Raw genomic sequence first — 56351 nt, forward strand, 5'->3', positions numbered from 1 at the left:
TCGGACCGCAGTCCGTTACAGTTCTCGTAGGGCCCACCAGGGGCCCGATCGGGAAGGAACGACATGCAGTTCGGCGTCTTCACGGTCGGCGATGTGACCACCGACCCCACCACCGGCACCACGATCAGCGAGCACGACCGGATCAAGGCCATGACCGCCATCGCGCTCAAGGCCGAGGAAGTGGGCCTCGACGTCTTCGCGACCGGCGAGCACCACAATCCGCCCTTCGTCCCGTCGTCGCCCACCACGCTGCTCGGCTGGATCGCCGCCCGCACCGAGTCGCTCCTGCTGAGCACCGCGACCACGTTGATCACCACCAATGATCCGGTGAAGATCGCCGAGGACTACGCGATGCTGCAGCACCTCGCGGACGGGCGCGTCGACCTCACGCTGGGCCGCGGCAACACCGGTCCCGTGTACCCGTGGTTCGGCAAGGACATCCGCCAGGGCATCCCGCTGGCGATCGAGAACTACCACCTGCTGCGCAAGCTCTGGCGCGAGCCCGTCGTCGACTGGGAGGGCCAGTTCCGCACTCCGCTGCAGGGGTACACGTCCACCCCGGCGCCCCTGGACGGCACCCCGCCCTTCGTGTGGCACGGCTCGATCCGCTCTCCGGAGATCGCCGAACAGGCCGCGTTCTACGGCGACGGCTTCTTCCACAACAACATCTTCTGGAACAAGGAACACACCGAGCAGATGGTGGGCCTGTACCGGCAGCGGTACGAGCACTACGGCCACGGTTCCGCCGATCAGGCGATCGTGGGCCTCGGCGGGCAGGTCTTCATGGCCGAGACCGAGGCGGAGGCCAAGCGACGGTTCCGGCCGTACTTCGACAACGCTCCCGTCTACGGGCACGGGCCGTCGTTGGAGGATTTCGAGCAGATGACGCCGCTCACCGTCGGTACGCCCGAGCAGGTGATCGAGAAGACCCTCGGTTTCGCCGACTACGCGGGTGACTACCAGCGCCAGCTGTTCCTGGTCGACCACGCGGGGCTGCCGCTGGAGCAGGTCCTCGAGCAGGTCGAGATCCTGGGCACCCAGGTGGTTCCCGTGCTGCGCAAGGAGTTCGAGCTGCGTCGCCCGGCACACGTCCCGTCGGACCCGCCGACGCACGCCTCGCTCGTGGCCGCGGGCGCCGACGCCCCGCATCGCCTGGTTCTCCCGGCGCAGGGCCTCGTGACCGCGAAGGAGGCCTGACGATGGCCCGCAACCTGCTGGTGATCGCCGCGGGCGTCTCCGAGCCCTCGTCGACCCGTCTGCTGGCCGATCAGCTGGCCGACGCCACCCGGGCCGCGGTGTCGGCGCGGGGCGAGGCGCTGGAGGTCACCGTGATCGAGGTGCGCGAGCTCGCACGCGATCTGGCGACCGTGATGACGACGGGCGTCCCCACGCCCGCGCTCACCGCGGCCAAGGACGCGGTGGCCGCCGCCGACGGCGTGATCGCCGTATCGCCGGTGTTCACCGCCTCCTACAGCGGCCTGTTCAAGATGTTCTTCGACGCCCTCGACCCCGACGCGCTCAGTGACGTCCCCGTGATGGTGGCGGCCACGGCCGGCACGCCGCGACACTCCCTGGTGCTCGATCACGCGCTCCGTCCGCTGTTCGCGTACCTGCGGGCCCGGGTCCTCCCGACCGGAGTGTTCGCGGCCACCGAGGACTTCGGATCGGCGGAACTGGCCGCGCGGATCTCGCGGGCCGGTGCCGAGCTGGCCGGGGCACTCGTCGAATCCGACGGTGCCGTGGCGGGATTCGGCGGACCGTCGGATCTGGGCCGGCCGCGCCGATCCGGCGGGGCCAACGATCTCGGCCCGGTGACCGACTTCGCGGACCTGCTGCGCGGCCACACCGGCGACTAGTCGCCCGGCGTCAGGGAAGGCGGCGAGCGAAGGCCGCGGCCAGACCGCACCACAACGCGGTGATCGCCGGCCAGACCAGCACCACCACCCAGGAGGCGAGCACGCCCACGAGGCCGCCCGGATGATTGGCCACCTCGAAGAAGTTGGCCCCGTCGAGGCGGATCGTCGGGGCGGAGGTGTAATCGAGGCCGGCACCGCCCGGCCCGGCGAAGCGGGCGTCCGCCACGGCCTGGCCGAGGACCGTCGCGATGGCCACCGAGAAGGCGGCCGCGGCCAGTGTGACCGCGACCCACTCGGGCGTGCGCCGCGGGCTGCGGAACAGGGCCGCCGCCGTCAGCAGACCGCCGACCACGGAGATCCCGACGAACGCGGCCGTCCCGATGAAGAAGTTGTCCAGCTGCCCCTGCCGCACCAGGACATCGCCCGAGTTCGTGACGACCCCGCGGATCCCGGGCACCGTCAGGCCCCAGATCAGGCCCGCGGCCGAGCCGAGGACGGCCGATACGACCGCCGGGACCACGTACGAGGGGCGCGCGGGCGCCGAGGCAAGGGGAATCATCGGCGCCAGCCTAGCGAGTGCGCACCGAACCGGCGTTCAGCGCTCGCGGCTCTTCGAGTCGATCTCGCCGTGCCGGGAGCATCGGGCCACCCAGCCGTCGGGAACGATCTGCACGATCATCCGGCGGGCGCAGTGCCCGCAGAAGCGCGGCGGCTCCAACCCCAGGCGGGCCGCCTCGAAGACCGGGCCGCCCTCGGCCAGCGGCTTGCCGGTGTATTCGTTGTACACCGGATCCTGATCGGTCATCAGAGTCACAGGGACTCGTTCAGGGCCTTGATCGGCATCTTGAGCTCGTTGAGCAGATCGAGGTCGGTCTCGGCGGGCCGGCCCAGGGTGGTCAGGTAGTTGCCCACGATGACGGCGTTGATGCCGCCGAGTATGCCCTTCTCCGCGCCGAGATCGCCGAGGGTGATCTCGCGGCCGCCGGCGAACCGGAGGATGGTGCGCGGCAGGGCCAGCCGGAAGGCGGCCACGGACTTGAGCGCCTCGGCGGCGGGCAGCACGTCGAGATCGCCGAAGGGGGTGCCCGGGCGCGGGTTGAGGAAGTTGAGCGGCACCTCGTCGGGCTCGAGTTCGGCCAGGTTGGCGGCGAACTCGGCGCGCTGCTCCAGCGTCTCCCCCATACCGAGGATGCCGCCGCAGCACACCTCCATCCCGGCCTCGCGGACCATGCGCAGGGTGTCCCAGCGCTCCTCCCAGGTGTGCGTGGTGACCACGTTGGGGAAGTGCGACTTCGAGGTCTCCAGGTTGTGGTTGTACCGGTGCACGCCCATGCCCTTGAGCTGATCGACCTGCTCCTGGGTGAGCATGCCGAGGCTGCAAGCGATCTGGATGTCGACCTCGTTGCGGATGGCCTCGATGCCGGCGGCCACCTGGCTCAACAGGCGGGCGTCCGGGCCGCGGACGGCGGCGACGATGCAGAACTCGGTGGCACCGGTCTTCGCGGTCTGCTTGGCGGCCTCGACGAGGGACGGAATATCGATCCACGCCGAGCGGACCGGGGACTGGAACAGACCGGACTGGCTGCAGAAGTGGCAGTCCTCGGGACAACCGCCGGTCTTGAGGCTGATGATGCCCTCGACCTCGACCTCGGGGCCGCACCACTTCATGCGCACCTCGTGGGCCAGCTGGAGCACCTCGTCGAGCCGGTCGTCGGGCAGCTGAAGCACGGCGAGGACCTGCTCCTGATTCAAGCCTTCGCCGCGATCGAGCACCTGCTCGCGCGCGACGTCGATGATGTCGGCAAGGACCCCGGTCATGCGTTCTCCCTCGTCAGCTGAGTATTCGCGGCGGGCTACGCCGCGCTCCTACGAGCACTGTACAGCGTTCAATTCATGAACACTGTTCAGGTAGCCCACCGGCGCGGCAAACGTTCATCGGATCGACCGGAACCGTTTCCTTCCCTTTTCTAGGCATTCGCGTGAGGGTTTCCGTCATGAATCTGCGCACGAAGAAGCTGTTCGCCGCGGGCGTGGTGGCCACCGCCGCCTTCACCGCTCCGCTCTCCTGGTCGATCGCCGCACCGGCCCTCGCCGCGCCGCCCTCCACCTGCAGCTTCGCGCCGCAGACCGTGCCGCAGACCGCCCCGTTCTCCGCCGCGCAGCTGGCCTCGAAGGGCACCGCCAAGACCTACATCGGCGAGCTGTCCGCGTTCTCCGCATTGCCCGCATCGGTGAAGAAGGCGAACCTCGACACCGCCGTGGCGGTGAACAACGCCGCCTCGCCCGCCGAGCAGCAGTACGCCGTCAACGACAACTACGGCCTCTCCGACGACTCGGTGTTCAACGCGCTGGGTGACACCCTGTTCCCGGCCTTCCGCGCCGCGGAGAAGGCGGGCCAGCTCCCGAAGACCACGGCATTGCTGGTGGGGAAGAAGGCCGTCCTGAGCTCGTACGTGGACACCTCCGCCGCGAAGAAGCACTTCCAGTACACCCGCCCGTTCGAGGTGGCCCCCGCGTCGATCAAGCGGTACGGCGACAGCCGGCCGGACCTCTACGAGAGCGTGCGCGGATCGGGTTCCTACCCCTCGGGCCACACGGCCTGGGGCTACTCCGAGGCTCTGGTCCTCGCCACACTGGTGCCCGAGCTCGGGCCCCAGATCCTCGCGCGCGGAGCCGATTACGGTCGCCACCGCGTGGTGCTCGGCGTGCATTACCCGCTGGACGTGATCGGCGGACGGATCCTGGCGCAGGCGGCCGTCGCGGACGCCCTGTCGAACCCGCGCTTCGCCCAGCTGGTCGCGGAGGCCCGGACCGAGCTGCGGACGGTGCTGACGGCCCGGACCGGCGGCTCGATCGCCGCCGTGGTGGCCTGCCAGAAGAACTACATCGCTACCGATGCCGCCGCGGCCGCGTACCGCCGCGATCTCACCTGGGGCCTGCCCCGGATCGGCGGCGACGCACCGGCCCAGGTGCCGGCGGGTGCCGTCGAACTCCTGCGCGCGGCGCACCCCGGCAGCAGCGACGCCCAGCTCCGAGACCTGCTGGCGCGCACCGCCGGCCCCGCCGGCTACCCGCTCGACGTGAACGGCGGCTGGCAGCGGATCGACCTGCTCAGCGCCTGGCTGGCGAAGTAAACCAGGAGGCGTCGAACCACGCGGGCGCCGCGGCACCGAACCGCTCCGGCGGGAGGGCCGTGGCGCCCTCCGGTATCCGGCCGACGATCGGCACTCCGGTCAGTGCCGGCAGATCGTCGAGGTTGCAGCGTTCGGCCAGTCCCGGTGCCTCGGGCCAGCGGGAGAGCACGATTCCGGCGCAGTGCACTCCCCCGGACTGCAGGGCGCGCACCGTGAGCTCGGTGTGGTTGAGCGTGCCGAGGGCCGGGTCCGCCACCACCACGACCGGCGCGTCGAGCATGGCGGCCAGATCGATGAGGGTGAACGGCGTTCCAGCACCGTCGATGCCCAGCCGCACCAGCACGCCGCCCGCGCCCTCCACCAGCACGGCCCCCTCGCGTCCGCGTGCGAGCCCGGCGGCCTCGTCGAGCGTCAGCGGCGGTAGCCCCGCACGTCGCGCGGCAGTCAGAGGGGCGAGTGGATCGGGGTACCGCCGGTGTTCGACGGTGACCGCTCCCGGCACCAGGCGCGCCACCTCGGCCGCATCACTGAGTTGACCGTCGGCGTCACGCTCGGCGCCGTCGGCGAATCCGGTCTGGGCGGGTTTGATCACCGTGACCGGTCCGGCCGGGAGCAGAGCCGCGGCGAGCGCCGCGCTGGCCACGGTCTTCCCTACGCCGGTGCCCGTGCCGGTGACGCCGAGGATCACCGGACCGCCCGCCGGATCACACCGATCGCGTGCTCGACCTCGGCGTCGGAGAGATCGGCGCGCACCGTGATCCGCAGGCGGGAGGTGCCTTCGGGCACCGACGGCGGGCGGAAGCAGCCGACCCGGACGCCGTCGGCCGCGCAGGCGTCGCGGGCGGCCACAGCGCGGTCGGGTTCGCCCAGTACCAGCGAGACCACGGCCGATGCGGGCGCCTCGGCGCCGACGCCGTGGGCGATCGTTCGGGCGCGGTCGAGGACACGGGCCGCGAGACCGGGGTCGTCTTGCAGTTCCGTGAGGGCCGCGTCCGCGGCGGCCACCGCGGCGGGCGCGAGAGCGGTGTCGAAGATGAACGAGCGGGCGGAATCGATGAGGTGCGCGCGGACCCGCTCGTCGCCGAGCACCACCCCGCCCTGGGAGCCGAGCGCCTTGGACAACGTCGCGGTGACCACGAGGTCGGGGGCACCGGCGAGGCCGAGTTCGTGCACCAGGCCCCGCCCACCGTCGCCGCGCACGCCGAGGCCGTGCGCCTCGTCGACGAGGAGCGCCGCGCGGTGTTCGCGGGCGGCGGCGTAGAGGTCGGCGACCGGCGCGAGCGCGCCGTCGGCGCTGTACACGGAGTCGGTCACGACGAGCGCGCGTTCCTCGGTGCGATCGGCCAGGGCACGTCGCGCGGCGGCCACGTCGCCCCGGGGGATCACCACGATCCGCGACCGGGACAGTCGACAGGCGTCCACGAGCGAGGCGTGCGAGCCGCCGTCGGAGACGATCAGTGCGCCGCGGCCCGCCAGCGCGGTCACCGCGCCGAGGTTGGCGAGGTAGCCGGAGGAGAAGCAGAGGGCGGCATCGGCGCCCAGGAACGCGGCAAGGCGCCGCTCGAAGCCCTCGTGGACGGTGGTGGTCCCGGTGACCAGCCGGGAGCCGGTGGAACCGGCGCCCCAGGTGCGCACCGCGTCGGCGGCGGCGTCCAGCACGCGCGGGTGCCGGCTCAGGCCCAGGTAGTCGTTTGAGGCGAGGTCGATCCCCGGTTCGTGGGACCGCCGCGGAGTGAGGGTGCGGCGCAGCCCCGCCGCGGTGCGGTCCCGGGCGTAGCCGTCGAGCCAGTCGAGGGCGTGTACCACGGGGACTTGAACACCGTTCATGGGTTCACTGTAACGCCGCGTGCACTGCGGCGGAGACACCCCCGGCGATCGCCGCCACCTCGTCGGGCGTGCTGATGAACGGCGGCATCGTGTAGACGAGGTCTCGGAAGGGCCGCAGCCATACCCCCGCTCCGACGCACGCATCGGTGGCCCGCGCGACGTCGACCTGCCGATCGAGCTGGACCACGCCGATCGCGCCGAGGACGCGCACGTCCATCACGCCCGGGAGCTCGCGCAGCGGCTCCACGCCCGCACGCAGGCCCGATTCGATGCCCGCGACCTCCGCCCGCCAGTCGCGCGAGAGCAACAGTTCGGTGCTGGCGACGGCGATGGCGCAGGCCAGCGGGTTGCCCATGAAGGTGGGGCCGTGCATGAGGGCGCCCTGATCCGACTCGGAGATGGTCCGGGCCACCTCGTCGGTGCACAGCATCGCGGCCAGGGTCACGTAGCCACCGGTGAGCGCCTTGCCGACGCAGAGGAGATCCGGGGTGATCCCGGCGGCATCGGACGCGAACAATGTTCCGGTGCGGCCGAATCCGGTGGCGATCTCGTCGAGGATCAGCAAGACGTCGTGGCGGCGGGTGATCTCACGCAGCGCGGCCACGTAGGCGGGCGGGTGGAATCGCATGCCGCCGGCGCCCTGGACCACGGGTTCCACGATCACGGCGGCCAGTTCGTGGGCGTGCTCGGCCACCAGGCGATCGAGTTCGGCGACGTAGGCCTCGTCGAATTCCGCGGGCGGCGCGGGCGCGAAGACCTGCGAGGCCAGGACGTCGGTCCACAGCGCGTGCATTCCGCCCTCGGGATCACACACGCTCATCGGCGTGAAGGTGTCACCGTGGTAGCCGCCGCGCCAGGTCAGCAGGCGGTTGCGCCCCTCGACGCCCTTCGCACGCCAGTACTGCAGCGCGGTCTTCACCGCCACCTCGATCGACACCGAGCCGCTGTCGGCGAGGAAGACCGTGTCCAGGCCCGCGGGCGTGATCTCGACGAGGAGCTCGCCCAGCCGCGCGGCACTCGCATGGGTGAGGCCGCCGAACATCACGTGGGCCATGCTGTCGATCTGGGACTTCGCCGCGGCGTCGAGCACGGGGTGCCGGTAGCCGTGGATCGCGGCCCACCAGGAGCTCATCCCGTCGATCACCTCGGTGCCGTCGCCGAGGGTCAGGCGCACGCCCCGCGCCGAGGACACCACCCGCACCCCCGAACCGCCCACCGGGCTGTACGGATGCCAGAGGGTCTGCGCGTCGAGGGCGAGGATCTCTTCGGGCGTCATGGTCGGCCACAGTAGCGGGGCTAGGCTGACGGGGTGCGCGCCCCGACCGGTCTCGGCCCCGCCGGGCGACCGGTCGGCGCGACCTACCGGCTCCAGCTCGGACCGGGCTTCACCTTCGCCGATGCGGCCGCCCGGGTCCCCTATCTCGCGGACCTCGGGGTCACCCACCTCTACCTGTCCCCCGTGCTCGAGGCCGTCGCCGGATCGACCCACGGCTACGACGTCACCGACCCCACCCGAGTCCGCGCGGAGCTCGGCGGCCGCGCCGGTCTCGACGCGCTCGCGGACACGGCGCACCGGGCGGGGCTGGGGCTGGTGATCGACATCGTGCCCAACCACGTGGGGGTCGGCCGCCCCGAGCAGAACCCGTGGTGGTGGGACGTCCTGCGGTACGGCCCGCAGTCCCGGTTCGCCGACGTCTTCGACATCGACTGGTCGGCGGACAACGGCGCCGGCGGGCGGCTCGCGCTGCCCGTCCTGGCCCGCGACGATGAGGCACCCGCGGTCACCGTCGACCGTACGGGCCCGCACCCGGTGCTCCGCTACCACGACAGGATCTTTCCGGTGGGTCCGGACCCCGGCGGCTCCGGCGCGGAAATCGCGGCCGCGCAGCACTATCGGCTCATCCCGTGGAATCACGCGACGCGCACGTACCGCCGGTTCCTGGCCATCGACGAGCTGGCGGCGCTGCGGGTGGAGGACCACGAGGTGTTCGCGGCCACGCACCGCGAGATCGGGTCCTGGTTCGCCGACGGTATCGCGGACGGTGTGCGGGTGGACCACCCGGACGGCCTGACCGATCCGGCCGGGTACCTCCGACGGCTACGCGCGCTCACCGGCCCCGATGCATGGATCGTGATCGAGAAGGTGCTGCCGCCCGGCCAGTCGCTGGACCGCGCGCTCCCGGTGGCGGGGACCACCGGGTACGAGGCCCTCCGCGAGCTCGCACACGCCCTGGTCGACCCCGCGGGCGAGGGGCCCCTGAGCCGGCTGCACGAACGGCACACCGGGAACGACGGCGCGGCCCGCACGGATTCGCCGGAGCACCGGGCGATCCGCGCGGATCTCGCCGCGCACGAATTCCGGCCCGATGTCGAGCGCCTGGCCCGGACGGTGCGGCGCGAGACCGGTGCGACGCTCCCCCGCCACGCGCTGGACGAGGCCGTTCTCGCCGTCCTCAACGACTCCCCCGCCGACGATGCCGCGATCCGGACCGTCCGGCGGGCGGCGAGCCTCGGCGGTGAGACGGCCGCCGGCCTCACCCGGCTCGCGGACGCGCTCACGGCCAAGGCGGTCGAGGACACGCTCTACTACCGTGCGGCGCGCCTGATCGCGCTCCAGGAGGTGGGCGGCGCTCCGTGGGAGTTCGGGCCGGACGATCCGCATCCCGCCCTCGCCCACCGCGCCGCGCACTGGCCCGCCGCCATGACCACGCTGTCGACCCACGACACCAAACGCGGTGAGGATGTGCGCGCCCGGATCGGTGTGCTGAGCCAGTGTCCGGCGTTGTGGGCGGATCGCCTGGAACGCTGGTCGGCGATGGTCCCCGTTCCGCCGGAGCCGGCGCTCGGGCTGCTGCTGTGGCAAACGCTGTTCGGGGTGTGGCCCGCGGACGGCGCGGTGACCGGTTCCCTGCGTTCCCGGCTGCACGGCTACACGGAGAAGGCGATGCGTGAGGCGCGCTCGGGCACCTCGTGGACCGCGCCCGACGAGGCCTTCGAATCGGCCGCGCACACCTTCCTCGAGGCGGTGCTCGACGGTCCGGTCGCGGCGGAGCTGACCGGCCTGGTGCACGAGATCGGGCGGCACGGTCGAGCCGATGCGCTCGCGCAGAAGGCGATCCAACTCCTCGGGCCCGGGGTGCCCGATGTGTACCAGGGCACCGAGCGCTGGGACGACTCGCTCGTCGATCCCGATAATCGGCGCCCGGTGGACTGGGAGGCGCTGCGGACCGGCGAGCATCAAAAACAGCACCTCGTGCGCACCGCCCTGCGACTGCGCCGGGAGCGGCCCCGGTCCTTCGTCGGCGGGAGCTACGCGCCGCTGCGCGGCACGGGTCCGGGCGCGGACCATCTGCTCGGCTTCGGCCGCGGCCCGCGCGAGGGCGACCTCGACGTGCTGGTGCTCGCCTCCCGCCGAACACTGGTCCTCGCACGGTCCGGCGGCTGGCGCGAGACGCGGGTCGCGCTGCCACCCGGCCGCTGGACCAACCGCCTCACCGGCGCCGTTCATGCAGGTCGAATGGATCTCCACGTTCTCGACATCGAACACCCGGTCGCTCTGTTGGTGCGCGACTAGAAAACTTGTCAGTGGTGCTCCGCACACTGCTCTCATGAACAGCGACGCCTCGCGGCCCCTCCGGTCGGCCTTCACTCAGTCGCCCACCGCCCGCCTCGGGGTGAGCGGCGGTCGCATCCACGACTCCGCCCTCGCGCGGGTGGCGCAGGCACTGCACGAGCACGGCCTGCCCGCCACTCTGCGCCCCACGGGGAGCCTCCGGTTGGCCGTGGGCACCTCACGGTTCACGGCGCATTCCCTGCCCGGCGAGGGCACGGCCATCGAGGTCCGCGCCTTCCGCGAGGGGCGGCACTCCATCCTGGGCCTGGTCACCGACCCCGAGGAGGCCGCTCACCTGTTGATCCGCTGTGCGGGGATGGCGCAGGCCTGGCAGCTCACAGCGGAGATCCACGACCGCCTGGTGCTCGACGGCGATGCCACCGTGCTCGCCGAGGTCCCGATGGGCGACACCGTGTTCGTCCGGTTCGGTGCACGTACCTACGCGGAGGTACTCGCGCAGGATGCCGACGCCTGCCTCGGCCAGGCGGCCGGCGTCACGCTCACCACGCACATCGCACGCCGTCCGCTCGATGATGCGTGGCGGTTCGATGCGCTCGTCGAGCAGGATTTCGCCACGATGGGGCGGATCGCGGGCGGCAGCTTCACCTCCGCCGAATCCGCCTGCGCCGCGCTGGAGTTGCATCGTGCGCGCAGCGCGGAGTGGGAGGGCCTGCACTGATCAGTCCGCCGCCGCGGGGAGTGCTGTGCGGCAGCGGTCGCCGGCCCCACCCCGAATAGGGGTGTTCCTGCGCCGATGCGCGCATCCGTCGCGGTGTGCGGGCCGGGCTCCGGGCAGATCGAGTGAGTTATTGTTCACTGACGTCCACACAGAGCACGGAAGGCGACACCACATGCGCATCGGTCTCGGCATCAATTACGCAGGCGAGTTCAACGACGTCGCCGACGAGGTTCTCGACCTGGAGAAGGCCGGTCTGGACATCGTCTTCGTCCCCGAGGCCTACTCCTTCGACGCGGTGAGCGCACTCGGCTATCTCGCCGCCAAGACGGACAAGATCAAGCTCGCCTCCGGCATCCTGCAGATCTACACCCGCACGCCCACGCTCACCGCGATGACGGCCGCAGGCCTGGACAACGTCTCGAACGGACGGTTCATCCTGGGCCTCGGCGCCTCGGGCCCGCAGGTGATCGAGGGCTTCCACGGCGTGCCCTACGACGCTCCCATCGGCCGCACCCGCGAGATCATCGAGATCTGCCGCAAGGTGTGGCGCCGCGAGCGGCTCGAACATCGCGGCAAGTACTACCAGATGCCGCTCACCGCGGAGGACGGCGGCACGGGGCTCGGCAAGCCGCTCAAGCTGATCAATCACCCGGTGCGCGAGCGGATCCCGGTGCTGCTGGCGGCCCTCGGCCAGAAGAACGTGGCCCTGGCAGCCGAGGTCGCCGAGGGCTGGCAGCCGATCTTCTTCCTGCCCGAGAAGGCCAAGGACGTGTGGGGCGACGCCGTCGCCGCCGGCAAGGCCAAGCGTGATCCCGCGCTCGGCGAGCTCGACGTGTACGCCGGTCCCGCGCTGGCCATCGGCGACGATGTGGAGCATCTGCTGGGCTTCGTGAAGCCGCACCTGGCGCTGTACATCGGCGGCATGGGCGCCAAGGGCAAGAACTTCTATCACACGCTGGCCACCAATTACGGCTACGGCGCCGAGGCCGACCGCATCCAGGAGCTGTACCTGGCGGGCGACAAAGCGGCGGCCGCGCAGGCGGTGCCGGATGAGCTGGCGCGCAATGTCTCGCTGATCGGCCCCAAGGGCTTCGTCGCCGAGCGGGTGAAGGCCTTCGAGGAAGCCGGCGCCACGGTGCTCAACGTGACCCCGATCGCCGATTCGAAGGACGGCCGCATCAAACAGGTCGAGCTGCTGCGCGACCTGATCTGACCTGCCGGGATCGCCGGGCGGGAAGATTCGGCCGGGATGCCCGGTTGAACCTTGGGTGTCCGACGATTCCGTACTCCGCCCCCGCCTCTCCGTCCTCGAACTCGCGCCCGTCGTGGACGGTGCCTCCTTCGGCGACGCCCTGCGCGACACCATCGCGACCGCGCAGGAGGCCGAGCGGCTGGGCTATCACCGCGTGTGGGTGGCAGAACATCATTCGATGCCGGGGATCGCGAGTTCCGCGCCCGCGGTACTGATCGGGCAGATCGCCGCGGCCACCGAGTCGATCCGCGTGGGTTCCGGCGGTGTGATGCTGCCCAACCACCAGCCGCTCGTGGTGGCCGAGCAGTTCGGCACGCTCGACGCCCTCTTCCCGGATCGCATCGATCTGGGCATCGGTCGCGCACCGGGCACCGACCAGCTGACCGCGCATGCGTTGCGCGGCGGCAAGGTGAGCGAGTCGGTCGACGACTTCCCGCAGGCGCTCGCGCATCTGCGGGCCTTCCTGCGTGACGACTTCCCGATCGATCATCCCTACGCCGCGATCACGGCGACCCCGGGCGTCGGCGCGGATCCGCAAGTGTGGCTGCTGGGTTCGTCCACCTTCAGTGCGAAACTAGCTGGCCTGCTGGGCCTTCCGTTCGCCTTCGCCCGGCATTTCGCGCCGCAGGCGACGCTCCCCGCGCTCGCCGAGTACCGCGAGAACTTCCGGCCGGGCGACCTCGACTCCCCGAACGCGATGCTGACCGTGACCGTGATCGCCGCCGATACCGACGAGGAGGCCCAGCGCATCGCGGGGCCCGGCAAGGCCGCGATGTACCGCGTGCGCACCGGCAATCCCGGTCGCCTGCTCACCTACGAGCAGGCCGCCGCCGCTCCGCTCACCGCCGATCAGGAGGCGGCGATCGCACCGTCGACCTCGGCGTGGATCGTGGGCTCCCAGGAGACCGTCCGCCGCGAACTGACCGAGCTGCTCGAGCGCACCCGCCCGCAGGAACTGATGATCTCCGGGATGGTTCCCGGTCTCGACGAGCGCCGGCGCAGCCTGGAGATCATCGCCAAGGCGGTCGCCGAGATCGGCTGATCTCGGGCCGCGCAGCCGCCGGTCTACGCGGTCGCGTTGCCGCTGAACAGGACCCGGGTGGGCCGGATCTTGACGATCACCTCGCCCGGCACCGCGTTGCGGCGTCCGAATTCCTCAGCGCGGTCGGCGCCCATGTAGCGGCCGCCGCAGGCGGTGCAGATCTTCAGCAGGTAGTCGGGATCGTCGTCGATGATCTCGGCGATCCCCTGCACCTGCGCGAAGGCGTAGGGAGGTTCCGGTAGGTCGACGGAGACCGCGACCCGCGGATCCCGTGCGATCAGCTTGCCCTTGGAGGTATCCGCACCCGTGGCGAAGACGAGCGCACCGTCGTCCACCACGAACCAGACGGGCGTGCTGAGCGGCCTGCCGTCCTTCGCGAGGTAGGTCAGGTGCGCGGTGCGCGTGCCCTCGGACAGGAAGGCGATGACAGCGGGTTCGAGATGATCTGCAGCAGCCATGCTCGAAGACTACGTCTCCACCCGGATCTCCACCCGCGGGTCGATCCGCTCCGGCCGGGATCGCGGCAGAGTCTGCGGCATGAACACAGCGACCACCGCCCTCATCGTCGTCCTGGCCCTCGGCTGGATCCTCTACCGCCAGTTCCAGGCCCGCCCCATCAAGGACAGGACCGCTCGGATCGCCCTCGTGCTCGCCGCGGTCGGCCTGGTCCAGACCGTGCAGTACGTCTCCGAGGGAGGCGAGGTGGGCATCGGTCACGCCGTCGCCGCGCTGCTCGGGCTCGCACTCGCCGTGGGCCTGGCCTACCCGCGGGCGCTGACCACCAAGGTCTTCCCCGGCCCGGACGGCCGCTATCTGCGACAGGCCACGCTGCCCACACTCGGACTGTGGATCGTGGCCATCGGTGCCCACTTCGCGATCGACACGCTGGTTCCGGCCCTCTTCCACGACCACACCGGACGTGCCTTCGCCGGCGTCACCACCATGCTGTTCATCGGCGTCACCCTGTTCGCGCAGAACTGGTTCCTGCAGCGGCGGGTGGAGGCGCACCGCGGCGCACAGCGGCCACTGCAGGCCGTCTGATCAGGTCAGGTAGCGGTACGCCGGCGAGCCGGGCTCGAGGCGCTCACAGTGCAGACGAGACTGATCCATGCGCGCCAGCAGGGCGTCGAGATCTCCGGCGTGGCCGAGTTCGACGCCCACCAGCGCCTCGCCGGTATCGCGGTTGTTGCGCTTGACGTACTCGAACAGCGTCACGTCGTCGTCGGGGCCGAGCACCTCGTCGAGGAACCGGCGCAGGGCACCGGGCTCCTGCGGGAAGGCGACCAGGAAGTAGTGCTTGAGACCCTGATGCACCAGCGACCGTTCGATCACCTCGTTGTACCGCGAGACGTCGTTGTTCCCGCCGGACAGCAGGCACACCACCGTGGCGCCGGGCTCGATCCGCAGCTGCGCCAGCGCCGCCACGGAGAGAGCGCCCGCGGGCTCCGCGATCACGCCCTCGTTCTGGTACAGGTCGAGCATCGCGGTGCAGATGGCGCCCTCGTCGACCTCGATGATGGACACGCTGCCGGGGTTCACCTCCCGCACCTCGTGCCCCTCCCACACCTGCGCGTTCTGCTCGCGTGCCACGTCGAAGCCGATCCCGCCGATCCGACGGACGGCGGCACCGTCGACGAACGGGTCGATGGTGGCGAGCTCCACCACCTCGCCCGCGTCGAGCGAGCGGGCCAGCGAGGCGGCACCGGCCGGCTCGGCCCCGACGATCGCGACCCGGTCCGACTGCGACCGCAGGTACCGGGTGACCCCGGCGAAGCAACCCCCGCCGCCCACCGGGACCACGACCACATCGGGGACGCCGCCGAGTTGCTCGACCAACTCCACGCCGATGGTTCCCTGTCCCGCCGTGGTGCGGACGTCGTCGAAGGCGTGCACCCAGGTGGCCCCGGTCTCGGCGACATCGGCCTGCGCCGCGGCGGCGGCCGCGTCGTAGGTCTCGCCGACGGCGATCAACTCGACGAAGCGGCCGCCGTGGGCGCGGATCCGGTCGCGCTTCTGCTTGGGCGTGGTGGTGGGCACGTAGATCCGGCCGTGCACCTCCATCGCCCGGCAGGCGAAGGCGACGCCCTGGGCATGGTTCCCGGCGGACGCGGCCACCACACCGGCGGCCTTCTCGGCATCGCTGAGCTGGGCCATCAGGTTGTAGGCGCCGCGGATCTTGTAGGAGCGGACCACCTGCAGGTCCTCGCGCTTGAGATAGACCTTCGCGCCGGTCAGCGCGGACAGACGTTCCGCGGGCTGCAGCGGGCTCTCGGTGACCACCCCGGCCAGGCGCGCCCGCGCCTCGATGATCGTGCGCTCCGTCAGGTCGGCGGCGGCGCTGGACATCGATGAGGTAGACATGCCGATCAGTTTCCCACTCCTGCCCGTAGCGCGATCATCCCGGTCCACGGCCGAACCGGTGCACCCGTGCAACGATGAGCGGGTGCTCGACGGCGACCGTATGCGATTCGGCTTCCTGGTGTCGGTCGCCGGTCTCGTCGCGGCAATCCCGACCCTGCACTGGGATCGGTCCGCGCCGTGGCTCGCGATCCTGTTCGCCCTGACCTCCGTAGTGGTCGCGCTGCGCGCGGTGCGCTCCGATCGGGTGCCGCTGTCCGTGACCGTGGGTGTCGAGGCCGTCGGCGCAGTGGCGACCGGTGCCCTGTTCGCGCTGCAGCCCAATCCGGGGATCGGCCTCCTGGCGTACGTCTCGGCGGTCTACTTCGGCGCCCGCTTCCCACAGCGGATCGCGATCCCCCTCGCCGTCCTGCTCGGCGGCACCGTGGCCACCGGGCTGGCGATGCAGCACTCCTCGGACTTCTGGATCGGCCTCAGCATCACGGTCACCGTGTGGGCGGGGATCGTGCGGCGCACCCGCCGCGAGCGCACGCAGGCCCTGGAACAACTGGTGGAGCAGACCAGGCGCACCGCCGCGTCCGAGGCGCGGGGCAGCGCTCTCGCCGAACGAGCCCGGATCGCCCGCGACCTGCACGATGTGCTCGCCCACACCCTCTCCGGTGCCGGGATGCAGCTCGAGCTCGCGGACGCCCTGCTGGAGGCCGGTCGCCCCGACGATGCGCGTGCCGCGGTGCAGCGTGCCCGCGGCGCCATCGCCGGCGGCGTCACCGAGGCCCGCGACGCCGTGCACGCCCTGCGGGAGGACACCGTCGATCTGCCCGCAGCGCTCGCCGCGCTGGCGGAATCCGATGGAGAGTCGGTCACCTCCGACGCCGTCGACCTCGACGATGCCACCGCACGCGCGATCCTGCGGGTGGCCCAGGAGGCCTTCACCAACGCCCGGCGGCACGCTCCGGGCGCGTCGGTGACGGCCACCCTGGCCGCGGTGCCCGCCGGCGCGGTCCTGACGGTGACCAACGGTCCGGGACGCGCGACCGCGGCCGCGCACGGATCGGGAATGGGGCTGGTGGGGATGCGCGAACGCGCCGCCGAGGTGGGCGGAACCCTGCACGCCGGGCCGTCGCCCGACGGCGGGTGGACGGTGACCCTCGCGGTCCCGGGAAGGAGTGCCGGCCGGTGACGGATGTGACGGTGGTGGTGGCCGACGATCAAGCGGCGGTGCGCGATGCGCTCGCGGCCATGCTGGACCTCTCGCCGGGGATCGCGGTGGTGGGGACCGCGTCCGACGGTGCCGAGGCGGTGGAGGTGACGCTGCGGCTGCGGCCCGCGGTACTCCTCACGGACCTGCGGATGCCGCACCTGGATGGGGTCGACGCCACCGAACGGGTGCTGGCCGCGGCGCCCGATACGGCGGTGGTCCTGCTCACCACCTACGACGACGAGGAGTCGATCCTGCGCGGCCTGCAGGCGGGGGCACGCGGCTATCTCACCAAGAACGCCGGCCGCGCCGAGATCGCCGCGGCCATCGCCGCCGCCGCAGCGGGACAGTCGGTGCTCGACCCGGGGGTGCAGCGCCGCCTCCTGGCGTCGATCACGGCACCGGGGGCCACGCCGGCGGCGCGATCCGCGGGCGGCGCTCCCCCGATCGATCTGACTCCCCGCGAGACCGAGGTACTGCGGCTCATCGCCGACGGGCTCGCCAACCGCGACATCGCGACCCGGCTGTTCGTCAGCGAGTCGACGGTGAAGACCCACATCAACAACCTGTTCGCGAAGGCACACCTGCGGGACCGTGCACACGCCGTCCGATACGCCTACGAGACCGGTATCGCGGCATCCCGTCAGGGCGATTGAAAACCTTTCCCGCGCCGGAGGGCCCGCTTACCGTCGAGCATCATGGCCACAACGACCCTCCCCGCGCCGAGTCCAGCACTCGATGCGGCACCGTCCCAGGTCCGGCTCGTGGGGCGGCACCGCCCCGGGCGGTGGGTGGCCACCGCCGTCGTGGCGGTGCTCGGCGCGATGCTGGTACACACCCTGCTCACCAATGAGCGTTTCGAATGGCCTACGGTCGCGAGCTATTTCACGCAGGAATCGGTGCTCAAGGGCCTCGGTCTCACGCTGTGGCTCACGGCACTCACCTTCGCGGCGGGTTTCGTCCTGGGCATCGGGCTGGCCGCGATGCGACTGTGGGGAGGGCCGCTGCTGCAGGCCGTCTCGTTCGGCTTCGTCTGGATCGTCCGGTCGGTCCCGCCGCTGGTGCTCCTGCTCTTCTGGTTCCAGCTCGCCTCGTTGTATCCGCAACTGTCACTCGGTATTCCCTTCGGACCCGAGTTCGTCACGTTCAACACCACGCACCTGATCGCGCCGCTGGTGGCGGCGTTCATCGCGCTGACCCTCGACGTGGCCGCCTTCGCGGCGGAGATCGTGCGCGGCGGACTGGTGTCGGTGGACCCGGGACAGACCGAGGCGGCACGCTCGCTCGGCCTGAGCCCGCGACGCATCTTCCGCCGCATCGTGCTCCCCCAGGCGATGCCGGCGATCATCCCGTCGTCCGGCAACCTCCTGATCGGCCTGCTGAAATCGACCTCGCTGGTGAGCGTGATCGCGGTGACGGATCTGCTGTACTCGGTGCAGTTGATCTACAACCAGAACTTCAAGGTGATGCCGCTGCTCCTGGTTGCCACTATCTGGTACATCGTGATCACCTCGGTGCTCGCCGTGGGCCAGTACTTCGTGGAGCGCCGGTTCAACCGGGGGCGCCGTGACGCACGGCCCTTCCGGGAAATCCTCCGCGACGCCGCGCGCCTGCGACCGCAGCTCCCCGCCATCGGAGCGCATCGATGAGCGCCAGTCCTTCGGCGGACAGGAAGTCCTGCGCTCCATCGACCTCGACGTGGCGGCCGGAGAGGTGGCGATCGTCCTCGGCCCTTCGGGTTCGGGGAAGTCCACGCTGCTGCGCTGCATCAATCACCTGGAGCGCCCGGACTCCGGCTACGTCCGCGTGAACGGCGATCTCATCGGCTACCGGGAGGCCGGGCACCGCCGGGGATCGACGGTGCTGCGCGAGCTCGCGCCGCGCGCGATCGCCCGCCAGCGCAGCCGGATCGGCATGGTCTTCCAACAGTTCAACCTCTTTCCGCACCTCACGGTGCTGCAGAACCTCACCGAGGGGCAGATCGCCGCGGGCGTCCCCGCGGCGGAGGCCGCCGAACGGGGTCGCGAGCTGCTGGCCCGTGTCGGTCTGGCGGGGCGCGAGGCATCGTGGCCGTCCCAGCTGTCCGGCGGGCAGCAACAGCGCGTCGCGATCGCCCGCACCGTCGCGATGCGGCCCGATGTCGTGCTGTTCGACGAGCCCACGTCCGCACTCGATCCCGAGCTCGTGGGCGAGGTCCTCGCGGTGATCCGCGATCTCGCCGAGACCGGGATGACGATGGTCGTGGTGACCCACGAGATCGGCTTCGCCCGCGATGTGGCCGACACCGTGGTCTTCATGGACGACGGCCGCATCGTGGAATCCGGGACTCCCGACGAGATCTTCGCGCACGCCACCCACGACCGGACGCGCGATTTCCTCGCCGCCGTCCGCTGAACCTTTCTCCCACACAACACAACCCCATCCCCGCAAGGAGCACCGTCATGCGCAGCCGCGCCCGGTCCGCCCGTCCGTTCGCCCTTCTCGCCGCCACCGCCGCGGCCGCTGCGCTACTCAGCGCCTGCGGCGGCGGGTCGACCGACACCGCCGCGTCCAGTTCCGCCTACCCGGTGCCCACCGAGGACGTGGTCTCGTCGATCGCCGTCGACCCGGCGGCGAAGGCCCTCCTGCCGGCCGGGACCACGGAGGTGACACTCGGCCTGACCCGGCAGCCGGGGATCAACCAGCTGCCGCACGGCGGCGAGGTACCCGACGGCAACCCGGTGGGCCTCGACGTGGACCTGCGCAACGCGGTCGCGAAGGCGCTCGGCATCACCTGGAAACAGGACATCGGCACCTTCTCCACGATCATCCCGGGCGTGCAGAACGGTCGGTACCAGGTGGGGCAGGGCAACTTCGGCGTCACCAAACCGCGCCTGCAGGTGGTGGACTTCGCCACCTATCTCAACGACGGCCAGGCCTTCGTGGGCTCCGCGAACTCCGGTCTGACCGAGGTGAAGACGCTGGAGGACCTGTGCGGCAAGAAGATCGTGACCGGCTCGGGCACCACCTTCCAGCAGATCCTGGAGAAGGGGGTGGAGCAGTGCACCGCGAAGGGCAAGCCCGCCTACACGGTGCAGTACCTCGATGAACAGGGCGCGATCATCCTGAGCCTGCAGAACGGCCGGGTGGACGCCTACTTCGGTCCCACGCTGTCGCTGCGCTACCTCGTCGACAAGGTGCCCGGCACCACGTTCCTCGGCGAGTACTCCACCACCGTGGTCGGTTTCGTCTCCGCCAAGGGTTCGCCCTTCGCCCCGGCCATCGCGCAGGCGGTGAACACCCTGATCGCCCGCGGCGAGTACCAGCGGCTGTTCGACAAGTGGAAGGTGCCGGCGGCGGCGCTGCCGAAGTCCGAGATCAACCCCCAGGCCGGTTTCTGATGGGGCTCACGATCGAATCGCTCGCCTTCCTCACGCCGGGGAACTACCTCGATCACGATCCCGCCGCGGGACTCGAGGACACGCTGCGGCTCATCGAGTTCGGTGAGCGGCTGGGGTACCGCGGGGCGTGGGTGCGCCAACGCCACCTGGAACACGGGATCTCCTCGGCGGCGGTCTTCCTCGGCGCGGCATCGCAACGCACGTCGACCATCGAGCTGGGTACGGCCGTGATCCCCATCGGCTACGAGAACCCGTTCCGGCTCGCCGAGGATCTCTCGCTGGCCGATGCGCTGTCCGGGGGCCGCATCCAGGCCGGATTCTCGACCGGGATGCCGCACGCCGAGCTCCTGGCGGACGTGGTCTTCGACGGTGACTGGCGCACCTACGAACTCGGCCACGCGCGCGTGGCGCGCACCGTCGAGCACCTGCGCGGCGACTACCTCAGCGGCCCGGACACCACCATCGAATCGCCGGGGAACCGGCAACGCCCCCGGCTGCAGCCGCATACGCCCGGCCTCGTCGACCGGTCCTGGTACGGCGGCACCAGCCTGGGATCCGTGCGGTGGACCGGGGAGTCCGGATTGCACCTGCTGACCGGGAACATCGTTTCCGCGGCCGGGATCGACTCCGACGATTTCGGGACGGTGCAGCGCCGGCTCATCGACGAGTTCCATGCGGCGGGCGGCCGCGGCAAGCGGGTCGCGGTCGGCAGGGTGATCGTGCCCACCGACGGCGCCGACCGAGCGACGGCGCAGCGCTACCGTGATTACGCGCACTCGCGGTACGAGCGCACCCTGGGGGCGCACGGCGACCGCCGCACCCTGTTCGCCGCCGATCTGGTGGGGCCGGTCGCCGAGATCGCCGAGCGCCTCGCGGAGGACCCGTCGTTCGACGGTGTCACCGAACTGCGCCTGGAGCTGCCCTACGAATTCGACGTCCGCGACTACGAGCAGATCCTCACCGACGCGCTCGCGCTCGCGCCGCAGATCGCCCGCGTCGGCTAGGTGCGGATCTCGCGCAGCGTACGCACCAGGTGCTTCTGAATCTTGCCGGTGGCGGTCTTCGGGAGCTGATCGACGAAGACGATCTCCTTGGGCGCCTTGAACCCGGCGAGGTTCGCCCGCGCATAGTCGAGCAGCGCGGCGTCATCGCTGGCCGCGCCGGGTCCGGTGACCACGAAGGCGGTCACGGCCTCGCCCCAGTGTTCGTGCGGGGTCCCGACCACGGCCACCTCGGTGACATCGTCGTGCCCGAGCAGCACGCGCTCGACCTCGACGGACGAGACGTTCTCGCCGCCGGTCTTGATGATGTCCTTCGCGCGGTCGGTGAAGTAGACGACGCCGTCCTCGTCGAGGTAGCCGATATCGCCGCCGTGGAACCAGCCGTGGGCGAAGGCCTCGGTGTTCGCGGCCGGGTTGTTCCAGTATCCGGCCATGAGCTGCGGTGCACGGTAGACGATCTCACCGATCTTGCCGGGGCCGAGTAGGGCACCGTCGGGGCCCATGATCGCGATGCCGGTGGACACCGTGGCCGGGCCCCAGGAGTCGTCCTTGACGCCCTGGTGGCCGGCCCACTGCAGCTCCGAGGCGGGCGTGGTCTCGGTCTGGCCGGAGCCGAGGATCACCGCCGCCGCGGGGAACCGGGCGCGCACCCGGGCCAGCAGTTCGGGCGGCATCGGAGCCATCGCGTACAACCCGGTGAGCAGGTGGGCGGTGTTCTCGTCGGTGAGCTCGGGCTGGGCGAGCAGCGCCGCCCACATCATGGGCAGCAGCGTCAGGTGGGTGACGTGGTGGTCGACGAACGTGCGGGCCAGCGCCGCGGGGTCGAAGCCGCGCAGAAGCACGGCGGTGCCGCCGGTGATCAGCATCGGCATGAGGAGCGCGTCGAGGGCGGTCACGTGGAACAGCGGCAGCGCGATCGGCTGCACCGCCGGCACCACATCGGGCCGCACCCCGAGGCCGAGCGCCGAGGACAGGGCCGAGATGTGCACGGCCACATGGCTGGTGACCACACCCTTGGGCCGGGAGGTGGTGCCGGAGGTGTACAGGCAGTGCACGATGTCGCGGTCTTCGACCACCACCTCCACCGGCGAATCGTCCACGGAGGGCAGTTCGGCGAACGGCGCCGAGGGCGCGCCGCCCACCGATGTGGGGATCTCACCGGCCCCGTTGGAGACCACGTACACGGCGTCCACGGAGTTCGGGGTCGCGCCCAGCGCGGCGGTGAGCCCCGGCACGAAGACGTCCTCGGTGATCACGGCGCGCACCCCGCTGTCGCCGAGCTGGTACCCCACGTCGCCGGGGGCGAGCAGCAGGTTCTGCGGCATCGCGACCACACCCAGTTTGGCGCAGGCGAACAGGGAGACGACGAACTCCCAGCGGTTCTGCAGTTGCAGGGCGATGGCGTCGCCGCGCACATAGCCGCGATCGGCGAGTCCACGCGCCAGCGCGTTCGACCGCGCCTCGAGCTCGCGGTAGGTGACGGTCTGAGCACCGTCGACCAGGGCGACCCGGTCCCCGAAGGACCGGGCGGCACGCGTCGGCAGATCACCGATGCACACCCGCTGGGCGAGATTGACGACCAACGGGTCGACACCGGACAGATCGGGACGCATGCCTTGGGTCATGGCCGAACGGTAGTTCCTGCCGACCGGCGCCGTGTCCGATTCCGGTGAATATTCGCTAACCCACCTGCCGGGCGTCGCTGCGCTGCTGCGGAACCGGCAGGCCGAGGTGCTCCCGCAGGGTGGTCCCGGTGTACTCCGAGCGGAACGCGCCGCGCTCCTGCAACAACGGAACCACGCGGTCGGCGAACTCATCGAGCCCGGTGGGGGTCAGATGCGGTACCAGGATGAACCCGTCGGCGGCATCGGCCTGGATGTAGGTGTCGATCTCGTCGGCCACCTGCTGCGGGGTGCCCACGAACTGCGGGCGGGTGTTGAGCTCGATCACCAGCTCGCGGATCGACAGCCCGCCCGCCTCGGCCCGGGCCCGGTAGGTGGCCACGATTTCGCGCGGGTCGGCGTGCAACACCCGTCCCTTCACCGCCTGCGTGTCGAAGACCGGCTCGATATCGGGCAGCGGACCGTCGGGGTCGTAGGACTGCAGTTCGCGTCCCCACACCTGCTCCAGGAAGTTGAGTGCGGTCTGCGGGCTCACCTGACTGTGCCGGATCTCGCGGGCGTTCTCGGCCGCCTCCTCCGCGGTGTCGCCGAGCACCGCCGCGGCACCGGGGAAGACCTTCAGGTGATCGGGATCGCGCCCCCGGTCGGCGGCCCGGCGTTTGACGTCCGCGTAGAACGCCCGGCCCGACTCCAGGCTGCCGTGCCGGGTGAAGATCGCGTCCGCCTGGGCGGCGGCGAAGTCCCGGCCCTCCCCCGAATCACCCGCCTGCAGCAGCACGGGGTGCCCCTGCGGGCTGGGTGGCAGCGGCGCGGTGCCGCGCACCGAGAACTGCTCGCCGCGGTGTGCGACCTCATCGCCCCAGCCGTCCCAGAACTTCCGTGCCACGGTGACGAACTCATCCGCCCGGCGGTACCGGTCGGCGTGCGCGAGGTAGCCGCCGCGCCGGAAGTTCTCGCCGGTGAAGGCGTCGGAGCTGGTCACCATGTTCCAGGCCGCGCGACCGCCGCTGAGGTGATCGAGCGTGGCGAACTGGCGCGCCACCTCGAAGGGCTCGTTGAACGTGGTGTTGATGGTTCCGGCGAGGCCCAGACGGTCGGTCACGGCCGCGAGCCCGGCGAGCACGGTGAAGGTATCGGGACGCCCCACCACATCGAGATCGTGGATCCTGCCCAGATGTTCGCGCAGGCGCAGTCCCTCGGCGAGGAAGAAGAAGTCGAACTTGGCCCGCTCGGCCACCTGCGCCAGGTGCACGAAGGAATCGAACTTCACCTGGCTCCGCGCGGCCGGGTCCGACCACACGGTGTTGTGGTTCACGCCCGGGAAATGAGCGGCGAGGTGGATCTGCTTGCGGTGCGCGCCTTCCCGCACCGGTACTACTGTCACAACAGGCCCCATTCCTTGGCGAGGAGTTCGTGGCTGCGCAGCCGCGCATCGTGGTCGTGGGTCACGGAGGTGACCACCAGTTCGTCGGCCCCGGTCCGCTCGGCGAGGTCGTGCAGGCCCGCGGCGACCACACCCGGGTCGCCGACGAACTGGGTATCGGTGCGATCGGCGACGGCCGCCCGCTCCTCATCCGAGAGGTTCGCGCTGTCGCGCGGGTATTCGATCGCGCCCGCACCGAACCGGATGGAGTGCACCCACGCCGGGAAGCCCGCCGCGAGATCGTGTGCGGCCTGCGAGGTCTCGGCGACCACGACATCGGCGCTGACCACCAGATGCGGTGCAGCGAGGAACTCCGACGGCCGGAAGGCCGCCCGGTACGCATTCGCCGCCTCAACGGTGGTCGCGGGGCTCACATGGTAGTTGGCCACGAAGGGCAGGCCGCGCGCGCCGGCGAGCTGGGCGCTCTCCCCCGCACTGCTGCCGAACACCCAGACGGGGATGCCCTGGGCGGATTCGGCGACCGGCGAGCGCAGCGGCAGCCCGTCCGCGGTGTAGGTCCCGGCGATCAGCGCGAGCACGTCGTCGACCTGCTCGGTGTAGGCCGGAGGCTCGGCCTTCGGGTGGTAGAGCCGCTCGTACCCGGCCACGATCCTCGGGTTCGGTCCGGGGGCCCCGGGCGGGGCCGTGCGCAGGCGCTGCCCGGTGCGGCCCAGCCCGATGTCCACCCGGCCCGGGTGCAATGCGGCGAGCACGCCGAAGGCGTCGGCCACCGCGGGCGCGGTGGTGAAGCCGATCAACACGGCGGCGGAGCCGACCCGGATGCGACGGGTGGCGGCGAGGATCTCACCGATCAGCACCGCCGGGGCGGCGCTGGCGACGTTCGCGAAGTGATGCTCGGCGACCCAGTACCGCCGGTAGCCCCAGTCCTCGGCGCGGCGCGCCAGGTCGAGGGTGTTGCGCAGGGCATCGCCCGCGGTGGCCCCCGCCGGGATCGGTGCCAGATCGAGGACGTTGAGGGCGATCGGCGAGCTCACAGCGTGCCCCCGACCCGGGCGAAACGGGCGGCGGGGCGGGTGAGGCCGAGGATCTCCCGCAGCGACCCGGTGGCCGGGGCACCGCCGATCAGGGGCGCGAAGGAGTCGCGCAACCGCGGTAGGTCGACGGCGTTCACCCCGGGCCGGAGGCGGACACCGTCCACTCCGAGCGCGTGCCAGCGTTCGACGAGCAGCGCGAGGTCTTCACCGGTCCCGGCGTGGACCAGGGTGTCGTCGGCATGCTCCTCGCGGCGATCGAGCTTCTCGATCCGGCGCACGGCCGTGCGCGCGGAGTCCGCGAGGTAGACCGTGACATCGGCCAGGACCCGCGCCACGCCGGCGGCGTGCAGCCGCGCCGCGGTGCTCGCGAGATCCTCTTCGGACCGCGCGACCACGACTGCCACGTCCGCGGACGCGGCGACCGATTCCGAGGCGCCGTCACTCACGCGGACCACCACGACGGGCTGGCCCTGCGGCGGGCGCGGCGTGATCGACGGACCCTTCACGGAGAAGTTCTCGCCCTGGAAATCGATGTAGTGCAGGCGGTCCCGATCCACGTACCGGCCGGTGTCCACGTCCTTGATCACCGCATCGTCGTCCCAGCTGTCCCAGAGATCCCGGACCACCGTGATGTACTCGCTCGCCTCCACCGCCTGCGAGGCGGCGTCCTGCGCCTGTTTGCGGCCGAAAAGCGCGGCATCGGCATCGCGACCGGTGGTCGTGGGCAGGATCCCGGCACGGCCTCCGCTCACGTAGTCGAGGGTGGCGATCGCCTTGGAGGCGTGGAAGGGCTCGGTGTGGGTGGCGGTCACGGTGGGCACCAGGCCGATCCGGTCGGTGGCCGGTGCGACCCGCGCCGCGAGCAGGGTGGCGTCGAAGCGGCCGGTGAGCCGATCGCGCGCGGTGAGCGTGAACGAGTCCTCGAAGGTCACGAAGTCGGCGGCGGCCTCCTCCGCGGAGCGGGCCAGCCCAACCCAGTGCTCCGCGGAGGTGGCCTCCAGTGGATCCGCGCCCAGCTCGGCGAACGCTGCGGGATGCCACCCGAAGGGTTCCAGGGCGATCCCGATGACAGGGCGAGTTCTTGACGCGGTCACGGAATCGACGGTAGGCCTCGCCCTCCGCGTTGTGACCCCTTGCGCTCAGCGTGGATTCAACGGAATGCGAGGTAGGAGGCCAGCGCCGCGACACACATCGCGGGGCCGTGCGGCACCGTCCGGTCGCGGGTGGCCGCGGCCCACACCAGGGTGAGCACCTGGGCGCCGAGGAGGGCGACGATCACCGCGGGTACGCCCGCGACGCCCCCGAGGACTACGCCCAGGGTCGGTGCGAGCTTCACGTCACCCGCACCGACCCCGCGCCCGACGAAGGCTACGAGATAGATGCCGGTCCACAGCAGCGATCCGGTCAGGGCCGCGGTCGCGGTCGCGCCCCCGAGGGCGAGCACCAGCGCGACGGCGATCGCCGCGAGTGCCGCCGGAACCGTCAACGCGTTCGGCAGGCGACGCTCGCGCACATCGAACCAGCACAGTGCCGCGCACCACGCCACGAATCCCCCGAAGAGCCCCCACTCCACGCGGGGATTGTGTCAGGACTCGAGGGCCGCGCGCAGCCGGTCGGGAATCACGATGGCGCCGCCGGGGCCCGATCCGATCACGGCGTACACGAGCCGGCCGGATACCGCATCGATGGGCTGGGCGGCGTCGAGGTCGGTGCGGAAGAGGAACTCCAGGGTGAAGCTCTTGGTACCGATCCGGCCGACGGACAGGATCAGCTCGGATTCGGCGTCGTCGGTCAGGCCCGCGGCGTAATCCAGCTCGGCGTGCACCACCTGGGTGTCGAAACCGTGACCCGCCCAGTCCTGGAACCGCAGCCCCAGCTGCTCGAACAGGCCGCCGACGGCCGTGTCCACGTAGCCGAGGTACCACATGTTGAACATGACGCCCTGGCGGTCGATCTCGTAGTAGCGCGGCGTGAACCGGTGACGGTACTCGGCCATCATGCGCCCCGGTGCGTGGCGAGTGCGGCGGCCATGGCGTCCCGCGGGGCGGGCGACCCGGTGAAGAGTTCGGTCTGCCGGTAGGCCTGCGCCAGCAACATGGTGAGGCCGCCCGCCACGCGTGCGCCCTTCGACTCGGCGGCGGCCACCAGGAGCGTGGGCCACGGGTCGTAGGCGACATCGGCGACCGCGGGCGCGGCGGAACTCAGCGCGTCCATGAGCGGGAAGTCCTCGGGCTGCGCCGCGCCGGGCAGGGTCGAGACCACGACGTCGGCCGACGGGACCGCCTCCGCGCGCAGCGGCGACCACCGGGCGGTCAGTCCGAAGGATTCCGCGGCCGCCAGCGCATCGGCGGCGCGCTCCTCGGACCGCGAGAGCACCGTGACCGTCCCGAAACCCCGATCCGCGAGGGCGGCGAGGACGGGGCGCGCGGTGCCGCCGGCGCCCACCACTACGGCGCTCTCGCCGGTGGCCCCGCACTCGTCGAGGAGGCCGACGGCACCGTCGACATCGGTGCAGTCGGCGAGCCAGCCGTCACCGGACCGGACGAGCGTGTTGGCCGAGCCCACCCGGATCGCGTGCTCGGTGCGTTCGGTGGCGAGTTCGAGCGCCGCGAACTTGCCGGGCATGGTCACCGACAGGCCGACCCACTCCGGCCCGAGACCGGCGACCAGCGCGGGCAGGCCCGCGGCATCGCATTCGATACGGTCGTAGGTCCAGTCCAGGCCGAGCGCGGCGAAGGCCGCGCGATGCAGCACCGGGGACAGCGAGTGATCGATCGGCTTACCGACCACGGCGCACCGTCGGAGACCGACGGTCACTTCGCGCACCCGACGGTGAGGAACTTGTTGTCGCAGGCGGTCTGCCGGTTGCGTTCGTGCTGCGCGAAGTCGTCCGTGAACAGGGTGGTGCCCTTGCTGTCGACGGTCACGAAGTACAGCCACGGTCCGGGCGCGGGGTTCTCGGTGGCCACCAGGGCGGGAATGCCGACGGCGCCGATCGGCGTGGCGGGCAACCCGGTCTTGGAGTAGGTGTTCCACTCGGTCTTCCTCAGCAGCTGCTCGCCGCGCACGTCGATGCTGGTGACGGCCTCGGTGTAGTTGACCGTGGAGTCCATCTCCAGCTTCTGGTTCTTGGCCAGCCGGTTGAGGATGACGCGGGCCACCTTCGGGTAATCGTCCGCCTGGTTGACCTCGCGCTCGACGATCGACGACGACACCAGCACCTCGTACGGGTCCAGTTTCGCGGCCGACGTGCGGCTGGCGCTCAGCAGGCCCTGCGCCTCGTACTGCTTCGCGGACTGGCTGATCAGGCCCTTGAGGATCGAGACGGGCGAGCCGGACGGGTCGATCTCCTCCCACACGCCGGGCGCGATGAGCCCCTCGATGCGGCGGTGATCGCCCTTCATCCGGTTCACGGTGCCCAGCGCCCACTGCGGCACGCCCAGATCGGTGGGCGAGGCGGTGGCCGCGACCTTGACGAACTCCGCGGCGGGAATCTGCGTCTTCACGCCGTCGCTGGTGTGCGCGGTGGCCGCCGAGATCTGGCTGAGGATGCCGCGGGCCACCTTGTTGTCCTTGCCGCGCTTGTCGTCGAGCTGGGCGCCGGCGGGCACGTTCACCATGCCCACGCGGTGCGAGCGCGCCGGGTCGGTCATCATGTCCACGACCTCGGACGCCGGGAGGGTTTTGCGGAGCTCGTAGTAGCCGGCCGAGATCGGCTTGTTGCCGGCGGCCTGGTTGAACGCGGCCACCGATTTCACCACGCCCGCATCCACGAGGCTCTGCGCGAAGTCGGAGTTGTTGGTGCCGGTGATGTGCACGACCACCTGCGGTCCCGCGGTCCCGGACGCGTAGTCCTCAGGGCTGCCGCCGTTCCCGAGCAGGGAATGCCGCATGGTCCACAGCACCGTGCCCACCACCACCAGGAAGACCACCAGGATGGCGGTGAGCGCCACCCGGCGGCGGCGCTTGACCTGCGCCTGCCGCGCGGCGCGACGTCGCTCCGAGCGGGTGGGTCCACCGCCGACCGCGATCGGCTCGGCGCGGTCGGTGTTCCACCCGTCGTTCACTGGTCGTCCTCCTCGCGGTCGACCACGGGCCGCCGCTCATCGAGCCATCCCTGCAGGATGGCGACCGCGGCCGCCTGATCGATCACGGCTCGCTGCTCCTTCGCGCGCACTCCGTTGTCCCGAAGCGCGCGCTGCGCCGTCACCGTGGTGAAGCGCTCGTCTGAAAAACATACCCGGGGCGCCGGGTTTGCTGTGGCATCGAGAACCTTGGCGAGCCGCTCAGCGAACCGTTCGGCCATGTGCGCCGACGATCCCCGGTCGCCGCGCAGCGTGCGCGGCAGCCCGACGACGATCTCGATCGGTTCGTAGTCCTCCACGATGCGCGCGATGCGCCGCAGATCCGAACCGTCCTTGGCCGCCTTGACCGTCTCGACCGGGGTCGCGAGGATCCCGTCCGGATCGGACACGGCCACGCCGATGCGCGCCTTGCCCACGTCCAGGGCCAGGCGGCGGCCGCGCTCCCAGGCGGGAGCCGATCCGCTCACCGTCAGGCGCCCGCCACCCGCGCGACCTCGGCCCGGACGGCGGCGAGTGCGGCCTCCACGCCCGAGGCGTCGGAGCCGGCACCCTGCGCCATATCGGCCTTGCCGCCGCCGCGTCCGCCGACGGCCGGGGCCGCGGCCTTGACCACGTCGCCGGCCTTGACGCCGAGGTCCTGGGCGGCGTCGTTGGCGGCCACCACGAAGGGCACCTTCTCGCCGTCCACGGCGAACAGCGCGATCACCGCCGGCTCGGCACCGAGCCGGCCCTTGAGCTGCATCACCAGTCCGCGCAGCTCCCCCGCGGCCACACCGGCGGGCGCCTGCGCGGCGACCAGCCGGACGGCGCCGACCCGCTCGGGCGAGGAGGCAAGGTCCGACAGCGCGGACAGCGCCGCCTGGGCGCGCAGCTTCTCGAGCTCCTTCTCGGCGTCCTTGAGGCGCGTCACCAGCGATTCGACGCGGCCGGGCACCTCCTCGGCGGGCACCTTGAGCGACGACGACAGCGCCGACACCAGGGCCCGCTCCTTGGCCAGGTACTTCTGCGAATCCAGGCCCACGTAGGCCTCGACGCGGCGCACGCCCGATCCGACGGAGCTCTCACCGAGCAGAGTGACGGGACCCACCAGCCCAGAACTGGCGACGTGCGTGCCGCCGCACAGCTCCATCGAGAACGGTCCGCCGATCTCGACGACGCGCACCTGATCGCCGTAGTTCTCGCCGAACAGCGCCATGGCGCCCCGCTTCTTCGCGGTCTCCAAATCGGTGACCTCGGTGTTCACGCCGTAGTCGGCCTGCACCGCCTCGTTGGTGACCTGCTCGATGTCGGCGCGCTGCTGCTCGGTGAGGGCACCCGACCAGCGGAAGTCGAAACGCAGGTAGCCGGGGCGGTTGAGCGAGCCGGCCTGCACCGCGTTGGGGCCGAGCACCTGCCGCAGGGCGGCGTGCACGAGGTGCGTACCCGAGTGCCCCTGGGTGCTGCCGTGGCGGTGCGACGGGTCGACGGCGACGGTGACCCGATCGCCCTCGGAGACCTCACCCGCGGTCACGGTGCCCTGGTGGCGCCACACGGTCTTGGCCAGCCGCTGCACGTCGGTCACCAGGACCTGCGCCCCGGCCGCGGTGGTGATGGTGCCCACGTCGGCGAGCTGGCCGCCGGCCTCGGCGTACAGCGGGCTGCGATCGAGCACGATCTCGACGTCCTCGCCCTGGTTCGCGGTCGGCACCCGGGCGCCGTCGCGGACCAGGCCGAGGACCTGGGCGTCGGAGCTGAGCTCGTCGAAGCCGGTGAACTCGGTGGGGCCGCGGTCGATCAGCTCGCGGTAGGCGGACAGGTCGGTGAGCGCGGCCTTGCGGGAGTTGGCGTCGTCCTTGGCCCGCTGGCGCTGTTCGGCCATGAGCGCGCGGAAGCCGTCCTGGTCCACCTCGAGGCCGGCCTCGGAGGCCATCTCCAGCGTGAGGTCGATCGGGAAGCCGTAGGTGTCGTGCAGCGTGAAGGCGTCGTCGCCCGAGAGCACCGTGCGGCCGGAGGACTTGGTGGCGTCCACCGCGTTGCCGAACAGCGTGGTGCCCTGTTCCAGGGTCTTGAGGAAGGCCTGCTCCTCGCCGGTGGCCACGGTGCGGATGCGCTGCGCATCGTCGGCCAGCGACGGGTACGAGGGCGACATGGTGGCGATCACGGTGTCGATGAAGACGCCCATGGTCTCCCCGGTGGCGCCGAGCAGCCGGGCCGAGCGGACCACGCGGCGCAGCAGGCGGCGCAGCACGTAGCCGCGGCCGTCGTTGCCGGGGTTCACGCCGTCCTCGATGAGCATCACGGCGGTGCGGGTGTGGTCGGCGATCACGCGGAACAGCCGGTCGTGCTCGGGATCTCCGGCGTTGTAGCGCTGGCCGGTGAGCTCCTGCGCGCGGTCGATCACGGGGCGCAGCAGGTCGGTGTCGTAGACGTTGTCGACGCCCTGCAGCAGGAAGGCGACGCGCTCGATGCCCATGCCGGTGTCGATGTTCTTCTTCGGCAGCTCGCCGAGGATCTCGAAGTTCTCCTTGCCGCCGCCCTGGCCGCGCTCGTTCTGCATGAAAACGAGGTTCCAGATCTCGATGTAGCGGTCCTCGTCGGCCTCGGGGCCACCTTCGACGCCGTACTCCGGTCCGCGGTCGTAGAAGATCTCCGAGCACGGGCCGGCCGGTCCGGGGATGCCCATCGACCAGTAGTTGTCCTTCATGCCGCGGCGCTGGATGCGCTCGGGCACCTGGCCCACCTCGAGCCACAGGTCGCGGGCCTCGTCGTCGTCGAGGTACACCGTGGACCACAGGCGCTCGGGATCCATCCCGAAGCCGCCGTCCTCGACGGGGTTCGTCAGCAGGCTCCAGGCGAATTTGATGGCGTCGCGCTTGAAGTAGTCGCCGAAGCTGAAGTTGCCGGCCATCTGGAAGAAGGTGTTGTGGCGGGTGGTGATGCCCACCTCCTCGATGTCGAGGGTGCGCACGCACTTCTGGATCGACGTGGCGCGATCGTAGGGCGGGGTCTGCTGGCCCAGGAAGAAGGGCACGAAGGGCACCATGCCGGCGATCACGAACAGCTGATTCGGGTCGTTCAGCACCAGTGATGCACTGGGCACCTGGGTGTGTCCGGCCTTGACGAAGTGGTCCGTGAACCGCTTCCGAATCTCATGGGTCTGCACAGTGATCCTTCGCGTCTCTACTGAGGGTTTTCGATGGTTGCGACCCGTCAACCTTACCGGCGCCTGATGATGCCCCGCAGCCGCGTTACCCGTGGTCCGATCTCGCGCTCGAAGCCGTGGTCCGTGGGCTCGTAGTAGTCGACACCCACCAGCTCGTCCGGCGGGTACTGCTGCGGCGCCACTCCCCCCGTCACGTTGTGCGGGTACACGTAGCCCTGCGCGTTGCCCAGGGCCTCGGCGCCGGCGTAGTGACCGTCCCGCAGGTGCGGCGGCACCGCGCCGGCCTTCCCGGCGGAGATGTCGCCCATCGCGGCGCCGATCGCGGAGACGACGCCGTCGGACTTCGGCGCGGTGGCGAGGTGGATGGTGGCCTGCGCCAGGGCCAGTCGCGCCTCGGGCATGCCGATCAGTTGGACCGCCTGCGCCGCGGCGGTGGCCACGAGCAGCGCCTGCGGATCGGCCATGCCGATGTCCTCGGAGGCGTGCACCACGAGGCGACGGGCGATGAACCGCGGATCCTCACCGGCGGTGATCATCCGGGCCAGGTAGTGCAGCGCGGCGTCCACGTCCGAGCCGCGGATCGATTTGATGAAGGCGCTGATCACGTCGTAGTGCTGATCGCCGTCGCGGTCGTAGCGGACGGCGGCGGTGTCGATGCTGGACTCGACGATCTCCAGGCTGATCTCGGCGACCTGCTCCCCCAGCGCGACGTCGGCGGCCGCCTCGAGGGCGGTCAGGGAGCGGCGCGCGTCGCCGCCGGCGAGCCGGACGAGGTGGTCGCGGGCCTCGTCGGAGATGGTGAGCGCGCCGTCGTAGCCCCGCGGATCGGTGAGCGCCCGGTCGATGAGTTCGGTGATGTGCTCGGGCTCCAGCGGACGCAGCTGCAGGATCAGCGACCGGGACAGCAGTGGGGAGACCACGGAGAAGCTGGGGTTCTCGGTGGTGGCGGCCACCAGGAGCACCACGCGGTTCTCCACGGCCGCCAGCAGCGCGTCCTGCTGGGCCTTGGAGAACCGGTGCACCTCGTCGATGAACAGCACGGTCTGCTCGTCGACCAGGAGCCGGCGCCGGGCCAGCTCGATCACGGCGCGCACGTCCTTGACCCCGGCCGACAGGGCGGACAGGGCCTCGAACCGGCGGCCGGTGGCGCCCGAGATGAGGGAGGCGATGGTGGTCTTACCGGTGCCGGGCGGGCCGTACAGGATCACGCTGGCCGCGCCCGCGCCCTCGATGAGGCGCCGCAGCGGCGTTCCGGCGCCGAGCAGGTGTTCCTGGCCGAGGACCTCGTCGAGGCTGCGGGGCCGCATCCGCACCGCGAGGGGGGTTCCGGCGTGCGCGGGGACGAAATCGACCTCGCCTCCGCCGGACGGGGTCGCCGGGGGCGTGCCGAGGTCCCCGTCGTCGCCGAACAGGGATTCGGTCACTGGGCGCGGACCTCCGCGGCTGCGGCCTCGGCGAACCCCGCGATCCGCGGATCGGCGGCGGCCAGTCGGTCCCAGCGCGTCGCCAGATCCTCCGACGACCAGGCGGCGAGGCTGTCGAGGTGGCCCGCATCGATCCGGCTCGCGGAGTCGAGGCCCAGTGCCCAGTAGGTGGCCAGCACGAGCCACGCGAGTTTCGCAGTGGCCAGGTGCCGGTGCAGGGCGATGTCGTCCGCCAGGCGGGGCCACAGCCGAACGATCTCGGAGCGCCAGGCCTCGAGGATCGCGCTGTCGTGGTCGGTGGAGTGACCCTCGGGCGTGCAGTCCGGGTAGGTCAGCAGCGCGTAGGCGATGTCCAAGGCGCCGTCGCGGAAGCCGGCCCATTCGTAGTCGAGGAAGCGGACGGCGCCGCCGACCACGTGGGTGTTGTCGGGGCCGACATCGGACGGGCTGAAGGCGCGGAAGGGGCCGTCGGTGAACAGCGCGACCGCGGCGTCGAGCACCGCGCCGGTGGTCTCGCCGGCGCCGCCCACCGCCTGGGCGACCGCGGTGACGGCCTTCTCGGCCTCACGGGCGATGGGGTCGTTGCGGGAGTCGGTGTGTTCCAGCCGGGCCAGGGTGTGCAGGTCGATCTCGCGACCGTAGGTGCCCGCGTGCATCCGGCCGAGGGCCTGCGCCCACGCGGAGAGCACCATGGATGCGCCGACGACGGGCGTGCGCCCGAGGACATCGGTCATGGTCTCGCCCTCGCCGAGGTCCTGGAGCACCAGGATCTTGGCCTCGGGATCGGACGCGAGCAGTTGCGGGCCGGGCCGCGAGTCGACCGGCAGCGCGGTCGCGAACTTGTAGGCCGCGCTCTCGCGGGCGAAGGCCTCGGCGTGATCGCGGTCGGCGTGATCGACCAGCCGCAGCTGCTTGATCACCACGGACCGCGGGAGCAGCGGGTTGTTGTGCAGCACGCGCGCCCGCATCACGAGCGTGCGGCCGGAACCGCCCAGGTCTTCGGGGTCGCCCAGGTCCACCGGCGTCCCCACGCGGCGCCCGAGGAGCGTTTCCACCGCGGTGAGGGCGGCCTGCGTCGTCTCGAAACCCACCGCGGCAACCATCGATTCCAACCTACCCCAGCGGCCGTCGCGGGGCTTCCCGCCAGCCCCCGGCTCCCTGTGTGTTGCCTGGTCAGCGATGCTCGTGGGTCACGCCGAGGATGTCGTGCAGGATCCGGTGGACGATCACGTCCGACCGCAGGGTGTAGCGCACCGTCCGGCCGTCGCGGGTGGTGCGCACCCAGTCGGCCTCCCGGAGGATCCGCAGGGCCTGCGAGGCGGCGTTCTCCCCCACCTGCGCACGCTGGGCGAGTTCGCCGACGCCGAGGCCGGGATGATCGTGCATCGCGATGAGCAGGCGCAGCCGTGTCGGATCGCCGAGGAGCGCGAACCGCGCCGCCCAGGCCTCGGGTTCGCCGGGGTGATCGTCCGCCATCGTCGCCGCCCTCTCACATCACATCTGTCTCCCTGAACAGATAAGGTCCCCGCATGCGCACCGCCCGCCGCACCGTCGGCCTCATTACAGCAGTAGCACTGGCCGCGGGGGCCTGCTCGTCGGGCGGCGACACCGCGGACGACCGGCTGGTGCTCGCCGAGAGTCAACCGCTCAACTCCTTCAATCCCCTCACCGGCTACGGCGAACTGGGCGTCTCGCCGCTCTACGACGGGCTGTACCGGCCCGATGCCGGCACCGACGCGCAGGTCCCGAATCTGGTGCCCGCGCTGGCCGCGGCCGCGCCCGAGCGGATCGGGCCGCGCACCTGGCGGATCCGGCTGCGCTCCGGCGTCACCTTCTCCGACGGCAGCGCCTTCGACGCCGCCGACGTCGCGGCGACCTACCGCGCCGCCCGGGATCCGAAAGTGGCGGCCGACATCGCCACCCACGTCGCCCCGGTGGAGGACGTGACCGCCGAGGGCGACGGCGCCGTCACCGTCCGGCTGAGCACGGACGGCGATCCCACCCCCTACCTGTTGCTCGGCATCGTCCCGTCCGAGCGTGTGGAGGAACGCCCCGCCGCGGAGTGGAAACTCAACCGCGCGCCCGTGGGAACCGGCCCGTACCGGCTGGATTCGCTGGCCAACGATCAGGCCGTCCTCACCGCCCGGACGGACCGCGGTGAGCAACCCGCGGTGCGGCGCGTGGTGTACACACTGGTCCCGGACGACAATGCGCGGGCCCAGCGGGTCCGGGCCGGCGAGGTCGACGGTGCGCTCCTGCCGCCGAAACTCGCGGCATCACTGGGCGGCCGCGACGGTGTCCGCACCATGACGGTGAAATCGGCGGACTGGCGCGGGGTCTCGCTGCCGGCGGGCAACCCCTTCACCGCCGACCCCGCCGCGCGGCGGGCGATGAATCTCGGTGTGGACCGGGCCGCGATCGTCTCCGGCGTGCTCGCCGGTGCCGGTGAGCCGGCGAGCACGCCCTACTCCTCGGTGTACGGCGCCGCCTACGAGCCCGCGGCGCAGATCGCCGTCGACGCCGCCGGTGCCGCACGCGTGCTCGACGAGGCCGGATGGCGCGCCGGACCCGACGGTGTGCGCACCCGCGACGGCCGGACGGCGAGTTTCCCGCTGCTCTACAACGCGCAGGACACCGTCCGCCGCGACCTGGCGGTGGCCTTCGCGGCGGCGATGAAGCCGCTCGGCATCGCCGTCACCCCGCAGGGCAGCAGCTGGGACGACATCGAGAAGCGCACCGGCGACGCCGCGATCCTGTTGGGCGGCGGCGAGACGCCCTTCAGCATCGACGCGCAGGGTTACGACGCCCTGCACACGCGGGTCCCCAACTCGTCGCCGTACAGCAACCCGGGTGATTTCACCGCGCCCGGCCTGGACGTCCTGCTCGATCGCGCGCGCAATCTGGGGCCCGGGCCGGAGAAGGACGCCACCTACCGGGAGGTGCAGCGCACGTACGTCGCGCAGCCCTCGGCGGTGTACCTGGCGCATCTGCATCACGTGTACGCGGTGCGGTCCGCCGGGTGGTCCTTCGCGCCGCCGATCCTCGAACCGCACGCGCACGGTGTCACCTGGGGCCCGTGGTGGAACCTGCCCTCGTGGAAACGCTGAGGCCGCCGCGGCGGCGCGGCCGGGCGGTCGGGCGGCTGCTGCTGATCCGTGCGGCGATCGCGGTCCCCCTGCTCGCGGTGATCTCGGTGGCGTTGTTCGCGCTGGCCTCGCTGTCCCCGTTCGATCCGCTCGCCGGCTATCTGGGGGCGAACTACCAGTCGGCCTCGCAGGCGCAGCGCGAGGCGGCGCGCGCGGCCTACGGGGTCGACGCGAGCTGGTGGTCGGCCTGGTGGCACTGGATATCCGGGCTGGCGGCGGGCGATCTGGGCTTCTCTGCCACCCAGAGCCGGCCCACGAGCGAGGTGCTCGCGGAGGGCCTGCCGTTCACGGTCGGGCTATCGGCGGCGGCGCTGATCGCGGCCGCGGTGCTGGCGATCGCGCTCGGCGGGATCGCCGGGATGCGCACCGGCGGCGTGCTCGACCGGGTGGTCACGGGCGCCGCGACGGCGCTCGCGGCCACGCCGCCGTTCGTGGTCTCGCTGGTGTTGGTCGCGGTGTTCGCCGTGGGCCTGCGAGCGCTGCCCACCTCCGGGGCACGGGTGCCCGGAGAGCCGTACACCGCGGCGGGTCTCGCCTCCCACGCGGTGCTGCCGCTGGTCGCGCTGGCGCTCTCCCAGGTGCCCTGGCTGCTGCTGTCGATGCGGGCGGCCGTAGCGGATGCGGCCGGGTCCGATGCGGTGCGCGGGGCCCGCGCCCGGGGGGTGAGCGGCGTGCGGCTGCTGCGCGGGCACATCGGCCCGGTCTCGATCCTGCCCACACTGGCGCTGCTCGGGACCCGGCTGCCCGAGGTGATCGCGGGTGCCGCGGTGGTGGAAACGGTCTTCGGCTGGCCGGGCGTCGCTGCGGCGCTGGTGGATTCGGCGATCGCGCTGGACTTCCCGCTGTTCGCCGCACTGTCGGTGCTCGCCGCCGCTGCGGTGCTGGTGGGATCGGCGCTGTCCGATGCCGCGGCGCTGTGGCTCGATCCCCGGATCGAGCTCGCCGGATGAAGCGCTGGCCCTGGGTCGCGCTGACCGCGATCGTCGTCTTCGCGGTCGCGGTACCCGTGCTCGCCGGGCCGCAGGTCGCGGATTTCGCTGCGGCCCTGCGCCCGCCGGGGTCGGGTTCCGTGCTGGGCACCGACCATTCCGGGTACGACCTGGCGGTGCGCACGGCGTCGGCGCTGCGGATCTCCCTGCTGCTCGCGGCGATCTGCGCGGTGTTGTCCGCGGTGATAGGTCTCGCGGTGGGGCTGGCGGCCGCCACGCTGGGAGGCTGGTTCGATGCGGTGCTGATGCGCCTGGTGGACGGGGTGAACGCCCTCCCGCACCTGGTGGTGGGGGTGGTGATCGCGGCGCTGTGGCGCGGTGATCCGGTGGCGATCGTCGCCTCGATCGCGCTGACGCACTGGCCGTCGGTGGCCCGCGTGGTGCGGGCCGAACTGCTGGCGGCCACGACGTCCGGGTGGGTGGAGACCTCTCGCCTGGCGGGAGCGTCGCGCCTCTTCGTGGCGCGCCGGCACCTGCTGCCCGCCGTCTCCGGACAGGCGCTGGTGGCGGCGATCGTCATACTGCCGCACGCGGTCTGGCACGAGAGCACGCTGTCCTTCCTGGGCGTCGGCCTGTCCCCCGATCGCGCGAGCCTGGGGTCGCTGCTCGGCCAGGCCCGCGGCGATGTGCTGACGGGTGCCTGGTGGACGCTCGCGGTGCCGGGGCTCGCCCTGGTGGCCACGGCACTGGTGTGCGCGGCGTGCGGTGCGAGCATCCGCCGGGCCACCGCCGCACCGGCCCCGCAGGTGTGGCGATGACGGCGAGGCTGCGCGGGCTGACCGTGCGCGCCGGGGCGAACACGGTGCTGGATTCCGTCGACCTCACGGTGCCCAGCGGCGCGGTCACGGCCCTGGTCGGCGAATCCGGCTGCGGCAAGTCGATGGTCGCGTCGGCGCTCTGCGGTCTCCTGCCTCCCGGCGTCGACGTGTCGGGTGCTGTGACGGTGCACGGCCGGCGGCTCGGGCCCCGCGACGGCGCCTGGTCGGCCCTGCGGGGCCGCGCGGTGGGGACGGTTCCGCAGTCCGCGGCCACCTCCTTCACGCCGGTGCGCACGGTGCGCTCCCAGCTCGACGAGGTGATCCATGTCCTGGGCGCGGATCGGACCACCGAACAGCTCTGCGCCGCAGCGGGTCTGCCGGCGGCCGCGCTGGACTTGTATCCGCACGAGCTATCGGGCGGGATGGCGCAGCGGGCCGCGGTCGCCGCGGCGGTGGCGGGCGATCCGACCCTGCTGCTGGCGGACGAGCCGACCTCCGCACTGGACCCGGCGACCGCCGCAGGGGTCCTCGCGCTGCTGCGGGGGCACGCCGATGCGGGTGCGGCGGTCCTGGTGATCACGCACGACCTGCGCGCGGTCCTCGATGTCGGCTGCGATGCGCTCGCGGTGATGCGAAACGGCCGCATCCTCTACTCGGGCTCCCCCGACGGCGTGCCCGCCGACCATCCCGACGCCGAGTACATCGGCGCCTTCTTCGAGGAGATCGAATGACCGCGATCGTGGGATCGGGAATCGTGGTGCGTCGCGGCGGCCGCGCCGTGCTCGACGGTGTCGACGTCACCGTCACGCCGGGCGCCGTCACCGGCGTGCTCGGGCCGTCCGGCGCGGGAAAGACCACCCTGCTCCGGGTGCTGGCCGGGCTGGTGCCGGTGGACGGCGGCACCGTCGATCACGGCGGCGGAGCCGGGTACCCCGAGCCGGGCACGGTGGCCCTGCTCGCGCAGCATCCGCGCACGGTGTGCAATCCGCGGTGGTCGCTCGCGGACGTGATCGACGAGCCGCGGCGCATCGCGGGCACGCCGCGCGATGCAGGTCTGGTGCAGGAAGCGGCGAACCGGGCGGGGCTCGATCCGGTGCTACTGCAACGGTTCCCCTCCCAGGTGAGCGACGGTCAGCTGCAGCGCGCGTGCCTGGCCCGGATCCTGGTGCAACAGCCGCGGTTCGTGCTCGCCGACGAGCCCGTGGCGATGCTCGACCCGGTCACCGCGCGGGCGGTGCTGCGGGTGCTCGACGCGCTGACGGCGGCGGGGACCGGGCTCGCCCTGGTGAGCCATCACGAGAGGCTGGTGCGCAATCGCGCGTCGACGGTGGTGCGGCTTCAGTCGAGCGGCGCGACGTCGACCGAGACGTCGATCGACGACCCCCGCGAGTCGGTGTAGATCACGCCGCGCAGCGGAGGCACGTCCTCGTAGTCCCTGCCCCAGGCCACGGTCACGTGCCGCTCGTCGACGAACTTGTTGTTGGTGGGGTCGAAGGGCAGCCACACGTCGCCGGGCAACCACACTGCGGCCCAGGCGTGCGTGGCGCCGGCGCCGACCACCCGGTCCTGGCCGGGCGGCGGCTCGGTGGCGAGGTATCCCGAGACGTACCGCGCCGCAAGCCCCTTGGACCGTAGGCAGGCGATCGCCACGCGGGCGAAGTCCTGGCAGACGCCCTCGCGGCGTTCCATCACGGTGGCCACGCGGGTCGCGACGTTGGTGGCGCCGGACCGATAGGTGAAGTCGGTGTAGATCGCGGTGGTGAGTTCCTCGACGGCTTCGACGAGGGGTTTGCCGGGCGTGAAGATCGCATCGGCGAAGGCGCGGACATCGCCGTCGATCTCGGGCGGACGCTGGTCGAGCCGGTACTGCGCGGCGATCGCGCCGGCGTCGCCCACGGGCCGGGCCAGCTCCCACGGTGCCAGCGCGGGTCCCTCGTCGGTGATCGACTCGTGCAGCGGATCGACCTCGACGATCGATTCCCCGCGGACGCTGAGCTGCGTGTGGGGCGTGGTGACGTGGAAGTAGGTGTCGGTGTTGCCGTAGGCGTCGACGCCCTCGGATCGGTCGGTCGGCTCGGGACCGATCACGATGGCGTGCTCGTCGATCCGCTGATCGTCGAGCTCGCGCGGGGTGAGGTAGCAGCGTCCGAAGCTGGAGGTCACCTCGGCGTCGTAGCTGTAGGTGGTCTCGTGCACCACGCGGTACCGGCGGCTGCGCGACTGCGGAGTGCGGCGGGAGAAGCTCAGGCCCACGGCGCCACCCCCACCCCGATCGGCCGCGCCTCGGCCGGCAACGCGAAGCGGGTGCGTTCGAGCACGTCGGAGACCTCCCGCAGTCCGGTGGTGACGGCGTCGAGCAGACCGGCGATCTCGGTGCGGACACCGTCGGCGACCATATCGGCCTCCTCCGGATCGAAGCGCCGCAGCCGTCCGAGCAGCTCGGTGGCGGTGCGTTCGGCCGCCACGCTGCGCAGTTCGTCGGGCAAGGCCTGCAGATCGCGGGACAACGCGCCGAGCTGGAAGACGAGCGACCTCGGGTTGTCGGCGTCGAGGAACATCAGATCGGTGACCGCACCGACCCGCAACACCGAGCGGTGGCGCCGGCGGTACGTCACCGACGATTCACAAGCCACGAGGTAGGCGTCGAGGAGCCCCGCCTCAACCTCGGGTTCGCGGGCGGGGACGACCACGGAGGTGGTGAGGTCGGCGAGCTGCAGCGCGCGTTCGATCCGGCGGCCCGCGTCCATCATCAGCCAGCCCGGGTCCTGCACCAGGGATTCGCGGGCGAGGCCGGCGAAGGCGAGCAGGGACACCAGGACCTCGCCGAGAGTCTGGTCGAGCTGCTCGCCCGCGTCGTGGCGGTCGGCCGCGAGCCGTCCCAGCGAACGTTCCGCGCCGCTGAGCACGAGCCAGGTGTCGGTGGACATCTGGTCGCGCACGGCGCGCAGGCAGGCCCGCAGCCGCACCCCGGCGTAGGAGACGCTGCCCGGCAGTTCGGTGTCGAGGGTGAGCCGGCGCAGGCGGGCGAGCACATCGGACTGGTCGGCGCCCTCCGCCACGATCGGTCCGAGCTGAGCGGTATCGGACACGTCGACCACGGCGTCGAGGAGCGGCTGCAGCGAGGCGGCACCGGGCTGCCACGGCCGGTGCCGGTACTCCTGGTCCCGTTCCCGGGCCACGCTGAGCAGCCGGACCATCGCCTCGGCCCGGTCGGCGTAGCGGCCGATCCAGAACAGGTCGGACAGGACGCGGGGCGTGGCGACGGGGCCGCTGGCCGCGGTGCCATTCGCGCGTCCCGCGCGGGGCGAGGTGGCGATCCGCATCGAGGCCCGGGTGTCCTCCCCGGCGGGCACCCAGACATCGCGCGCGGCCGACGAGTTCAGCTGCGCGCCGGACGGTCCGTCCAGGAGGACCTGCCCGAGGCCGCCGCCGAGAACGGTGTACCCGGATTCCTGGCCGAGCGAGAAGACGCGCAGCGCGAAGCCGCGGTCGACCACGGCGCCGCCCTCGAGCGCCGGTTCGGTGTCGAAGGCCACGAGTTCCTTGGCGCACCACAGCGCGGGCTGTTCGGCGATGCGGGCACGGATCCCGTCGGCGGCCGCGGCGGTGAGGTCCACGCCCACCACTCGTTCGCCGGTCGAGAAGTTCAGCAGCAGTTGACCGTCCAGCGGACCGTCGAGCACCCCGCGGCCGGCGGGAGTACTGCAGTGCACGGTGGGCGTGGACGCCAGCAGCAGATCCTCGTCGAGCAGAGTGCGGCACAGTTGCGGCAGGTAGGCGTGCAGCGCCGGATTCTCCAGGACGCCGGAGCCGAGGGTGTTGACCACGGTCACGGCGCCGCGGGTCATCATCTCGACGAGGCCGACCACGCCCAGCCGGGAATCGGTGCGCAGGTCGAGCGGGTCGGAGAACTCGGAGTCGACGCGCCGCAGCACCACGTCGACCCGTTTCATCCGGCCGAGTGCGCGCATGAAGACGCCGCCGTCGCGGACGGTGAGATCGGCGGCCTCGACGAGGGGGAAGCCGAGGACGGAGGCGAGGTAGGCCTGGTCGAAGGCGGTCTCGGACAGCGACCCCGGGCTCAAGACCACCACGGTCGGGTCGGTGACGCCGGGGGGCGCGGATTCGAGCAGTTGCACCCGCAGCGCGGAGGCGAAGGAGGAGACCGGGCGGGGCGTCTCGGCGCGGAACTCGCGGGGCAGCGCGCGGGAGGTCACGCGCCGGTCGGCGAGCGCGTAGCCCACGCCCGACGGTGCCTGGGTGCGGTCCGCGACCACGGCGTAGGAGCCGTCCGCGACGGTCCGGCCGACGTCGGCGGCGTGCAGGAACAGTGCCTTGGGGCCGGGCGCGGGGACGCCGAAGGCGCGCCGGATGAAGCCGGGGTGCGCGAACAGCAACTCGGGTGGAATCAGCCCGTCACGGACGATCCGCTGCTCGCCGTAGAAGTCGCGGAGCACCGCGTCGAGCAGCGTCGACCGCTGGGCCGCGCCGCGGGCGAGACGATCCCATTCGTCGGCACCGAGCAGGACCGGAAGCGGGTCGAGCCGCCACCGTCCCGGGACGGCCGGGAATCCGGGGTCGGGCGGAAGCGCGTCGAAGGCGTTGTAGGTGATGCCCTCGTCGTCGACGAGTCCGCGGACCCGGCTCTGCAACCGGGTCAGGCCCTCGCCGTCGAGATCCTGCAGTCCATCGAGGGTCACAGGCCGACCACCTCGCGCAGGTCGCGCCAGGCCGCGGGGCGCAGCCACAGCACGAGCATCCCGGCGACGACGATGCCGAGCAGGTTGATGCCGAGCTGCCCCGCGGATTCGAGCGCCCGTTGCCACTCCCCGACCGTCGCCGCCACTACGGCGTACCCCGCCGCCGGCACGGTGGTCACCGAGATGAAGACACCCACCAGGGCCGCCGATTTCGCTGTGACCAACGAGATCATTCCCGCGGCACCGGCGAGCAGCGCCACGATCAGCGAGAACGGACCCACCTGGTAGATGAAGTCCACCTGGTCGGCGGCGGTGAGCACATCGCGGGAGTACAGATCGGCGGCGAGCAGTGCCTCGGCGACCACCCAGGCCAGCACCATCGCCACGGGGAAACCGATGCCGAGGGCGATCAGCGGGCGCCGCGCGAGGCGGAAGTGCCCGGTCGCGCCCGCCACCGCGATCGCGGCGAGAGGGCCGAACTCCGGCCCGACGACCATCGCCCCGACCACGGTGACCGGGGAGTTGGTGATCACGCCGACCATCGCGAGCAGAACCGCGAGCGCGAGGAAGGCGAGGAAGGTGGCGTTGAGCGTGGACTCCTCGCGGGTGCGCGCGGTGAGCTCCTCCCACACCACCGCGTCGGACGGGTCGCCGGGCACGGCCTCCTCGGCGGCGACCGCCGCATCGGAGAACGCGGTGTCGACGGTCGAGACGGTGATCGCCCCGCGCTCGGGCAGTTCGAGTTCCTGCAGCCCGCGCAGCACGCGGTGCGCCGCCTCCCGCGTGACATCGGCGCCCACGAGATCCCCGGCCGGTTCGATCGCACCGGCGCGCGCGAGGGTCACGTGGGTGACGCCCGGGCGGTCCCGGAGGAAGTCGATCACCGCATCGGTGCGGTCCGGCGGGCTGATCACCCGGATGTGGCGCACGGCGTGTCCAGGGTCGGCCTACTCGGTGGGGTCGGTGGTGGGGTTCTCGGCCTTCGGCTCCGCGGTCTTCGCCTCGGGGGCCTTGGGCTTGGCGTCCATGCCCGACTCGCGGCGCTGCTGCACGGTGATCGCCGCGGGTGCGTCGGTGAGCGGGTCGACGCCGCCGCCCGACTTCGGGAAGGCGATGACCTCGCGGATCGACGGTGCGCCGGCGAGTAGCGAGACCACGCGGTCCCAGCCGAAGGCGATGCCGCCGTGCGGCGGGGCGCCGTAGGAGAAGGCGTCGAGCAGGAAGCCGAACTTCTCGCGGGCCTGCTCCTCGTCGATGCCCATGATCGCGAAGACGCGTTCCTGGACGTCCTTGCGGTGGATACGGATCGAGCCGCCGCCGATCTCGTTGCCGTTGCAGACGATGTCGTAGGCGTAGGCCAGCGCGCTGCCCGGGTCGGTGTCGAAGGTGTCGATCGACTCCGGCTTGGGGCTGGTGAAGGCGTGGTGCACGGCGGTCCAGGCGCCGTCGCCCACGGCCACGTCGCCCGAGGCGGTCGCGTCGTCGGCGGGCTCGAACAGCGGGGCGTCGACGACCCAGGTGAAGGCCCAGTCGCCCTCCTTGATGAGGCCGAGCTTGTCGGCGATCTCGCCGCGGGCCGCGCCGAGCAGGGCGCGCATCGTCTTGGTGGGGCCGGCGGCGAAGAAGACGCAATCGCCCGGCTGGGCGTGCACGTGCGCGGCCAGGCCGGCGCGCTCGTCGTCGGACAGGTTCTTGGCGACGGGGCCGGTCAGCTCGCCGTCCTCACCGATCAGCACGTACGCGAGGCCGCGGGCCCCGCGCTGCTTGGCCCACTCCTGCCAGGCGTCGAGCTGGCGACGGGGCTGGCTCGCGCCGCCCGGCATGACGACGGCGCCGACGTACGGCGCCTGGAAGACGCGGAACGGCGTGTCCTTGAAGTATTCGGTGCACTCGACCAGTTCGAGGCCGAACCGCAGGTCTGGCTTGTCCGATCCGAAACGCCGCATGGCCTCGGCGTAGGTCAGGCGCGGGATCGGGGTGGGGATCTCGTGCCCGATCAGCGACCAGAGCGCCTTGACGATCTGCTCGCCGAGGGCGATCACGTCCTCCTGGTCCACGAAGCTCATCTCGATGTCGAGCTGAGTGAACTCGGGCTGGCGGTCGGCGCGGAAGTCCTCGTCGCGGTAGCAGCGGGCGATCTGGTAGTACCGCTCCATGCCGGCCACCATGAGCAGCTGCTTGAACAGCTGCGGGCTCTGCGGCAGCGCGTAGAAGGTGCCGGGGCGCAGGCGCGCGGGCACCAGGAAGTCGCGGGCGCCCTCCGGGGTGGAGCGGGTGAGCGTCGGCGTCTCGATCTCGGTGAAGTCGTTGAGCGCGAGGATGTTGCGCGCCACGGCGTTGGCCTGGCTGCGCAGCTTGATCGCGGCGGCGGGGCCCTCGCGCCGCAGGTCCAGGTAGCGGTACTTCAGGCGCGCCTCCTCGCCCGGCTCCTCGTCGAGCTGGAAGGGCAGCGGCGCCGACTCGTTGAGTACCACCAGGTCGGAGGCGTTCACCTCGATCGCGCCGGACGGCAGGTTCGGGTTCTCGCTGCCCTCGGGCCGCTTCTCGACGGTGCCGGTCACCAGCACGCAGTACTCGGAGCGCAGCCGGTGGGCGTGCTCGGCGACCGCGGACTCGCGGAAGACCACCTGCGCCACACCCGAGCTGTCGCGCAGGTCGATGAAGATGACACCGCCGTGATCGCGCCGGCGGGCGACCCAGCCGGTCAGGGTGACGACGGTGCCGGCATCCTCCGCTCGCAACGATCCAGCAAGGTGGGTGCGCAGCACGTTCGGGTGTCCTTTCGATGACGATTCGTAGAGCGCCTGCCATGCTACGGGGCGAAGCAGTTCACGATCGCACCCCACTCATGGAAAGCTGTGCGCATGACCTTTCGGGATAACGGACCTCTCGACACCAGTGCAGTCAGTGCTGGCGGCGGCGTCGGCCGCAGCGTGATGATCGGCGGCGGCAGTATCGGCACCGTCATCATCGGCCTGCTGATCTACTTCCTCACCGGCGGATCCGGCGGCGATCCGAACTCGGCGGCACCCGCCGGTCCGGGCGCCGGCGCGGGCGCGGGCCTGAGCCAGTCCGAGCAGGAGATGAACCAGCGCATCCAGGCGTGCACCGTGCAGCTGGCGAACACCGACACCACGTGCCGCATCGTCGCGACCACGAACTCGATCAACAAGGTGTGGCCGCAGTTGCTGCGCGGCTACCAGCCCCCCAAAGGCGGGACGAAGATCATGCCGGTGGGTGCGAACTCGATCAACACCGCGTGCGGTGTCGCGGGCGCCGATACCGGCCCGTTCTACTGCCCGGGCGATCAGGTGGCCGTCTTCCAGCTCGACTTCATGGACCGCGTGATCCAGAAGATGGGCGGCTCGAACGCCGCGTTCTCGCAGGAGTACATCGTGGCCCACGAGTTCGGCCACCACGTGCAGACGCTGCTGGGCGATATCAAGAACTCGCAGAAGGGCTCCGGCGCCGACGGCGGCTCGGTGCGCACCGAGCTGCAGGCCGATTGCTACGCCGGTGTGTGGGGCTCACGGGCCGATAAGGGCCCCGACGCCATGCTGGAGCCGCTCTCGCAGGAGGACATCTCCGGCGCCATCCAGACCGCGCAGGCCATCGGCGACGACACCATCCAGCGCAACGCGGGCCGCAACCCGAACCCGGAGTCCTTCTCGCACGGCACCTCGGCGCAGCGCGTGAAGTGGTTCAACATCGGCTACCGGTCGGGCGATTTCCGGCAGTGCGACACCTTCAGCGGCGCCATCTGATCACCTGACCGGCAGGGCGTCGCGGGCGCTCGTGCGGCCCGTGCGGCGGCCGTAGGATCGCAGTCATGACTTCGCCGATCGATGCCCTCGCCGACCGCCACGCACAGTCACTCGCCGCCGCGGACCCGGTGGAGGCCACCGCGGTCGGTGTCACGGACTTCGACGACCGGCTCACCGACTACTCCCCCGGCGGCGTGCAGGCCCGCATCGATCTGGCGCGCAACACACTCGCCGAGCTCGATGCCCTCCGGCCCGAGTCCGACGCCGACCGCGTGACCGCCGCGGCGCTGCGGGAGCGGCTCGGTGTGGAGATCGAGCTGGCCGACGCGGGCCGGATGGTGGGCGATCTCAACGTGATCGCCTCGCCGCTGCAGGCGATCCGCGACGTCTTCGATCTCATGGACGCCGGCACACCCGAGGCGGACGCGACCCTCGTCGCGCGTCTGTCCGCTGTACCGGCGGCGGTGGATTCGGCGATCTCCGGGCTCCGCGCGCGGCTCGCCGAGGGCTCCTGGCCGTTCGCCGAGTTGCAGGTGACGCAGTGCCTGGCGCAGGCCCGGGAGGCCGGCGACCAGGTGGCCGCCAATGCCGAGCGCCTCGCCGGCGCCGCACCGGAGGGCCTGACCGACGGGGTCCGCGCCGCGTTCGCTCGCTTCGCGACCGTGCTCGCCGACGAGATCGCCCCCACGTCGGTCCCCATCGACCGGCCGGGCGGTCTCGGCGTGGGCCGCGAGGTGTATCCGCTGTATTCGCGGGTCTTCCTCGGTGCCGCGGTGGACCTGGAGGAGACCTACGCCTGGGGTCGGGAACTGCTGGCCTCGATCGTGGCCGAGCAGGAGGCGGTGGCCGCCCGGCTGTATCCGGGCGCGACGGTGGCGCAGGCCCTCGCCCGCCTCGACGAGGAGCCCCGGTACGCGCTGCACGGCACCGAGGCGCTGCGTGAGTGGATGCAGCGCACCTCCGATCAGTCGGTCGCGGCCCTGGCGGGCACGCACTTCGACATCCCGGCCGAACTGCACCACCTGGACTGCCGGATCGCGCCGAGCACCAACGGCGGGATCTACTACACCGGCCCGTCCGCCGACCTGACCCGCCCGGGGGCGATGTGGTGGTCGGTTCCCAAGGGCGTCACCGAATTCCACACCTGGCAGGAGAAGACCACCGTCTACCACGAGGGCGTGCCGGGCCACCACCTGCAGATCGGCCAGGCGGTGATCGCACCCCTGAACACCTGGCGCAAGCTGTACTCGTTCACCTCCGGCCACGGCGAGGGCTGGGCGCTGTACGCGGAGCGGCTGATGCGCGATCTGGGCTTCCTGGACGACGACGGCGACCTCATGGGCATGCTCGATTCGCAGCGACTGCGCGCCGCCCGCGTGGTGCTCGACATCGGCGTGCACTGCGGTTTCGAGGCACCCGCCGAGGTGGGCGGCGGCGCGTGGACCTACGACAAGGGCTGGGCGTTCCTGCGCTCGCACGTCGCGATGGCCGACGAGCTGCTGCGGTTCGAGTACCACCGCTACCTGGGCTGGCCCGGCCAGGCACCGTCGTACTCGGTGGGCCAGCGGGTGTGGGAGCAGACCCGCGACGCCTACCTGGCCGCCCACCCCGGATCGTCGATCAAGGACTTCCACCGCGAGGCCCTGGCCCTCGGCGGCATGGGCCTGGACACCCTGCGCGCCGCGATCGTCTAGCCGTCAGCGCGGGACGAGCACCGGGAGCACGGCCGTGCGGATGCCGACGGTGACGGGCAGTTCCTGCAGATAGTCCCCGTCGGAGTGCACCGGGATCGGGCGATCGGCGGCCACGGTGATCTCCTGGCCGGTGAAGGTGACCACCTCGGGGCGGTGCACGTGGGTGCCCGTCTTCGCCTCTCCCATCGCGCCGATCAGCCGGACCACGGAGCCCTCGCCGCGCACGGCGAGCACGTCGATCCGGCCGTTGTCGGCGGAAGCGGCGGGCACCATGTTCAGGCCGCTGCCGTACCGCCCCGAGTTGGCGACCACCACCATGTGCGCGAGTAGGTCGTGGGTCACGCCGTCAACGGTCACGGTGAAGTTCGCGGGCTTCCAGCGCAGCGCGGCGAGCACGGGAGCCACGCGGTACGCGAGCGGGCCCATCCAGCGCACCCGGTTGATCATCTCCGTGGCCACGGAGTCGAGTCCGACGTAGACGTTGCCGACGGCGATGCGCTCCCCCACGGTGAGCACGTCGAGATCCCGGCGGCGGCCGTCGGCGAGGATCGCCGCGATGCCCGCCGGGTCGGTGGGAATGCCGAGGTGCCGGATGAAGTCGTTGCCGCGGCCGGCGGCGGCGATGCCGAGGGGCGCCCCGGGCACGCGGAGCACGCCGGAGGCCACATCACGGATCTGGCCGTCGCCGCCCACCGCCACGGTGAGGGCGCCGGTCGCCGCGGCCTCGGCGGCCAGCCGTGCCGCGTCGTCCCCGGAGGTGGATTCGACCGCGTCCACGTCCATGCCGAACCGGCGCAGTTCGGCGGTCACCGCCGTCCACTGCTCGCGGCCCGCTCCGCCGCCGGAGATGGGGTTGATGACGGCGACGACATCGGGACGGCCGCTCACGGGAGGAGCACTCCGGGGTTGAGCACGCCCTGGGGGTCGAGCGCCGCCTTCACGGCGCGCAGCGCGGCGAGCTGGACGTCGCCGATCTCGTCGAGGTAGGTCGCGCGGTGATCGACGCCGACGGCGTGGTGGTGGGTGATCGACGCGCCCGCACCGCGGATCGCCGCGTTCGCGGCCTTCTTCGCGATCATCCACTGGGCCAGCGGATCCGGGAGTGCCTTGGCGATCACCGTGAAGTACAGCGAAGCCCCGGTCGGGTAGACGTGGGAGATGTGGCACATGACCACGGCGGGGGTGCCCTGCTCGCCGAGTGCGCCGGTGAGCGCGGCGGTCACATCGGCCTTGAGCCGGTCGATGTTCGACCAGAAGGTCACGGTCTCGAGCGTCTCCACGAGTGCTCCCGCGTCCAGGAGCGGGTCCCGCAGATAAGGGCCGCGGAACCGGCCGACGCGCCAGGCCTCGCCGGGTTCCTCGCCGAGGAGGGTGCCGCCCAGTTCGGCCAGGCGTGCGGAGACGTAGCCGTCGCGGCAGTCGACGTCGGCCTCGTCGCCCTCGAAGCCGACCACCATGAGGCATCCGCCCACGGGGCCGGAGGCCTTGCCCGCCGAGCCGGGGTTGGCGAGGTTGAGGCCGGTCTCGGCCTCGTCGGACAGACGCAGGACGGTCGGCCGGACGGAACTTTGCGCGAGGTGGCGCATGGCCGCGGAGCCGGCGGCGAAATCGGCGAAGTGCCAGCCGTAGAACCGGCGGACGGCGGGCACCGGGTGCACCCGGACGCGGAGCGCGGTGACCACGCCGAAGGCACCCTCGGAGCCGAGGAACAGCTGCCGCAGATCGGGTCCGGCGGCGGACTTGGGGGCGGTGCCGATCTCGCTGCTGCCGATCGGGGTGGCCACGGTGAGGCCCACGACCATCTCGTCGAACCGGCCGTAGCCGATGGAGGACTGTCCGGCGGAGCGGGTCACCGCGCAGCCGCCGATGGTCGCTCCCTCGTAGGACTGCGGGAAGTGTCCGAGTTCGAAGCCCTTGGCGCGCAGCAGCTTCTCCGCCTCGGGCAGCCGTGTTCCGGCGGCCAGGGTGGCGATCTGCGAGACCGGGTCCAGATCGATCAGGCCGGTGATTCCGCGCAGGTCGAGCGCGACCACGGGGCGGTTCCGCTCCGGCGCCAGGCCACCGGTGACGGCGGTGCCACCGGCGAACGGGCTGAGCGTGAGCCCCTGCGCCGCACACGCTTGCAGGACCGGGGCCACCTGCTCGGCGGAGGACGGCGTCACCACGACGTCGGGGGCGTCGGAGGCGTCGCCCGCGCGGAACTTCAGCAGATCGGGGGTCGAGTAGCCGCGCAGGTGATGCAGGCGGGCGTCGTCCGCGGTGGATACGCCGGCACCGGTTGCCCGCAGCGCCACGAGCGCGGCATCGGTCGCCCGGCTCGGGGCCGGGGTGGGCGCGGTCTGTGCGGGAGCGGCACCGTCGATGCCCAGCATCGTGAGCGCCCCGAGCACCGAATCGGACAGGTGCATCGGGTTGCCGGGATCACCCCAGCGGCCGGGTTCGAATTCGACGACGGGAAGCTCCACCTCGGAGGAAGTCATGATACATTTGTACACATGATGTCGCAGGATCTCAACGAAGAGGTCGCGGCCCCGTCGCGGACTCCCGCGAACGCCATCGACGACCAGACCATTCTCGATGCCGCGCGCGATCTCATGGCCACGATCGGCATCCGGCGCACCACGATGGCCGATGTGGCGCGCGCCGCTCAAGTGTCGCGCGCCACACTGTATCGGCGCTACCCCAACGTTCAGGCTCTTGCCGCCACCGTCACCACCCGCGAGTTCTCGGCCGCCCTGGCCAGCCTCACCCCGGTCGCCGGGGACGACACCCGCGAGAGCCTCGCGCGCACCGTCGTCCACCTCACCTCCTCGGCGCGGTCGCACCCGCTGTTGCGCCGGATCATCGAACTCGATCCCGAGTTCCTGATCCCCTATCTGCTGCACCGGCAGGGCCGCACGTCCAGCACCCAGCTCGACACGCTGGAAGCCGCGATCCGGGCCGGCCAGGCGGACGGCAGCATCCGTACGGGCGATCCCCGCGAGCTCGCCTCCGTTGTCCTGCAGGCGGCCTGGTCGTCGGCACTGTCGGGTCCGGTCTTCGCCGGGGTCGACGGTGGCGATCTGCTCGATTCCCAGCTCTTCGATCTCGTCGAGAGGTACCTCCGCCCGTGACCGACCGTTTCGCCACCGCCCTGGACTCGATCGACCCGCGTTCACGACTCAGCGCCGAGCGGCGCAGCGCGGATCTCGCCGCCCTCGCCGAGGATCCCGCGGTCGATCTGCTCGTGATCGGTGGCGGCGTCACCGGAACGGGCGTGGCCCTCGACGCCGCGAGCCGCGGACTGTCGGTGGCGCTGGTCGAGAAGCACGACCTCGCCTTCGGCACCAGTCGCTGGTCCTCGAAGCTCGTGCACGGCGGGCTGCGCTACCTCGCATCCGGCGCGGTCGGCATCGCACACGAGAGCGCCGTCGAACGCGATGCGCTGATCCGGGTCATCGCCCCGCACCTCACCCGCCCTCTGGCCCAGGTGGTGCCCCTCCTGCGCGATGTCTCGGCGTTCGACGCGACGCTCACCCGGGTCGGCTTCCTCGCGGGAGATGCGCTTCGCCGCTTCGCCGGCACGCCGCCGTCCGAGCTCGCGCGTTCGAGGCGGATCAGCGCATCCGAGGTGATCCGGATGGCACCGACCGTCAAGCGCACGGGCCTGCGAGGCGGCCTCCTGAACTGGGACGGGCAGCTCACCGACGACGCGCGACTCACCGTGGGCATCGCCCGGACAGCGGCGGCGCACGGGGCGAGGATCCTCACCCAGTGCTCCGCCTCACAGGTGACCGGCACCGCGGCGACGGTGACCGACGAACTGACGGGCACCAGTCGCGCGATCCGCGCCCGGGCCGTGATCAATGCGACCGGCGTCTGGGCGGGCACCGTGGACCCCGCCGTATCGTTGCGGCCCAGCCGCGGCACCCATCTGGTGTTCCGGCAGGAGACCTTCGGCGGGCTGACCGCCGGGCTCACGGTGCCGGTCCCGAACTCCTTCGGGCGGTACGTCTTCGCACTCCCCCAGCCCGACGGCCGGGTCTACGTGGGACTCACCGACGAGGAGGCCGACGGTCCGCTGCCCGACGTGCCCGCAGCCTCGGCCGGCGAGATCGACTTCCTCCTCGAGACGGTGAGCCTGGCGCTCGACACCCCGCTGCAGCGGGGCGATATCGCCGGTACCTTCGCCGGCCTGCGGCCGCTGCTGGACTCCGGTGCCGGCCAGACCGCCGATGTCTCCCGCAAGCACGCGGTACTCACCCGGGGCGACGGCCTGGTGACGGTGGTGGGCGGCAAGCTCACCACGTATCGCCGCATGGCCGAGGACGCCGTCGACGCCGCGGTCGCGACCTCCGGGCTGCTCACCGGGGAGAGCGTCACCCGGACCCTGCCCCTCGTCGGCGCGGCCGGCCGCGAGCGGCTGCGCGCCGTCGATGCGCCGGAGCGTCTGGTCCGCGCGTACGGCACCGAGGCGCCCGCCGTGGTCGCGCTCGGCGAGGCCGATCCGCGGTTGGCCGAGCCGGTGGCCGAGGGGACCGAGATCACCGGGGCCGAACTCGTCTTCGGTGCACTCGTGGAGGGCGCGCTGTCCTCGGCCGACCTGGTGGAGCGTCGCACCCGGCTGGCGCTGATCCCCGAGGTCGGCGCTGCGGCGACGGCGGCGGCCGACAGCGCGCTCCGCGCTCAGTGAGCGTGGTCGGGCACGTTCCACGCCGGTAGGCGATCGGGATAGGCGCGCCAGGCGGCGGGACCTTCGGCGACCTCGTCATCGGTGAGCAGCGCGCGGTCCAGCAGCGCGCGCATGCGCTCCTGGTCGAGGCGGACGCCGATGAACACCAGCTCCTGCTGCGGGGCGCCGTCGACCTGTGACCAGAACGCCGCGGGCTCGATCGTCAGATTCGGTCCCGCCTGCGACCACACGGCCACCAGATCGGGGCGGCTGGCGATCCAGCAGAATCCCTTGCTGCGCAGTACGGCCCGCACCTCGCCGAGCGATTCCAGCAGCCGCTGCGGATGGAACGGACGGTCGGAGCGGTACGGGAACGAGGTGATCCCGTACTCCTCGGTCTCGGGGGTGTGCCCACCGAGGACCTCGTCGTCCCACCCGGCCACGGCAGCGGCGGCATCGTGATCGAACAGGCCCGTGCCGATCACCTCGGCGATGTCGATCGCGCCGTGGCTGATCGGCACGATCCGCGCTCGCGGATTCAGTCGCGCGACCGCGGCCTGCACCGCACCCCCGGCGGCCGCCGAGACCAGATCGAGTTTGCTGAGCAGGATGACGTCGGCGAACTCGACCTGGTCCACGAGCAGGTCGGCGATCGAGCGCTCGTCGTTCGGTGCGGCGGCCAGGCCGCGCCGGGCGAGGCTGCGGCCCGTGGCGATCTCGCCGAGGAAGGTGCTCGCATCGACCACGGTGACCATGGTGTCGAGGGCGGCGACATCGCCCAGGCGGGTTCCGTCGTCGAAGGTCCAGTCGAAGGTCGCCGCCACCGGCATCGGCTCGGAGATGCCGGTGGATTCGATCACGAGGTGATCGAATCGTGGACGGCCGTCGGGGGTGCGTTGGCGGGCGATCGCGCCGACCGCGTCCACCAGATCCTCACGCAGCGTGCAGCAGATGCAGCCGTTACTCAGCTCGACGAGCTTCTCCTCGGTGCGGTCGAAGCCGCCGAGGTCGACGAGCGAGGCGTCGATGTTCACCTCGCTCATGTCGTTGACGATCACCGCGATGCGGCGGCCCTCGCGATTGCCGAGCAAGTGGTTGAGGAGCGTGGTCTTGCCGGCGCCGAGAAATCCGGACAGGACGGTGACGGGGAGCGGAGCTGGGGTTTCCATGCCACTAATGATAACAGTTATCATTAGTGGCATTCCTGCCTACTGACTCCGGTAGTACTCCGCCATCCCCGGGAAGTACTCCTCGTCGAACTCCGGGAGCGGCGCGCCGGCCTCCGCCGCCACCAGCGCGTCGAGGTAGTACTCCCACCCCGGACCGGTCTCGCCCGGGTCGGTCGCCGCGTCCAGGTGCTGCACGAAGGTCAGCCGAGTGCGGTCGCCGTCGCGGTCGATCGTGGCCTCGAGGTTCCACTCGCCGTACTCGTCCTTCGCCTGCAGGCCGAGACGGCTCGGCGGCTCACAGATCGTGATCGTCATGGGCATCTCCGGCGTGCCCTCTTCGAAGCCCATGGTGACCCGCACCTGCGCGCCGACGGCAGGCTCTCCCGTCCAGCTACCGAACCACCGTGCGGTGCGGTCGGATTCGGTGATCGACGCCCAGACGTCGGCGACATCGGCGGTGAAGTACCGCTCCAGAATCAGATCCCGCCCGGTGGGCGTCGCCTCCACGCGTCCGGTCGGTCGGCGTTCAGTCATCCCGTGCCCCTTTCATCGAGTCTTGATGGATCAATGGACACCTCGCGCTGCTGCGCGGTGCGCCGGGAGTCGCGGCGCGCGCGGCTCACTTCGGTATCGAGGGCCGGCGATCCCAGCAGCTCCGCGAAGCGCGCCGGACCGCGCACCGCGGCGATCCACTCCTCCACCTCGCGCAATGCGCTCGGCCGAAGCACGTACGCGCGCTCCCTGCCGTCCTGTCCGCGCTCGGCCTCGATGAGGTGCGCCTCGCGCAGAACGCGGAGGTGGCGACTGACGGCGGGGCGGCTGATATCGAACGACGCGGCGATCTGCCCGGCGGTGCGCGGCCCCGAGCGCAGCAGGAGCAGGACCTCCCGGCGCACCGGGTCGGCGATGGCCGAGTACACGCTCACCCCAAAAGCGTAACCGATACGTTACGCACTGTCTAGAACAGCGCCTCCTGCAGATCCGGAGCCACCGCTCCGGTCGCGCGCGGCTGCCGGGGACGCGAGGGCGGCGCGTACTCCTCACGGACCGCGAGCCCGAACTCCTCCAGGAGCGGCGCGGTCCTCCCCCGCAGATGCGCCCGGTACTCCGCCGAGACCCGCCCGGTGGTGCCGTACAGCTGCCGGTACCGGCGCACCAGCGCGGGATGGTTCTCAGCGAGCCAGGCGAGGAACCACCCCCGGTAGCGACCGGTGAGATTGAGCGCCATCACGGTGGCACTGGAGGCCCCCGCCTCTGCGAGCGCCTCGAACAACGCCCGCAACGACGCCGAATCGTCGGTGAGATACGGAATCACCGGCGCCACCATCACATTGCACTCGAAACCGGCATCGGCAATGGCGCGGATCAGGCCGAGGCGCGCCGCCGGTTTGGGCGCCCCCGGTTCGAGCGATGCCTGCAGCACGGGATCCAGGAGCGCCAGCGAAACCG

54 protein-coding genes (1 of these 54 cut by a window edge) are annotated in these 56351 nt (G+C 71.6%); 23 read left to right on the top strand and 31 right to left on the bottom strand.

The genetic code is table 11. From position 1 onward, the window contains the following. Positions 1-63 precede the first annotated feature (63 nt). Together TTY48_RS17705 and TTY48_RS17710 are read left to right on the top strand one after the other, a co-directional pair. Positions 64-1197 (top strand): LLM class flavin-dependent oxidoreductase, encoded by a 1134-nt coding sequence (locus TTY48_RS17705; RefSeq protein ID WP_220658968.1) that lies wholly within the window; start codon positions 64-66, stop codon positions 1195-1197. Positions 1198-1199: 2 nt separating this feature from the next. Then, on the top strand, positions 1200-1856 hold the full coding sequence (locus tag TTY48_RS17710; RefSeq protein ID WP_220658969.1) for an FMN reductase: 657 nt from the start codon (positions 1200-1202) through the stop codon (positions 1854-1856). 10 nt (positions 1857-1866) lie between these two features. On the opposite strand, the gene TTY48_RS17715 is transcribed toward TTY48_RS17710, so the two are convergent. Genes TTY48_RS17715 through bioB form a run of 3 tightly spaced genes read right to left on the bottom strand, consistent with a single transcriptional unit; the run spans position 1867 to position 3674 of the window. Beyond that, a complete protein-coding gene (locus tag TTY48_RS17715; protein WP_220658970.1) occupies positions 1867-2415 on the bottom strand; it encodes a hypothetical protein in 549 nt (182 codons plus the stop codon). Between the two features lie 36 nt (positions 2416-2451). Then, positions 2452-2661, bottom strand: coding sequence for a hypothetical protein (locus TTY48_RS17720; RefSeq protein WP_220659608.1), 210 nt, complete (start codon positions 2659-2661; stop codon positions 2452-2454). A gap of 5 nt (positions 2662-2666) precedes the next feature. Next, positions 2667-3674 carry a biotin synthase BioB gene (gene bioB / locus TTY48_RS17725; RefSeq protein WP_220658971.1) on the bottom strand — a complete coding sequence of 336 codons (1008 nt, stop codon included), beginning with the start codon at positions 3672-3674 and terminating at the stop codon, positions 2667-2669. A 176-nt stretch (positions 3675-3850) separates the two neighbouring features. Here bioB and TTY48_RS17730 point away from each other — a divergent pair, with 176 nt between their 5' ends. Continuing rightward, the gene (locus tag TTY48_RS17730) at positions 3851-4990 is read left to right on the top strand and encodes a phosphatase PAP2 family protein (RefSeq protein WP_220658972.1); all 1140 of its coding nucleotides are present in this window, start codon (positions 3851-3853) and stop codon (positions 4988-4990) included. Here the strand turns inward: TTY48_RS17730 and bioD are convergent. The 3 genes from bioD to TTY48_RS17745 are packed head-to-tail and all read right to left on the bottom strand — an operon-like array spanning position 4968 to position 8093. Further along, complete coding sequence (gene bioD / locus TTY48_RS17735; protein ID WP_220658973.1) at positions 4968-5678, bottom strand: dethiobiotin synthase; 711 nt, start codon at positions 5676-5678, stop codon at positions 4968-4970. The genes TTY48_RS17730 and bioD overlap by 23 nt on opposite strands. Next, entirely contained in the window at positions 5675-6817 is a 1143-nt protein-coding gene (locus tag TTY48_RS17740; protein WP_220658974.1) for an 8-amino-7-oxononanoate synthase, read from the bottom strand. Before TTY48_RS17740 ends, bioD begins: the two co-directional genes overlap by 4 nt. 4 nt (positions 6818-6821) lie before the next feature. After that, positions 6822-8093 (bottom strand): adenosylmethionine--8-amino-7-oxononanoate transaminase, encoded by a 1272-nt coding sequence (locus TTY48_RS17745; RefSeq protein ID WP_220658975.1) that lies wholly within the window; start codon positions 8091-8093, stop codon positions 6822-6824. A gap of 33 nt (positions 8094-8126) precedes the next feature. Between TTY48_RS17745 and TTY48_RS17750 the strand changes: the two genes are divergently transcribed. From TTY48_RS17750 to TTY48_RS17765, 4 genes are all read left to right on the top strand, one after another. Next, positions 8127-10391 carry a malto-oligosyltrehalose synthase gene (locus TTY48_RS17750; RefSeq protein ID WP_220658976.1) on the top strand — a complete coding sequence of 755 codons (2265 nt, stop codon included), beginning with the start codon at positions 8127-8129 and terminating at the stop codon, positions 10389-10391. A gap of 34 nt (positions 10392-10425) precedes the next feature. Continuing rightward, complete coding sequence (locus TTY48_RS17755; protein ID WP_220658977.1) at positions 10426-11109, top strand: hypothetical protein; 684 nt, start codon at positions 10426-10428, stop codon at positions 11107-11109. Positions 11110-11281: 172 nt separating this feature from the next. Continuing rightward, positions 11282-12322, top strand: a complete 1041-nt coding sequence (locus TTY48_RS17760; RefSeq protein ID WP_220658978.1) for an LLM class F420-dependent oxidoreductase — start codon at positions 11282-11284, stop codon at positions 12320-12322. A 55-nt stretch (positions 12323-12377) separates the two neighbouring features. Continuing rightward, positions 12378-13403: an LLM class flavin-dependent oxidoreductase gene (locus TTY48_RS17765; protein WP_220658979.1), complete on the top strand. Its 1026-nt coding sequence runs from the start codon at positions 12378-12380 to the stop codon at positions 13401-13403. A 23-nt stretch (positions 13404-13426) separates the two neighbouring features. Here the strand turns inward: TTY48_RS17765 and TTY48_RS17770 are convergent, their stop codons facing one another. Further along, positions 13427-13861: a PPOX class F420-dependent oxidoreductase gene (locus TTY48_RS17770; protein ID WP_220658980.1), complete on the bottom strand. Its 435-nt coding sequence runs from the start codon at positions 13859-13861 to the stop codon at positions 13427-13429. A 79-nt stretch (positions 13862-13940) separates the two neighbouring features. Here TTY48_RS17770 and TTY48_RS17775 point away from each other — a divergent pair, with 79 nt between their 5' ends. Continuing rightward, positions 13941-14444: a hypothetical protein gene (locus TTY48_RS17775; protein ID WP_220658981.1), complete on the top strand. Its 504-nt coding sequence runs from the start codon at positions 13941-13943 to the stop codon at positions 14442-14444. Here TTY48_RS17775 and ilvA read toward each other — a convergent pair whose 3' ends face one another. After that, positions 14445-15764: a threonine ammonia-lyase IlvA gene (gene ilvA / locus TTY48_RS17780; protein WP_220658982.1), complete on the bottom strand. Its 1320-nt coding sequence runs from the start codon at positions 15762-15764 to the stop codon at positions 14445-14447. It lies immediately after the preceding gene. Between ilvA and TTY48_RS17785 the strand changes: the two genes are divergently transcribed. From TTY48_RS17785 to TTY48_RS17810, 6 genes are read left to right on the top strand one after another with little or no spacing between them, the layout of a single operon-like run. Beyond that, complete coding sequence (locus TTY48_RS17785) at positions 15763-16941, top strand: sensor histidine kinase (RefSeq protein ID WP_220658983.1); 1179 nt, start codon at positions 15763-15765, stop codon at positions 16939-16941. The two genes, ilvA and TTY48_RS17785, sit on opposite strands and share 2 nt — an antisense overlap. Continuing rightward, the gene (locus TTY48_RS17790) at positions 16938-17615 is read left to right on the top strand and encodes a response regulator transcription factor (RefSeq protein ID WP_255585805.1); all 678 of its coding nucleotides are present in this window, start codon (positions 16938-16940) and stop codon (positions 17613-17615) included. Before TTY48_RS17785 ends, TTY48_RS17790 begins: the two co-directional genes overlap by 4 nt. Positions 17616-17657: 42 nt before the next feature. Continuing rightward, entirely contained in the window at positions 17658-18608 is a 951-nt protein-coding gene (locus tag TTY48_RS17795) for an amino acid ABC transporter permease (protein WP_220658984.1), read from the top strand. Then, positions 18601-19353 (top strand): amino acid ABC transporter ATP-binding protein, encoded by a 753-nt coding sequence (locus TTY48_RS17800; RefSeq protein ID WP_220659609.1) that lies wholly within the window; start codon positions 18601-18603, stop codon positions 19351-19353. Before TTY48_RS17795 ends, TTY48_RS17800 begins: the two co-directional genes overlap by 8 nt. Before the next feature lie 47 nt (positions 19354-19400). Beyond that, positions 19401-20339 (top strand): ABC transporter substrate-binding protein, encoded by a 939-nt coding sequence (locus TTY48_RS17805; protein ID WP_220658985.1) that lies wholly within the window; start codon positions 19401-19403, stop codon positions 20337-20339. Continuing rightward, entirely contained in the window at positions 20339-21343 is a 1005-nt protein-coding gene (locus TTY48_RS17810; RefSeq protein ID WP_220658986.1) for an LLM class flavin-dependent oxidoreductase, read from the top strand. Before TTY48_RS17805 ends, TTY48_RS17810 begins: the two co-directional genes overlap by 1 nt. Here TTY48_RS17810 and TTY48_RS17815 read toward each other — a convergent pair. From TTY48_RS17815 to TTY48_RS17875, 13 genes are all read right to left on the bottom strand, one after another. Then, the gene (locus TTY48_RS17815; protein WP_220658987.1) at positions 21340-22965 is read right to left on the bottom strand and encodes a class I adenylate-forming enzyme family protein; all 1626 of its coding nucleotides are present in this window, start codon (positions 22963-22965) and stop codon (positions 21340-21342) included. The genes TTY48_RS17810 and TTY48_RS17815 overlap by 4 nt on opposite strands. A gap of 55 nt (positions 22966-23020) precedes the next feature. Continuing rightward, positions 23021-24358, bottom strand: coding sequence for an NtaA/DmoA family FMN-dependent monooxygenase (locus TTY48_RS17820; RefSeq protein ID WP_220658988.1), 1338 nt, complete (start codon positions 24356-24358; stop codon positions 23021-23023). Next, positions 24343-25380, bottom strand: a complete 1038-nt coding sequence (locus TTY48_RS17825) for an MsnO8 family LLM class oxidoreductase (RefSeq protein WP_220658989.1) — start codon at positions 25378-25380, stop codon at positions 24343-24345. The genes TTY48_RS17820 and TTY48_RS17825 overlap by 16 nt, the downstream gene beginning before the upstream one ends. After that, entirely contained in the window at positions 25377-26474 is a 1098-nt protein-coding gene (locus TTY48_RS17830) for an LLM class flavin-dependent oxidoreductase (RefSeq protein ID WP_255585806.1), read from the bottom strand. Before TTY48_RS17830 ends, TTY48_RS17825 begins: the two co-directional genes overlap by 4 nt. Before the next feature lie 56 nt (positions 26475-26530). Then, a complete protein-coding gene (locus tag TTY48_RS17835; RefSeq protein ID WP_220658990.1) occupies positions 26531-26953 on the bottom strand; it encodes a prepilin peptidase in 423 nt (140 codons plus the stop codon). A gap of 12 nt (positions 26954-26965) precedes the next feature. After that, entirely contained in the window at positions 26966-27376 is a 411-nt protein-coding gene (locus TTY48_RS17840; RefSeq protein WP_220658991.1) for a thioesterase family protein, read from the bottom strand. After that, positions 27376-28206: a shikimate dehydrogenase gene (locus tag TTY48_RS17845; RefSeq protein WP_374758722.1), complete on the bottom strand. Its 831-nt coding sequence runs from the start codon at positions 28204-28206 to the stop codon at positions 27376-27378. Before TTY48_RS17845 ends, TTY48_RS17840 begins: the two co-directional genes overlap by 1 nt. Further along, on the bottom strand, positions 28194-29447 hold the full coding sequence (gene mltG / locus TTY48_RS17850; protein ID WP_220658993.1) for an endolytic transglycosylase MltG: 1254 nt from the start codon (positions 29445-29447) through the stop codon (positions 28194-28196). Before mltG ends, TTY48_RS17845 begins: the two co-directional genes overlap by 13 nt. After that, entirely contained in the window at positions 29444-29932 is a 489-nt protein-coding gene (ruvX, locus tag TTY48_RS17855; protein WP_220658994.1) for a Holliday junction resolvase RuvX, read from the bottom strand. Before ruvX ends, mltG begins: the two co-directional genes overlap by 4 nt. 2 nt (positions 29933-29934) lie before the next feature. Further along, a complete protein-coding gene (gene alaS, locus TTY48_RS17860; protein WP_220658995.1) occupies positions 29935-32607 on the bottom strand; it encodes an alanine--tRNA ligase in 2673 nt (890 codons plus the stop codon). A gap of 53 nt (positions 32608-32660) precedes the next feature. Then, complete coding sequence (locus tag TTY48_RS17865; protein WP_220658996.1) at positions 32661-34031, bottom strand: replication-associated recombination protein A; 1371 nt, start codon at positions 34029-34031, stop codon at positions 32661-32663. Continuing rightward, positions 34028-35134 (bottom strand): hypothetical protein, encoded by a 1107-nt coding sequence (locus TTY48_RS17870; protein ID WP_220658997.1) that lies wholly within the window; start codon positions 35132-35134, stop codon positions 34028-34030. The genes TTY48_RS17865 and TTY48_RS17870 overlap by 4 nt, the downstream gene beginning before the upstream one ends. A gap of 70 nt (positions 35135-35204) precedes the next feature. Then, the gene (locus TTY48_RS17875) at positions 35205-35507 is read right to left on the bottom strand and encodes a helix-turn-helix transcriptional regulator (protein ID WP_220658998.1); all 303 of its coding nucleotides are present in this window, start codon (positions 35505-35507) and stop codon (positions 35205-35207) included. Positions 35508-35560: 53 nt separating this feature from the next. Here TTY48_RS17875 and TTY48_RS17880 point away from each other — a divergent pair, with 53 nt between their 5' ends. From TTY48_RS17880 to TTY48_RS17900, 5 genes are read left to right on the top strand one after another with little or no spacing between them, the layout of a single operon-like run. Further along, positions 35561-37138, top strand: a complete 1578-nt coding sequence (locus tag TTY48_RS17880) for an ABC transporter substrate-binding protein (RefSeq protein ID WP_220658999.1) — start codon at positions 35561-35563, stop codon at positions 37136-37138. After that, the gene (locus TTY48_RS17885) at positions 37126-38127 is read left to right on the top strand and encodes an ABC transporter permease (RefSeq protein WP_255585807.1); all 1002 of its coding nucleotides are present in this window, start codon (positions 37126-37128) and stop codon (positions 38125-38127) included. The genes TTY48_RS17880 and TTY48_RS17885 overlap by 13 nt, the downstream gene beginning before the upstream one ends. After that, positions 38124-38924 carry an ABC transporter permease gene (locus tag TTY48_RS17890; RefSeq protein WP_220659000.1) on the top strand — a complete coding sequence of 267 codons (801 nt, stop codon included), beginning with the start codon at positions 38124-38126 and terminating at the stop codon, positions 38922-38924. Before TTY48_RS17885 ends, TTY48_RS17890 begins: the two co-directional genes overlap by 4 nt. Continuing rightward, entirely contained in the window at positions 38921-39655 is a 735-nt protein-coding gene (locus tag TTY48_RS17895) for an ATP-binding cassette domain-containing protein (protein ID WP_220659001.1), read from the top strand. Before TTY48_RS17890 ends, TTY48_RS17895 begins: the two co-directional genes overlap by 4 nt. After that, entirely contained in the window at positions 39652-40323 is a 672-nt protein-coding gene (locus TTY48_RS17900) for an ABC transporter ATP-binding protein (RefSeq protein WP_220659002.1), read from the top strand. Before TTY48_RS17895 ends, TTY48_RS17900 begins: the two co-directional genes overlap by 4 nt. On the opposite strand, the gene TTY48_RS17905 is transcribed toward TTY48_RS17900, so the two are convergent. The 4 genes from TTY48_RS17905 to aspS are packed head-to-tail and all read right to left on the bottom strand — an operon-like array spanning position 40263 to position 46392. After that, entirely contained in the window at positions 40263-41177 is a 915-nt protein-coding gene (locus tag TTY48_RS17905) for a transglutaminase family protein (RefSeq protein ID WP_220659003.1), read from the bottom strand. The genes TTY48_RS17900 and TTY48_RS17905 overlap by 61 nt on opposite strands. Continuing rightward, a complete protein-coding gene (locus tag TTY48_RS17910) occupies positions 41168-43624 on the bottom strand; it encodes a circularly permuted type 2 ATP-grasp protein (protein ID WP_220659004.1) in 2457 nt (818 codons plus the stop codon). The genes TTY48_RS17905 and TTY48_RS17910 overlap by 10 nt, the downstream gene beginning before the upstream one ends. Then, complete coding sequence (locus tag TTY48_RS17915) at positions 43621-44553, bottom strand: DUF389 domain-containing protein (RefSeq protein ID WP_220659005.1); 933 nt, start codon at positions 44551-44553, stop codon at positions 43621-43623. The genes TTY48_RS17910 and TTY48_RS17915 overlap by 4 nt, the downstream gene beginning before the upstream one ends. Before the next feature lie 18 nt (positions 44554-44571). Next, on the bottom strand, positions 44572-46392 hold the full coding sequence (aspS, locus tag TTY48_RS17920) for an aspartate--tRNA ligase (RefSeq protein ID WP_220659006.1): 1821 nt from the start codon (positions 46390-46392) through the stop codon (positions 44572-44574). 96 nt (positions 46393-46488) lie between these two features. Here aspS and TTY48_RS17925 point away from each other — a divergent pair, with 96 nt between their 5' ends. After that, positions 46489-47388, top strand: a complete 900-nt coding sequence (locus tag TTY48_RS17925; RefSeq protein ID WP_220659007.1) for a neutral zinc metallopeptidase — start codon at positions 46489-46491, stop codon at positions 47386-47388. Between the two features lie 65 nt (positions 47389-47453). Continuing rightward, entirely contained in the window at positions 47454-49082 is a 1629-nt protein-coding gene (locus TTY48_RS17930; RefSeq protein ID WP_220659008.1) for a DUF885 domain-containing protein, read from the top strand. Positions 49083-49085: 3 nt separating this feature from the next. Here TTY48_RS17930 and TTY48_RS17935 read toward each other — a convergent pair whose 3' ends face one another. Both TTY48_RS17935 and TTY48_RS17940 read right to left on the bottom strand, forming a co-directional pair. Beyond that, the gene (locus TTY48_RS17935; RefSeq protein ID WP_220659009.1) at positions 49086-49970 is read right to left on the bottom strand and encodes a diacylglycerol kinase family protein; all 885 of its coding nucleotides are present in this window, start codon (positions 49968-49970) and stop codon (positions 49086-49088) included. After that, positions 49967-51562: an FAD-binding oxidoreductase gene (locus TTY48_RS17940; RefSeq protein WP_220659010.1), complete on the bottom strand. Its 1596-nt coding sequence runs from the start codon at positions 51560-51562 to the stop codon at positions 49967-49969. The genes TTY48_RS17935 and TTY48_RS17940 overlap by 4 nt, the downstream gene beginning before the upstream one ends. 15 nt (positions 51563-51577) lie before the next feature. Here TTY48_RS17940 and TTY48_RS17945 point away from each other — a divergent pair, with 15 nt between their 5' ends. Beyond that, positions 51578-52195 (top strand): TetR/AcrR family transcriptional regulator, encoded by a 618-nt coding sequence (locus tag TTY48_RS17945; protein ID WP_220659011.1) that lies wholly within the window; start codon positions 51578-51580, stop codon positions 52193-52195. Then, positions 52192-53754, top strand: coding sequence for a glycerol-3-phosphate dehydrogenase/oxidase (locus TTY48_RS17950; protein ID WP_220659012.1), 1563 nt, complete (start codon positions 52192-52194; stop codon positions 53752-53754). The genes TTY48_RS17945 and TTY48_RS17950 overlap by 4 nt, the downstream gene beginning before the upstream one ends. On the opposite strand, the gene TTY48_RS17955 is transcribed toward TTY48_RS17950, so the two are convergent. The 4 genes in view from TTY48_RS17955 to TTY48_RS17970 are tightly spaced (at most 39 nt apart) and all read right to left on the bottom strand, a layout consistent with a single transcriptional unit that may run on beyond the window. Next, the gene (locus tag TTY48_RS17955) at positions 53748-54902 is read right to left on the bottom strand and encodes a GTP-binding protein (protein ID WP_255585808.1); all 1155 of its coding nucleotides are present in this window, start codon (positions 54900-54902) and stop codon (positions 53748-53750) included. The two genes, TTY48_RS17950 and TTY48_RS17955, sit on opposite strands and share 7 nt — an antisense overlap. 39 nt (positions 54903-54941) lie before the next feature. Next, positions 54942-55436: an SRPBCC family protein gene (locus TTY48_RS17960; RefSeq protein WP_220659014.1), complete on the bottom strand. Its 495-nt coding sequence runs from the start codon at positions 55434-55436 to the stop codon at positions 54942-54944. Continuing rightward, positions 55433-55828: a metalloregulator ArsR/SmtB family transcription factor gene (locus tag TTY48_RS17965; RefSeq protein WP_220659015.1), complete on the bottom strand. Its 396-nt coding sequence runs from the start codon at positions 55826-55828 to the stop codon at positions 55433-55435. The genes TTY48_RS17960 and TTY48_RS17965 overlap by 4 nt, the downstream gene beginning before the upstream one ends. 32 nt (positions 55829-55860) lie before the next feature. Then, a protein-coding gene (locus TTY48_RS17970; protein ID WP_255585809.1) for an Rv2578c family radical SAM protein crosses the window boundary here: on the bottom strand, positions 55861-56351 show its 3' end. It continues 544 nt past the right edge of the window; only the last 491 of its 1035 coding nucleotides appear in the window; its start codon lies beyond the right edge, outside the window — the gene reads right to left on this strand; it ends in the stop codon at positions 55861-55863.

The sequence above is a fragment of the Tsukamurella sp. TY48 genome (assembly GCF_019656655.1).
In the GTDB taxonomy this organism is placed as follows: domain Bacteria; phylum Actinomycetota; class Actinomycetes; order Mycobacteriales; family Mycobacteriaceae; genus Tsukamurella; species Tsukamurella strandjordii.

Excerpts from the sequence above, each read along its gene's own strand:
- TTY48_RS17875 (WP_220658998.1), bottom strand. The coding sequence starts at position 35,507 with ATGGCGGACGATCACCCCGGCGAACCCGAGGCCTGGGCGGCGCGGTTC.
- TTY48_RS17955 (WP_255585808.1), bottom strand. The coding sequence starts at position 54,902 with ATGGAAACCCCAGCTCCGCTCCCCGTCACCGTCCTGTCCGGATTTCTC.
- TTY48_RS17755 (WP_220658977.1), top strand. The coding sequence starts at position 10,426 with ATGAACAGCGACGCCTCGCGGCCCCTCCGGTCGGCCTTCACTCAGTCG.
- TTY48_RS17900 (WP_220659002.1), top strand. The coding sequence starts at position 39,652 with ATGACCGCGATCGTGGGATCGGGAATCGTGGTGCGTCGCGGCGGCCGC.
- TTY48_RS17785 (WP_220658983.1), top strand. The coding sequence starts at position 15,763 with ATGCCGATCAGTTTCCCACTCCTGCCCGTAGCGCGATCATCCCGGTCC.
- TTY48_RS17945 (WP_220659011.1), top strand. The coding sequence starts at position 51,578 with ATGATGTCGCAGGATCTCAACGAAGAGGTCGCGGCCCCGTCGCGGACT.
- TTY48_RS17705 (WP_220658968.1), top strand. The coding sequence starts at position 64 with ATGCAGTTCGGCGTCTTCACGGTCGGCGATGTGACCACCGACCCCACC.
- TTY48_RS17890 (WP_220659000.1), top strand. The coding sequence starts at position 38,124 with ATGAAGCGCTGGCCCTGGGTCGCGCTGACCGCGATCGTCGTCTTCGCG.
- TTY48_RS17880 (WP_220658999.1), top strand. The coding sequence starts at position 35,561 with ATGCGCACCGCCCGCCGCACCGTCGGCCTCATTACAGCAGTAGCACTG.
- TTY48_RS17925 (WP_220659007.1), top strand. The coding sequence starts at position 46,489 with ATGACCTTTCGGGATAACGGACCTCTCGACACCAGTGCAGTCAGTGCT.
- bioB (WP_220658971.1), bottom strand. The coding sequence starts at position 3,674 with ATGACCGGGGTCCTTGCCGACATCATCGACGTCGCGCGCGAGCAGGTG.
- TTY48_RS17960 (WP_220659014.1), bottom strand. The coding sequence starts at position 55,436 with ATGACTGAACGCCGACCGACCGGACGCGTGGAGGCGACGCCCACCGGG.
- TTY48_RS17795 (WP_220658984.1), top strand. The coding sequence starts at position 17,658 with ATGGCCACAACGACCCTCCCCGCGCCGAGTCCAGCACTCGATGCGGCA.
- TTY48_RS17720 (WP_220659608.1), bottom strand. The coding sequence starts at position 2,661 with ATGACCGATCAGGATCCGGTGTACAACGAATACACCGGCAAGCCGCTG.
- TTY48_RS17710 (WP_220658969.1), top strand. The coding sequence starts at position 1,200 with ATGGCCCGCAACCTGCTGGTGATCGCCGCGGGCGTCTCCGAGCCCTCG.
- TTY48_RS17840 (WP_220658991.1), bottom strand. The coding sequence starts at position 27,376 with ATGGCCGAGTACCGTCACCGGTTCACGCCGCGCTACTACGAGATCGAC.
- TTY48_RS17775 (WP_220658981.1), top strand. The coding sequence starts at position 13,941 with ATGAACACAGCGACCACCGCCCTCATCGTCGTCCTGGCCCTCGGCTGG.
- TTY48_RS17820 (WP_220658988.1), bottom strand. The coding sequence starts at position 24,358 with ATGGGGCCTGTTGTGACAGTAGTACCGGTGCGGGAAGGCGCGCACCGC.
- TTY48_RS17770 (WP_220658980.1), bottom strand. The coding sequence starts at position 13,861 with ATGGCTGCTGCAGATCATCTCGAACCCGCTGTCATCGCCTTCCTGTCC.
- TTY48_RS17930 (WP_220659008.1), top strand. The coding sequence starts at position 47,454 with ATGACTTCGCCGATCGATGCCCTCGCCGACCGCCACGCACAGTCACTC.
- TTY48_RS17740 (WP_220658974.1), bottom strand. The coding sequence starts at position 6,817 with ATGAACGGTGTTCAAGTCCCCGTGGTACACGCCCTCGACTGGCTCGAC.
- TTY48_RS17810 (WP_220658986.1), top strand. The coding sequence starts at position 20,339 with ATGGGGCTCACGATCGAATCGCTCGCCTTCCTCACGCCGGGGAACTAC.
- TTY48_RS17745 (WP_220658975.1), bottom strand. The coding sequence starts at position 8,093 with ATGACGCCCGAAGAGATCCTCGCCCTCGACGCGCAGACCCTCTGGCAT.
- TTY48_RS17940 (WP_220659010.1), bottom strand. The coding sequence starts at position 51,562 with ATGACTTCCTCCGAGGTGGAGCTTCCCGTCGTCGAATTCGAACCCGGC.
- ilvA (WP_220658982.1), bottom strand. The coding sequence starts at position 15,764 with ATGTCTACCTCATCGATGTCCAGCGCCGCCGCCGACCTGACGGAGCGC.
- TTY48_RS17805 (WP_220658985.1), top strand. The coding sequence starts at position 19,401 with ATGCGCAGCCGCGCCCGGTCCGCCCGTCCGTTCGCCCTTCTCGCCGCC.
- TTY48_RS17760 (WP_220658978.1), top strand. The coding sequence starts at position 11,282 with ATGCGCATCGGTCTCGGCATCAATTACGCAGGCGAGTTCAACGACGTC.
- TTY48_RS17870 (WP_220658997.1), bottom strand. The coding sequence starts at position 35,134 with ATGGTTGCCGCGGTGGGTTTCGAGACGACGCAGGCCGCCCTCACCGCG.
- TTY48_RS17730 (WP_220658972.1), top strand. The coding sequence starts at position 3,851 with ATGAATCTGCGCACGAAGAAGCTGTTCGCCGCGGGCGTGGTGGCCACC.
- TTY48_RS17895 (WP_220659001.1), top strand. The coding sequence starts at position 38,921 with ATGACGGCGAGGCTGCGCGGGCTGACCGTGCGCGCCGGGGCGAACACG.
- TTY48_RS17815 (WP_220658987.1), bottom strand. The coding sequence starts at position 22,965 with ATGACCCAAGGCATGCGTCCCGATCTGTCCGGTGTCGACCCGTTGGTC.
- TTY48_RS17715 (WP_220658970.1), bottom strand. The coding sequence starts at position 2,415 with ATGATTCCCCTTGCCTCGGCGCCCGCGCGCCCCTCGTACGTGGTCCCG.